Annotated in this window: 70 protein-coding genes (2 of these 70 only partly in view); 65 read left to right on the top strand and 5 right to left on the bottom strand. The window is 54.2% G+C overall.

What is annotated here, in order from left to right:
* Window positions 1-814, top strand: the 3' portion of a protein-coding gene (locus R2K26_RS10565; RefSeq protein ID WP_176819652.1) for an ABC transporter ATP-binding protein. It extends 200 nt beyond the left edge of the window; only the last 814 of its 1014 coding nucleotides appear in the window; its start codon lies beyond the left edge, outside the window; its stop codon occupies window positions 812-814.
* Entirely contained in the window at window positions 804-1772 is a 969-nt protein-coding gene (locus R2K26_RS10560; protein WP_176819651.1) for an ABC transporter ATP-binding protein, read from the top strand. Before R2K26_RS10565 ends, R2K26_RS10560 begins: the two co-directional genes overlap by 11 nt.
* A gap of 148 nt (window positions 1773-1920) precedes the next feature.
* On the opposite strand, the gene R2K26_RS10555 is transcribed toward R2K26_RS10560, so the two are convergent.
* Window positions 1921-2718: a zinc dependent phospholipase C family protein gene (locus R2K26_RS10555; protein WP_176819650.1), complete on the bottom strand. Its 798-nt coding sequence runs from the start codon at window positions 2716-2718 to the stop codon at window positions 1921-1923.
* Between the two features lie 202 nt (window positions 2719-2920).
* Here R2K26_RS10555 and R2K26_RS10550 point away from each other — a divergent pair, with 202 nt between their 5' ends.
* From R2K26_RS10550 to R2K26_RS10275, 56 genes are all read left to right on the top strand, one after another.
* Entirely contained in the window at window positions 2921-5683 is a 2763-nt protein-coding gene (locus R2K26_RS10550) for a glycoside hydrolase family 3 C-terminal domain-containing protein (RefSeq protein ID WP_316520668.1), read from the top strand.
* Window positions 5684-5918: 235 nt separating this feature from the next.
* Entirely contained in the window at window positions 5919-7133 is a 1215-nt protein-coding gene (locus R2K26_RS10545) for a M28 family peptidase (protein WP_316520665.1), read from the top strand.
* Window positions 7130-8239 (top strand): SGNH/GDSL hydrolase family protein, encoded by a 1110-nt coding sequence (locus R2K26_RS10540; protein WP_316520663.1) that lies wholly within the window; start codon window positions 7130-7132, stop codon window positions 8237-8239. The genes R2K26_RS10545 and R2K26_RS10540 overlap by 4 nt, the downstream gene beginning before the upstream one ends.
* 820 nt (window positions 8240-9059) lie before the next feature.
* Window positions 9060-10460, top strand: coding sequence for a ubiquitin-like domain-containing protein (locus R2K26_RS10535; protein WP_316520660.1), 1401 nt, complete (start codon window positions 9060-9062; stop codon window positions 10458-10460).
* Between the two features lie 169 nt (window positions 10461-10629).
* Window positions 10630-11637, top strand: a complete 1008-nt coding sequence (locus R2K26_RS10530) for a hypothetical protein (protein WP_316520655.1) — start codon at window positions 10630-10632, stop codon at window positions 11635-11637.
* A 23-nt stretch (window positions 11638-11660) separates the two neighbouring features.
* The gene (locus R2K26_RS10525; RefSeq protein ID WP_316520652.1) at window positions 11661-12155 is read left to right on the top strand and encodes a hypothetical protein; all 495 of its coding nucleotides are present in this window, start codon (window positions 11661-11663) and stop codon (window positions 12153-12155) included.
* 538 nt (window positions 12156-12693) lie between these two features.
* Window positions 12694-13005 carry a 30S ribosomal protein S10 gene (gene rpsJ / locus R2K26_RS10520; protein ID WP_176819645.1) on the top strand — a complete coding sequence of 104 codons (312 nt, stop codon included), beginning with the start codon at window positions 12694-12696 and terminating at the stop codon, window positions 13003-13005.
* A gap of 85 nt (window positions 13006-13090) precedes the next feature.
* Complete coding sequence (rplC, locus tag R2K26_RS10515) at window positions 13091-13723, top strand: 50S ribosomal protein L3 (RefSeq protein WP_176819644.1); 633 nt, start codon at window positions 13091-13093, stop codon at window positions 13721-13723.
* A gap of 18 nt (window positions 13724-13741) precedes the next feature.
* Window positions 13742-14365, top strand: coding sequence for a 50S ribosomal protein L4 (gene rplD, locus R2K26_RS10510; protein WP_176819643.1), 624 nt, complete (start codon window positions 13742-13744; stop codon window positions 14363-14365).
* Window positions 14365-14655 carry a 50S ribosomal protein L23 gene (rplW, locus tag R2K26_RS10505; RefSeq protein ID WP_176819642.1) on the top strand — a complete coding sequence of 97 codons (291 nt, stop codon included), beginning with the start codon at window positions 14365-14367 and terminating at the stop codon, window positions 14653-14655. Before rplD ends, rplW begins: the two co-directional genes overlap by 1 nt.
* Window positions 14656-14736: 81 nt before the next feature.
* Entirely contained in the window at window positions 14737-15570 is an 834-nt protein-coding gene (gene rplB / locus R2K26_RS10500; RefSeq protein WP_176819641.1) for a 50S ribosomal protein L2, read from the top strand.
* Window positions 15571-15595: 25 nt separating this feature from the next.
* A complete protein-coding gene (rpsS, locus tag R2K26_RS10495; protein ID WP_176819640.1) occupies window positions 15596-15868 on the top strand; it encodes a 30S ribosomal protein S19 in 273 nt (90 codons plus the stop codon).
* A gap of 18 nt (window positions 15869-15886) precedes the next feature.
* Entirely contained in the window at window positions 15887-16222 is a 336-nt protein-coding gene (gene rplV / locus R2K26_RS10490; RefSeq protein ID WP_176819639.1) for a 50S ribosomal protein L22, read from the top strand.
* A 17-nt stretch (window positions 16223-16239) separates the two neighbouring features.
* The gene (gene rpsC / locus R2K26_RS10485) at window positions 16240-16917 is read left to right on the top strand and encodes a 30S ribosomal protein S3 (RefSeq protein ID WP_176819638.1); all 678 of its coding nucleotides are present in this window, start codon (window positions 16240-16242) and stop codon (window positions 16915-16917) included.
* Window positions 16917-17330, top strand: a complete 414-nt coding sequence (rplP, locus tag R2K26_RS10480) for a 50S ribosomal protein L16 (protein ID WP_176819637.1) — start codon at window positions 16917-16919, stop codon at window positions 17328-17330. The genes rpsC and rplP overlap by 1 nt, the downstream gene beginning before the upstream one ends.
* Before the next feature lie 5 nt (window positions 17331-17335).
* Window positions 17336-17539: a 50S ribosomal protein L29 gene (gene rpmC, locus R2K26_RS10475; RefSeq protein WP_176819636.1), complete on the top strand. Its 204-nt coding sequence runs from the start codon at window positions 17336-17338 to the stop codon at window positions 17537-17539.
* Between the two features lie 18 nt (window positions 17540-17557).
* Window positions 17558-17815, top strand: coding sequence for a 30S ribosomal protein S17 (gene rpsQ / locus R2K26_RS10470; RefSeq protein ID WP_176819635.1), 258 nt, complete (start codon window positions 17558-17560; stop codon window positions 17813-17815).
* A gap of 28 nt (window positions 17816-17843) precedes the next feature.
* On the top strand, window positions 17844-18212 hold the full coding sequence (gene rplN, locus R2K26_RS10465) for a 50S ribosomal protein L14 (RefSeq protein WP_176819634.1): 369 nt from the start codon (window positions 17844-17846) through the stop codon (window positions 18210-18212).
* A gap of 16 nt (window positions 18213-18228) precedes the next feature.
* Entirely contained in the window at window positions 18229-18546 is a 318-nt protein-coding gene (gene rplX, locus R2K26_RS10460) for a 50S ribosomal protein L24 (RefSeq protein WP_176819633.1), read from the top strand.
* A gap of 15 nt (window positions 18547-18561) precedes the next feature.
* Window positions 18562-19101, top strand: coding sequence for a 50S ribosomal protein L5 (gene rplE, locus R2K26_RS10455; RefSeq protein ID WP_316520631.1), 540 nt, complete (start codon window positions 18562-18564; stop codon window positions 19099-19101).
* Between the two features lie 12 nt (window positions 19102-19113).
* Window positions 19114-19299: a type Z 30S ribosomal protein S14 gene (locus R2K26_RS10450; RefSeq protein ID WP_176819631.1), complete on the top strand. Its 186-nt coding sequence runs from the start codon at window positions 19114-19116 to the stop codon at window positions 19297-19299.
* A 25-nt stretch (window positions 19300-19324) separates the two neighbouring features.
* Window positions 19325-19723, top strand: coding sequence for a 30S ribosomal protein S8 (rpsH, locus tag R2K26_RS10445; RefSeq protein ID WP_176819630.1), 399 nt, complete (start codon window positions 19325-19327; stop codon window positions 19721-19723).
* Between the two features lie 18 nt (window positions 19724-19741).
* Window positions 19742-20284 carry a 50S ribosomal protein L6 gene (gene rplF, locus R2K26_RS10440; protein ID WP_316520625.1) on the top strand — a complete coding sequence of 181 codons (543 nt, stop codon included), beginning with the start codon at window positions 19742-19744 and terminating at the stop codon, window positions 20282-20284.
* A gap of 21 nt (window positions 20285-20305) precedes the next feature.
* Window positions 20306-20665 (top strand): 50S ribosomal protein L18, encoded by a 360-nt coding sequence (rplR, locus tag R2K26_RS10435; protein WP_176819628.1) that lies wholly within the window; start codon window positions 20306-20308, stop codon window positions 20663-20665.
* 23 nt (window positions 20666-20688) lie between these two features.
* A complete protein-coding gene (rpsE, locus tag R2K26_RS10430) occupies window positions 20689-21183 on the top strand; it encodes a 30S ribosomal protein S5 (protein ID WP_308449515.1) in 495 nt (164 codons plus the stop codon).
* Between the two features lie 13 nt (window positions 21184-21196).
* Window positions 21197-21376, top strand: coding sequence for a 50S ribosomal protein L30 (rpmD, locus tag R2K26_RS10425; RefSeq protein ID WP_176819626.1), 180 nt, complete (start codon window positions 21197-21199; stop codon window positions 21374-21376).
* Between the two features lie 14 nt (window positions 21377-21390).
* Window positions 21391-21831 carry a 50S ribosomal protein L15 gene (gene rplO, locus R2K26_RS10420; RefSeq protein WP_176819625.1) on the top strand — a complete coding sequence of 147 codons (441 nt, stop codon included), beginning with the start codon at window positions 21391-21393 and terminating at the stop codon, window positions 21829-21831.
* Complete coding sequence (gene secY, locus R2K26_RS10415; RefSeq protein ID WP_176819624.1) at window positions 21832-23139, top strand: preprotein translocase subunit SecY; 1308 nt, start codon at window positions 21832-21834, stop codon at window positions 23137-23139.
* A 38-nt stretch (window positions 23140-23177) separates the two neighbouring features.
* On the top strand, window positions 23178-23810 hold the full coding sequence (locus R2K26_RS10410) for an adenylate kinase (RefSeq protein ID WP_176819623.1): 633 nt from the start codon (window positions 23178-23180) through the stop codon (window positions 23808-23810).
* Between the two features lie 2 nt (window positions 23811-23812).
* Entirely contained in the window at window positions 23813-24565 is a 753-nt protein-coding gene (gene map / locus R2K26_RS10405) for a type I methionyl aminopeptidase (protein WP_176819622.1), read from the top strand.
* Between the two features lie 8 nt (window positions 24566-24573).
* Window positions 24574-24822, top strand: a complete 249-nt coding sequence (locus tag R2K26_RS10400) for a KOW domain-containing RNA-binding protein (protein WP_176819621.1) — start codon at window positions 24574-24576, stop codon at window positions 24820-24822.
* A 30-nt stretch (window positions 24823-24852) separates the two neighbouring features.
* Window positions 24853-25071: a translation initiation factor IF-1 gene (gene infA, locus R2K26_RS10395; protein WP_176819620.1), complete on the top strand. Its 219-nt coding sequence runs from the start codon at window positions 24853-24855 to the stop codon at window positions 25069-25071.
* A gap of 47 nt (window positions 25072-25118) precedes the next feature.
* The gene (gene rpmJ / locus R2K26_RS10390) at window positions 25119-25232 is read left to right on the top strand and encodes a 50S ribosomal protein L36 (RefSeq protein WP_004824776.1); all 114 of its coding nucleotides are present in this window, start codon (window positions 25119-25121) and stop codon (window positions 25230-25232) included.
* A gap of 32 nt (window positions 25233-25264) precedes the next feature.
* The gene (gene rpsM / locus R2K26_RS10385) at window positions 25265-25633 is read left to right on the top strand and encodes a 30S ribosomal protein S13 (protein ID WP_176819619.1); all 369 of its coding nucleotides are present in this window, start codon (window positions 25265-25267) and stop codon (window positions 25631-25633) included.
* A 16-nt stretch (window positions 25634-25649) separates the two neighbouring features.
* A complete protein-coding gene (gene rpsK / locus R2K26_RS10380) occupies window positions 25650-26060 on the top strand; it encodes a 30S ribosomal protein S11 (RefSeq protein WP_176819618.1) in 411 nt (136 codons plus the stop codon).
* Between the two features lie 21 nt (window positions 26061-26081).
* Complete coding sequence (gene rpsD, locus R2K26_RS10375; RefSeq protein ID WP_308449467.1) at window positions 26082-26684, top strand: 30S ribosomal protein S4; 603 nt, start codon at window positions 26082-26084, stop codon at window positions 26682-26684.
* A 68-nt stretch (window positions 26685-26752) separates the two neighbouring features.
* Window positions 26753-27709, top strand: a complete 957-nt coding sequence (locus R2K26_RS10370) for a DNA-directed RNA polymerase subunit alpha (protein WP_176819616.1) — start codon at window positions 26753-26755, stop codon at window positions 27707-27709.
* A 36-nt stretch (window positions 27710-27745) separates the two neighbouring features.
* A complete protein-coding gene (rplQ, locus tag R2K26_RS10365; protein WP_176819615.1) occupies window positions 27746-28087 on the top strand; it encodes a 50S ribosomal protein L17 in 342 nt (113 codons plus the stop codon).
* A 249-nt stretch (window positions 28088-28336) separates the two neighbouring features.
* On the top strand, window positions 28337-28648 hold the full coding sequence (locus R2K26_RS10360) for a hypothetical protein (protein ID WP_176819614.1): 312 nt from the start codon (window positions 28337-28339) through the stop codon (window positions 28646-28648).
* A 44-nt stretch (window positions 28649-28692) separates the two neighbouring features.
* A complete protein-coding gene (gene rpe / locus R2K26_RS10355; RefSeq protein WP_176819613.1) occupies window positions 28693-29319 on the top strand; it encodes a ribulose-phosphate 3-epimerase in 627 nt (208 codons plus the stop codon).
* A gap of 464 nt (window positions 29320-29783) precedes the next feature.
* On the top strand, window positions 29784-30824 hold the full coding sequence (locus R2K26_RS10350; protein ID WP_176819611.1) for an ATP-binding cassette domain-containing protein: 1041 nt from the start codon (window positions 29784-29786) through the stop codon (window positions 30822-30824).
* Window positions 30821-31528, top strand: coding sequence for an ABC transporter permease (locus tag R2K26_RS10345; protein WP_316520592.1), 708 nt, complete (start codon window positions 30821-30823; stop codon window positions 31526-31528). The genes R2K26_RS10350 and R2K26_RS10345 overlap by 4 nt, the downstream gene beginning before the upstream one ends.
* Window positions 31529-31543: 15 nt before the next feature.
* Window positions 31544-33061 carry a GldG family protein gene (locus R2K26_RS10340; protein WP_316520589.1) on the top strand — a complete coding sequence of 506 codons (1518 nt, stop codon included), beginning with the start codon at window positions 31544-31546 and terminating at the stop codon, window positions 33059-33061.
* Window positions 33062-33085: 24 nt separating this feature from the next.
* Window positions 33086-34612: a DUF4340 domain-containing protein gene (locus tag R2K26_RS10335; RefSeq protein ID WP_316520587.1), complete on the top strand. Its 1527-nt coding sequence runs from the start codon at window positions 33086-33088 to the stop codon at window positions 34610-34612.
* Between the two features lie 325 nt (window positions 34613-34937).
* The gene (rimP, locus tag R2K26_RS10330; protein WP_308449461.1) at window positions 34938-35420 is read left to right on the top strand and encodes a ribosome maturation factor RimP; all 483 of its coding nucleotides are present in this window, start codon (window positions 34938-34940) and stop codon (window positions 35418-35420) included.
* A gap of 69 nt (window positions 35421-35489) precedes the next feature.
* Window positions 35490-36587, top strand: coding sequence for a transcription termination factor NusA (gene nusA, locus R2K26_RS10325; protein ID WP_176819606.1), 1098 nt, complete (start codon window positions 35490-35492; stop codon window positions 36585-36587).
* Window positions 36588-36631: 44 nt separating this feature from the next.
* Window positions 36632-36958: an RNase P modulator RnpM gene (gene rnpM, locus R2K26_RS10320; protein ID WP_308449459.1), complete on the top strand. Its 327-nt coding sequence runs from the start codon at window positions 36632-36634 to the stop codon at window positions 36956-36958.
* Window positions 36955-37278, top strand: coding sequence for a ribosomal L7Ae/L30e/S12e/Gadd45 family protein (locus tag R2K26_RS10315; protein WP_316520581.1), 324 nt, complete (start codon window positions 36955-36957; stop codon window positions 37276-37278). Before rnpM ends, R2K26_RS10315 begins: the two co-directional genes overlap by 4 nt.
* A complete protein-coding gene (gene infB / locus R2K26_RS10310; protein ID WP_316520579.1) occupies window positions 37275-39695 on the top strand; it encodes a translation initiation factor IF-2 in 2421 nt (806 codons plus the stop codon). The genes R2K26_RS10315 and infB overlap by 4 nt, the downstream gene beginning before the upstream one ends.
* 60 nt (window positions 39696-39755) lie before the next feature.
* Window positions 39756-40901 carry a M20/M25/M40 family metallo-hydrolase gene (locus R2K26_RS10305; protein WP_316520575.1) on the top strand — a complete coding sequence of 382 codons (1146 nt, stop codon included), beginning with the start codon at window positions 39756-39758 and terminating at the stop codon, window positions 40899-40901.
* Between the two features lie 3 nt (window positions 40902-40904).
* Window positions 40905-41258: a 30S ribosome-binding factor RbfA gene (rbfA, locus tag R2K26_RS10300; RefSeq protein ID WP_176819602.1), complete on the top strand. Its 354-nt coding sequence runs from the start codon at window positions 40905-40907 to the stop codon at window positions 41256-41258.
* 70 nt (window positions 41259-41328) lie between these two features.
* The gene (locus tag R2K26_RS10295) at window positions 41329-42285 is read left to right on the top strand and encodes a DHH family phosphoesterase (RefSeq protein ID WP_316520572.1); all 957 of its coding nucleotides are present in this window, start codon (window positions 41329-41331) and stop codon (window positions 42283-42285) included.
* 46 nt (window positions 42286-42331) lie between these two features.
* Window positions 42332-43165 carry a SagB/ThcOx family dehydrogenase gene (locus tag R2K26_RS10290; protein WP_176819600.1) on the top strand — a complete coding sequence of 278 codons (834 nt, stop codon included), beginning with the start codon at window positions 42332-42334 and terminating at the stop codon, window positions 43163-43165.
* A 12-nt stretch (window positions 43166-43177) separates the two neighbouring features.
* Window positions 43178-44083 carry a tRNA pseudouridine(55) synthase TruB gene (gene truB, locus R2K26_RS10285; RefSeq protein WP_316520570.1) on the top strand — a complete coding sequence of 302 codons (906 nt, stop codon included), beginning with the start codon at window positions 43178-43180 and terminating at the stop codon, window positions 44081-44083.
* A gap of 14 nt (window positions 44084-44097) precedes the next feature.
* Complete coding sequence (ribF, locus tag R2K26_RS10280) at window positions 44098-45096, top strand: riboflavin biosynthesis protein RibF (protein ID WP_316520568.1); 999 nt, start codon at window positions 44098-44100, stop codon at window positions 45094-45096.
* Window positions 45029-45463, top strand: a complete 435-nt coding sequence (locus R2K26_RS10275) for a hypothetical protein (protein ID WP_316520565.1) — start codon at window positions 45029-45031, stop codon at window positions 45461-45463. Before ribF ends, R2K26_RS10275 begins: the two co-directional genes overlap by 68 nt.
* A gap of 59 nt (window positions 45464-45522) precedes the next feature.
* Here the strand turns inward: R2K26_RS10275 and R2K26_RS10270 are convergent, their stop codons facing one another.
* The gene (locus R2K26_RS10270; protein ID WP_316520563.1) at window positions 45523-46377 is read right to left on the bottom strand and encodes a DegV family protein; all 855 of its coding nucleotides are present in this window, start codon (window positions 46375-46377) and stop codon (window positions 45523-45525) included.
* A 426-nt stretch (window positions 46378-46803) separates the two neighbouring features.
* On the opposite strand from R2K26_RS10270, the gene rpsO reads away from it, so the two are divergent.
* The 5 genes from rpsO to R2K26_RS10245 all read left to right on the top strand — a co-directional run bounded on the left by rpsO (window position 46804) and on the right by R2K26_RS10245 (window position 52574).
* On the top strand, window positions 46804-47067 hold the full coding sequence (gene rpsO / locus R2K26_RS10265; protein ID WP_176819595.1) for a 30S ribosomal protein S15: 264 nt from the start codon (window positions 46804-46806) through the stop codon (window positions 47065-47067).
* 189 nt (window positions 47068-47256) lie between these two features.
* Window positions 47257-49455 (top strand): polyribonucleotide nucleotidyltransferase, encoded by a 2199-nt coding sequence (locus R2K26_RS10260; protein WP_316520554.1) that lies wholly within the window; start codon window positions 47257-47259, stop codon window positions 49453-49455.
* Between the two features lie 59 nt (window positions 49456-49514).
* On the top strand, window positions 49515-50408 hold the full coding sequence (locus R2K26_RS10255) for an MBL fold metallo-hydrolase (RefSeq protein WP_316520551.1): 894 nt from the start codon (window positions 49515-49517) through the stop codon (window positions 50406-50408).
* Window positions 50409-50519: 111 nt separating this feature from the next.
* Window positions 50520-51308 carry a glutamate 5-kinase gene (gene proB, locus R2K26_RS10250; protein ID WP_316520548.1) on the top strand — a complete coding sequence of 263 codons (789 nt, stop codon included), beginning with the start codon at window positions 50520-50522 and terminating at the stop codon, window positions 51306-51308.
* 24 nt (window positions 51309-51332) lie between these two features.
* Window positions 51333-52574, top strand: a complete 1242-nt coding sequence (locus tag R2K26_RS10245) for a glutamate-5-semialdehyde dehydrogenase (protein ID WP_316520545.1) — start codon at window positions 51333-51335, stop codon at window positions 52572-52574.
* On the opposite strand, the gene R2K26_RS10240 is transcribed toward R2K26_RS10245, so the two are convergent.
* Genes R2K26_RS10240 through R2K26_RS10230 form a run of 3 tightly spaced genes read right to left on the bottom strand, consistent with a single transcriptional unit; the run spans window position 52567 to window position 53540 of the window.
* Window positions 52567-52878, bottom strand: a complete 312-nt coding sequence (locus R2K26_RS10240; RefSeq protein ID WP_316520542.1) for a hypothetical protein — start codon at window positions 52876-52878, stop codon at window positions 52567-52569. The two genes, R2K26_RS10245 and R2K26_RS10240, sit on opposite strands and share 8 nt — an antisense overlap.
* A 15-nt stretch (window positions 52879-52893) precedes the next feature.
* Entirely contained in the window at window positions 52894-53286 is a 393-nt protein-coding gene (locus tag R2K26_RS10235) for a hypothetical protein (RefSeq protein ID WP_316520540.1), read from the bottom strand.
* Between the two features lie 17 nt (window positions 53287-53303).
* On the bottom strand, window positions 53304-53540 hold the full coding sequence (locus tag R2K26_RS10230; protein WP_316520538.1) for a hypothetical protein: 237 nt from the start codon (window positions 53538-53540) through the stop codon (window positions 53304-53306).
* Between the two features lie 99 nt (window positions 53541-53639).
* Here R2K26_RS10230 and R2K26_RS10225 point away from each other — a divergent pair, with 99 nt between their 5' ends.
* On the top strand, window positions 53640-54110 hold the full coding sequence (locus R2K26_RS10225) for a metallophosphoesterase (RefSeq protein ID WP_316520535.1): 471 nt from the start codon (window positions 53640-53642) through the stop codon (window positions 54108-54110).
* 149 nt (window positions 54111-54259) lie between these two features.
* Window positions 54260-54625, top strand: the beginning of a protein-coding gene (locus R2K26_RS10220) for a phospho-sugar mutase (RefSeq protein ID WP_316520533.1). It continues 1338 nt past the right edge of the window; only the first 366 of its 1704 coding nucleotides appear in the window; the start codon lies at window positions 54260-54262; the stop codon falls past the right edge of the window.

Genomic DNA, 54625 nt, shown 5'->3' with positions numbered 1-54625 from the left:
GGGCAGCGTGCAGCTCGGCGAGCACGACATCGTAGCCGCGAACGAAAAAGAAATGCAGAAGATTCGCGGCAAGGAAGTTTCCATGATCTTCCAGGACCCGATGACCTGCCTGAACCCGACAAAGCCTGTCGGCAAGCAGATTGTCGAGGCCATTCAGCACCACCGTCATCTTTCCAAGGCAGAGGCGAAGGCGGAAGCCATTAAATACCTCTCCCTTGTTAACATTCCGAACCCGGAAGAGCGTGCAAAGCAGTATCCGCACGAATTCTCCGGCGGCATGCGTCAGCGTGCCATGATTGCAATGGCACTTTCCTGCAACCCGAAGCTCCTCATTGCCGATGAGCCGACCACCGCACTGGACGTGACCATTCAGGCGCAGATTATGGATCTGCTCGCCGAGATCAAAGAGAAGACCAGCACCGCGATTATCCTCATCACGCACGACCTCGGCGTCGTGGCGTCCATGGCAGACCGCGTGGCGGTCATGTATGCAGGTAAGGTTGTAGAGACCGGCACCTGCGAGGATATTTTCTACCGCAATGCGCACCCGTACACGCAGGCATTGTTAAAGAGCCTGCCGTCCGTGGATATGAACAAGACCCAGCGCCTTGTTTCCATCCCCGGCACACCGCCGGATTTGCTGAACCCGCCGAAGGGCTGCGGTTTCGGTGCCCGCTGCACACACTGCATGAAGATTTGTCATGAGGAGCAGCCGCCGGTATTCAAGGTGGGCGAGGGTCATGAGGCAGCATGCTGGCTGCTCCATCCCGATTGCCCGAGCGCAGCAGAAAGGGGTGAGCCGGATGAGCAGTAATGAAAAACTGATCGTTCTGGACGACGTATGCAAGCACTTTAAGGTTTCCGGCGGTATGCTGAAGGCCGTCGACCACATTTCTCTCGATATTTATAAGGGCGAAACGCTCGGCCTTGTCGGCGAGTCCGGCTGCGGCAAGTCCACGCTCGGCCGCGTGGCCATGGGCATTTATCCCGCAACGTCCGGCAAGCTCTACTATGCCGGCGAAGAGCTGAATCTGAAAAACGCCGCAACGCGTTTCAAGTATGCGAAAAAAGCGCAGATCATTTTCCAGGATCCGTACGCTTCTCTGGATCCGCGTATGACCGTTTCCTCCATCATTGAAGAGGGTATGGTCATCCACGGCATGTACGACGCAAAGCGCCGTCAGGAGCGCGTATACGAGCTCCTCGAACTGGTCGGTCTGAACAAAGAGCACGCCAACCGCTTCCCGCATGAGTTCTCCGGCGGTCAGCGCCAGCGTATCGGCATTGCCCGTGCGCTTGCTATCGAGCCGGAATTCATCGTGTGTGATGAGCCGATCTCAGCACTGGACGTTTCCATCCAGTCCCAGATCATCAATCTGCTGCACGACCTGCAGCAGCAGCTCGGACTGACGTTCCTCTTCATTGCGCATGACCTTAACATCGTCAAGTACATCAGCGACCGTATTGCCGTTATGTACCTCGGCAATGTCGTTGAGCTCGCTTCTTCCGACGATCTGTATGCGCACACGCTGCATCCGTACTCCAAGGCTCTGCTTTCCGCAGTGCCGATTCCGGACCCGAGTGCAGAAGCGCAGAAGCACCGCCAGATTCTTTCCGGCGACGTGCCGAGCCCGATCAACACGCCGAAGGGCTGCAACTTTGCCGGCCGTTGCCCGGTCGCCTGCGACAAGTGCAGAGAGTCGAAGCCGCAGCTGCGTGAAATTCGTCCGGGTCATTTCTGCGCCTGCCATCTGGTAGAGCCGGAAATCTGATTGGATCTGTAAGTGAAAATCAAAGCTCCCGTTCACAGGCTTTCGTGAACGGGAGCTTTTGCTATAGGGTAAAACCCGGGAAATAAAATGCCCGCTGTGCAGAACGTTTTGGTTTCTGCATGGCGGGCATTTTGGTAAAAATTTGAAATCAGCCGTCAAATGTGCGGTCAAGCTCCGGGCAGGAGACTTTTTCGTTTTGGAGCAGCTTTTGCGCAGCCGGGAAAAGTGTTTTCGCAAGCTCCAGTGCTTTGCCGTACAGTTCGATAAGGTGCTCCGTGCACAGCTTGCAGCTCGGCACGTCCTGCGTGGTCATCATCATATCGGCAATGGCGTCGTGGTGGAACGTGATGTAAAGCCCGGTGTCAATGGCGCGGCGCAGCGCCTTGTTCGGCGTGAACAGCACACGGCCGTAGAATACCATGGAGGAGATGCTCTTTTCGGTCAGCGCCACAGTAGCTTCCGGCGTGTAGAAGGGCGTGATCACGGCGGCGTTGCGCGTGTTCACTTCAAAATGACCGCACGGGTCAAAGTGCTGTGGGTCTTTACCGTCTTTGAGTAACAAAGCGCGGTCGAAAGCGGTCTCCGTCGCCGCGTGCGTGACGTTGAATTCTTTCATCGCCGTGTGGATGTACGGGTGGCAGATAGAATCCAGCGTAAAGTGGCACAAAAGCCCGTAGAAATACGCGCGGGCAGCATCTTTGTCATGCGCAGACGCAATGACCTTCTGTGCGCGCTGTAAAAAGTAGCGCCCGGAGCGCTTGTGTGCCGCATAGCCGATGCGGTTCACCTTGTTCGGCAGAACGGGTCGATAGAAAAAGTAGATGTCCGGTCCGTGTAAGCCAATGTCAAAAAGCCCGCGGTGCGCGGTGCAAATGCTGCGGATGTCCTCCGGCAGCTGTTTTAAAACATCGCAGCCAAAGCGATAATGGGTATAAAAAGCAGGCATAACGGTAACTCCTTCCGTAAAGGGTTTCTATTTATATGTATCATAACCGTTTTTAAAGCGTTTTACAACGAAAATTTTCGTTCACGTGATTTTTTTGCAGAAACTTAACTGCGCGGCTTGATAAAATCCACAAAATCGTTTATCATTATAACAAAGAGAATACACCGTAAACGACATAGATCATGCAGAAAGGAAAAATAAAATGAGCAATCCGTATAAGATCGATTGGAACGAGTATGCCGCGCTGGCGCGTCAGGCTGTGGCGGAAGGCTGCGTGCTGCTGAAAAATGACGACAAGGCGCTGCCAATCCGAAAGGGTGAGCGCGTTTCCGTGTTCGGCAGAATTCAGTTCGACTATTATAAGAGCGGCACAGGCTCCGGCGGCGCAGTCAATACCCGCTACGTCACGAACATTCTGGACGCTTTAAAAGAAAACAAAGACATTTCCGTCAACGAGGAGCTGGAGCAGACCTACCGTGACTGGCTGAAGGACCATCCGTTTGAAAAGGGTATGGGCTGGGCACAGGAGCCGTGGTGCCAGGAGGAAATGCCCGTCACGAAAGAGCTCGCCGAGCAGGCTGCTGCAAAGTCCGATATCGCCGTTGTCATCATCGGCCGCACCGCAGGTGAAGATAAGGACAACAGTGCCGCAGAGGGCAGCTATCTCTTGACGGCCGCCGAGCATCAGATGTTAAAAGAGGTTTGCGGCGCGTTCAAGCGTGTTGCGGTTCTGCTGAACGTCGGCAATATCATCGATATGAAGTGGGTGAAAGAATACGATCCCGCCGCTGTGCTGTACGTCTGGCAGGGCGGCCAGGAGGGCGGCGCAGGCGCTGCAGATGTTCTCACAGGCACTGTCACGCCGTGCGGCAAGCTGAGCGACACCATCGCGCTTGACATCAGCGATTATCCGTCTACAGAGGGCTTCGGTGATCCCACACGGGTTATTTATAAAGAAGACATCTACGTCGGCTACCGCTACTTTGAGACGTTCGCAAAAGACTGTGTGCTGTATCCGTTCGGCTACGGTCTCAGCTACACGACCTTCACCCGCACGGTTGAAAGCTTCAATTTCGACGGCGAGACCGTTACAGAGAAAGTCACTGTGAAAAACACCGGCGACGTGCAGGGCAAAGAGGTCGTCACCGTCTTCGTTGAAGCACCGCAGGGCAAGCTCGGCAAGGCCGCAAGAAGCCTCGCCGCATTCGCAAAGACCGAAACCCTGCAGCCGGGCGAAAGCGAAACGCTTACGCTCACGTTCCCAATCGCAAATCTTGCGTCCTACGACGACAGCGGCGTTACGGGACACAGATTCTGCTATGTGCTTGAAAGCGGCGCGTATAACGTCTACACGGGCGGCTGCGTGCGCTGCGCAAAGCTCTCCGGCAGCTTTGAAGTGAAAGAAGATACCGTCACTCGCACATGCGTGCAGGCGTGCGCGCCGGTCACGAAGTTTGACCGCATGGTGAATCACAATAACACGATCGCATTCGAGCCCGCACCGCAGCGCGAATACGATATGGCGGCCCGCAGCGCGGCGGCATTAAAGCCTGCAAAGTCGTATACGGGCGACAAGGGCATCAAGCTCGGCGATGTATTCGACGGCAAAGCGGAGCTGGAAGACTTTGTAGCGCAGCTTTCCGACGAAGACCTCATCTGCCTTATGCGCGGCGAGGGCATGAACTCTCCGAAGGTCACGGCGGGCACCGCAGGCGCGTTCGGCGGCGTCACGGAAAACCTCGTCAACTTCGGCATTCCCACAGCCTGCTGTGCAGACGGCCCCTCCGGCATTCGTATGGACTGCGGCACCGTCGCGTTCAGCCTGCCGAACGGCACCTTGCTTGCCTGCACCTTTAACGAAAAGCTGAATGAAGAACTTTTCGCCATGCAAGGCAAGGAGCAGCGCAAAAACCACGTCGACACACTTCTCGGCCCGGGTCTCAATATCCACCGCAGCCCCTTAAACGGCAGAAACTTTGAGTATTTCTCGGAGGACCCGCTGCTCACCGGCAAGCTCGCCGCCGCACAGCTGCGCGGTATGCGCCGCTTCGGCGTCACCGGCACCATCAAGCACTTTGCCTGCAACAACCAGGAGTTTAAGAGAACCGAGATCGATTCCGCCCTTTCCGAGCGCGCACTGCGTGAAATTTACCTGCGCGCGTTTGAAACGGCCGTAAAAGAGGGCGGCGCATACTCTGTCATGTCCACCTACGGTGGTCTGAACGGCATTTGGACGGCCAGCAACTTCGACCTGCTCACGACCATCTTGCGCGACGAGTGGGGCTTCACAGGTACCGTTATGACCGACTGGTGGGCAAAGGGCAACGATCGCGAGGGCGAAGAAGCCACCCGCGAGAACGTCGCCGCACAGGTGCGCGCGCAGAATGACCTCAACATGGTTAACGCGGACGCCGCCTCGAACAGCCAACACGATAATTTGGACGACGCCCTTGCAGACGGCAGACTGACGCGTGACGCGCTCGTGCGCTCTGCGATGAATATCTGCCGCACCGTGATGAACTCGCCTGTGATGGAGCGCAGCCTCGGCCGCATGAGCGATGAGGAGCGCGAAGCCGCAGAAGCGGAGAAGACGAGCGAAGATTACGTCGATTTCAACGGCGAGTATCAGTTCATCGATGACGAAGCCCCGCTCGACATTTCCGCAGTCAATACGGAAAAAGGCGCTTCCACCGTTCTCGGCATCCGCTATAAGAAAAACGGCCTCTATAAGTTCGTTATGCGCGTAAAAGCAAACGCCAATGAAGTGGCGCAGATTCCGATGTCTATCTTCATCGACGGTAACCTGCGCGGCATGGTCATGATCAACGGCACGAACGGCGAGGTCGTTACCGCAGAGCAGGACATCGGCGTGCTGTTCGGCGGCACGAATTATCTCAAGCTCTACTTCGGCCAGACCGGTATGGAGATCGAAGAGATTAAATTCGTCTGCACACAAGCATTTTAAGTGAATTCATATGCAAAATTGCAGGATTATTCTCTAAAAGCGGGGAATGACCCTATTTTTTGCATTTTTAAAGCCGTACACTTTCATTTTAGCGCAAAATTGCTTGCAATTTATTTTGTATACTATATAATAGGAATAAATACCGTATAAAATCAAAGAGAAAGGCAGTTGTTTACATTGAAAATATGATGAAAACCGTGCGTTCGCACTGCTCGATAAAATCGGCTTTACGCGCGTGGCCGGTTCCTCGGAAGAATTAAAAGCCGCGAAGCTTCTGAAAGCGGAGTGTGAAAGCTTCGGTCTGTCCGCTGTGATTGAGCCGTTTGAGATCGAATCCGCCGAGGTGGAAGCGACATTCGAGATTCTGGAGCCGTACCGCAAGAGCTATACCGTGCGCGGCTACCAGTGTGCGGAAAGCACCGCCGCAGACGGTTTTACGGCAGATTTTGTCTACGTGGAAAATGCGCTCCCGGTTGACCTGTTGAACGTCAAGGGCAAGATTGTGCTCGTCAACGGCTTCCTGCGCGTGCCGCTGTACCGCAGCCTGATGGAAGCGGGCGCCGCAGCTGTCGTCACCATGGACGGCGATATCCACGATGATCTTGAGAATACCGACCTTCATCAACGCAAGCTGCGCAGTGCGCTGCGTGCGTTCGGCAATGCACCGGCGGTACAGCTGCGCACTGTGGACGCTATGGAGATCGTCAACAAGGGTGCATCCCGCGCAAAGGTTACTGTACAGAACAAGAACATTACACTCACGTCGCACAATGTGATTGCGGAGATCAAAGGCACCGAGCACCCGGAACAGATTATCTCCTTCGGCGCACATTATGACTCCGTTGAATTTTCCAAAGGCGTATACGATAACGGCGCAGGCTCCGTCATCAACATGGAAGCGGCGCGTTGGTTCGCGCAGCACCCGCCGAAGCGTACCGTAAAGTTCTGCTGGTACGGCAGCGAGGAGATTGGACTCGAGGGCAGTAAGGCATTCGTGCGCGACCACAAGGATGAGCTGAAAGATCACGTCTTCATGATTAACGTTGACGTCGGTGCGCCGATCCTCGGTTATAACACGGCGGCTGTCACAGGCGAGGAATCCCTCGTACACTACACCGATTACATGCTCAAAATCAACGGCCTCTCCGCTGTGACGCGCCAGAGCATCTATTCTTCCGATTCCATCCCGTTTGCGGATAACGGCATCCCGGCAATCAACTTCTCCCGTGACGGTGCAAAAGGTGCGGCGTATATCCACAACCGTTTTGATACCATGGAGTTCCTTTCCGCAGAGGCACTCGGCAAAACGCTGGAGATTGTGCTCACGTATGCCGATACGCTGATCAATGCGGCGGTGTTCCCGGTGGAAAAGAAGATTCCGGACAACATCAAGGAAGACATTGACAAGTATCTTTATAAGAAGGAGCTTGCCGAGGCGGAGGCAAAATGAGCGAAGTCAAGCGATATACCTTACCCGAAGTTCCGCACCTTGTGCACGGGCGCACAAACGGCTCGTTAACGCCGCTCACGCTGTTCTGGACGGCGGCGGGCTTAGAGCTTAATGTGCGCGGCAGCGAGCTGTGGGTGGAATTTACGGCGGATTGGGACATCCACGAGCCGTGGTACAGCTTTATGGTGAATGGCGAGTTCTTCTCCCGCCGCATGGCGCAAAAGGGCACGGAGCGCGTGTGCGTGTTCCGCGGCATGGACCCCGAAAAGGTCAAGAACGTGCGCATCTTTAAAGATACGCAGGCCATGAACGCCGACCCGGAGAGTGTTTTGCAGATTAACGCCGTCGAAACAGACGGCAAATTCCTGCCCGTGCCGGAGCGCAATTTAAAGATCGAATTCATCGGCGACAGTATCACGAGCGGCGAGGGCGACATCGGCGCGAAAGCGGAAACAGACTGGATTTCCATGTTCTTCAGCGCGGAGAATAACTACGCTGTCATGGTGTCCCGTGCTTTAAACGCCGATATCCGTGTTTCGTCGCAGAGTGGCTGGGGCGTGTGCTGCGGCTGGAACAACGACCCAAACAGCGCTATTCCGCCCATCTACGGGCAGCTTTGCGGCCTTTTGAGCGGCGAAAAAAACATTGCCCTCGGCGCGAAAGAGCCGTATGATTTCACAAAATGGCAGCCGAATTACGTCTTCATCAACCTCGGTACAAACGACTGCGGCGCGTTTTCACAGCCTGCCTGGACAGATGAAACAACCGGCGAGACGTTTCAGAACCGCCGCACGGAAGACGGTAAGCTGAACCCCGAAGACGAAGCGCGTTTTGCGCACGGCGCGACCGCGTTTTTAAAGCAATTGCGTGGGTATTACCCCAACGCCCGTCTTGTGTGGATCTACGGTATGCTCGGCTTGGAGCTTGTCCCGGCGCTGCAAAAGGCCATAGACGATTACAAAGCGGAAACGGGCGACGCGAACGCGGAATTTCTGTCGCTGACGGATGACCTCAAAAATCGCGGCTGCCGTGACCACCCCGGTGTGGGCGCACACCGCACCGGGGCAAACGAGCTTATCGCTTATATAAAGAAACAGAACGCATGAGATAAAGCATCACGGTCGGCCCCAAAAAGCTGCCCGTGATGTTCTATTATATATAAGAAGCAAATCAAAAAACGTTCGCGGCACGGAAACAAAACTCTATGTAAAACACGGGTTATGTAAACTTAACGTGCGTATTCTATACATCGGTTGACGATAATTTTTTCTGCGGACACGGTGAGACGCATTTCGACACAAAATCGGCCCGATTGAAACGGACATCCCGCTTCCAAAAGCCGCAAATGCGATTTTTTCGGAGAGCTGCCCAAAATACAGCACGCTTTTTATGAAATATACCTGCCTTTTGACCGCGGTTTTTTGAAAATTTCTGCTGTAAAGGAAAAGTGCCGCACAGCACATGAAATGTATCAAATTCGGAACAATATACGATATAAAACGGGAAAATGCAGAAAGTTCGCGAAATTCATCGAAATGAATATGCAAGAATATACAATATTAAAGTATAAGAAAATTTGTTCGATACTTTCATCTTTGCAAAATTTTTGCAAATTGCACAGAGCGCCGCAAAAAAGTTCCGTAAAAAAGGCAAATAGTCGCTTTCAAAAATATCAAATGAGTTGTTATGTAAATTAAAACACCATGCGTAACTCAGCATATTGCACAAAAATAACCTTTTGAAAAACTTGACAGACCATCATTTTCACATTATACTCTCAAATGACTTTTGGAAAGGGCATTTTGTACCCGTATTTCAAAGGTCAGAAAAGGTAGTGGACGCAAAGCAAGAGGGCGGGGTGGCCGCCGAAGCTTTGCCAAATCGAAGCGCAAAACGCTTCACAGTTTTTTGAAAGGAGCAAGAGCTATGCGGCATGTTAGAAAACAGCAAAAGAGCCTGATGCCGAAGATCCTTCTGATCGTCGTTTTGGTTGCAGCGCTCAGCATCTCTTCCGTTGTTACGGTTATGGCAAATACCGCCGATATCACCGTATATGACGGCTCCGAAACATACAGATTCAGTATGATCGGTCAGAACCCGCAGGATATTCTTTCCCGCGCACAGACCGAGGGCATGGCGCCCGTTTCGGACATCGATACCTACGACTTCTCCCCGGAGAACGGTACGCTCACCGTGCAGCGCTTTGTGCGCGTTTCCGTCAAGGAGGATAACGCCTCCCAGATGATTTTAGCCCCGAAAGGCAAAACGCTTTCCGACGTGTTTGCGGAAAACGAGATTACGCTCGGCGCAAGAGATACGGCAGATGCCGATCTCACCGCCGCGCTTACGGCAGACATCGCCGTGCAGATCACCCGTGCAAAGCGTGTGTTTGTTTCGGCAGACGGCAAGCGCCGCATGGAAGACCTCAACGAGGGTACCGTAGAAGACGCGCTGAAAGCCGCCGGCATCACGCTCGGCGAAAATGACACCGTCACACCGGCCATGGATACCGCACTTACAAATGGTATGCGCATCCGCGTGCAGCGTTACCTTGACCTCACCGTTACGGCAGACGGCAAAACGACCGAGAAGAGCGTTGCCGCCGAGAATTACAGTGATGCCGTAGAAGCCATGGGCATTACGCTCGGCGAGAACGACCGCATTCTGGTCGCGACCGCAGAGGGTGAAAAGCAGGTGAAGGCAGAGGATAACGTATCGAGCGGCGATGTAATCCGCGTTGTGCGCATCCGCACCGAAGAGGTTACCGAGAACGAAGCTGTCGCGTACAGCACGGTATACGAAGACACCGAAGAGCTCTATGAGGGCGAAACGGAGACAAAGACCGAGGGTGTGGAAGGCGAAGCTAAAGTTACCTATACGGTCACGTATGCGGACGGCAAGGAAGAAAACCGCGTCGTCAAGACGAAAGAAGTTTTAAAGGAAGCGAAGAGCGCGGTCGTGCTGCGCGGTACAAAAGAGAAGCAGAACGTTTTCACGGATGCTTCCGGCGCACCGTCCTCCTTTGAGTATAGCCTTACGGGCTCCTGCACTGCATACTATGCACCGGCAGGCGCCGTCACATCCATCGGCGCTACACCGCAGGTCGGTTATGTCGCCGTAGACCCAAACCGCATCCCGTACGGTTCGCTGCTGTACATCACCGCGGTGGACGGCTCGTGGACATACGGCTACTGCTACGCCATGGACACCGGCGGAGCGGCTATGTGCGGCGACATCGTGGCAGATCTCTACTATGATACACTGGAAGACTGCACCGCATTCGGCAGACGCGATATGATCGTCTACGTTGTGCGCGCAGGCTGGTAAATAAAGTTAACCCCCCTTGATAACAAGAGACATGTTATCAAGGGGGTTTTAGATAATATTTCAAAAATATTAATAAACTGTTGACAATAATAGAATGGTATGATAATGTGGAATAAACAGAGAGCAGAATAATCTGGATTTCTGAATTTATTATCAAGGAGATGTTGTTATGTTCAAGAAGACCGTTAGCGCGTTATTGGCATTTGTGATGTTTACAGTAGCAAATGTCAGTACTGTACAGGGTGCCGAGGTATCTCGAGAGAGTGCAGAAGAAATTCTTTCAAGATACCATCAGGAAATTGCTGAAGTGGAACAAGGACAAATTAGTGTGGTTGCCGCTCACGGTTCAAACAATCTTGAATCTAACGGCAATCGAATTAGAGAAATCCAAGAAAATACAGTCGCAGAGCTAAAAGCGTCAGGGTATGATGCGTATAATGTGAATCCAGAAACATTTGAAGCGATGCAGGAGGTACTGCAAACAAACTTTGAGGACATAGGGTTGGATGCGTCTTGTTCCTATATTGTTATTGTAGATGGAAACGATGCAAATAATGCTAATGGTGAAGTTACGCCGTACGGTGCAGGATCATCTTTCAACTATACCTCGGGTGGTACGACGTACAAGATGCGATACTTTACTATTACAGCTGCCGATGATTCTGGATATGGAAAGGCATCTACGGTGAATTTATTACGCTCAGCATCTAAAGAGCTTATTCAACGTTGTCTGGATATGGCGATCATTGCCTATATTTCTGCTTTTTCAAAAACGCTTGGGACAGTTGCTTCGCTTTCTGGTCTAAGTGTCTCAAATTTCGGCACATCGCAGTCGTCTACGATGGATTTATATGGTGGTACAAACTGGACAAGAGTATATACACAAGTGTGGAGCGATTATGACGAAGCGTGGGAATCGTGCTCGAGTGTGGAATATGCAAAAGCAACCTCACACATTTCGGGGCAGTATTATTCTGCGAGTGCAAATAGTTATGTAGGAATACCGTATAAGCCTGTAAGTACTACTTTATACTCTAGCAAATATTCTGATTATGAATGGAGAAAAAGCCAAGCGGTAAATGGATATATGCACTCGGTCATTAATTATGATACAACAGGTCCGGTGCGGTATAGATATGGATCGGAAGTGAAGATTACCCATACATTAAACCGATAGTTTCTTATGATAGGGGTATTACTGTGAAGAAACTAAACCGGAAAATTATCGGGCGGGTCTGCGTGGGCATCGTGCTGCTCGCGCTTGTACTCTGGCTTGTGCCGCTGCCCCTGCTGTTCCATATTTCCCTCTCCGGCGTGCGGGTGGAGGGCAGTACGGCGGCGGAGCCCGCCGCGCTGGAGGCCAAGGGCTGGCGGCTGTGCCGGTTCCTGCGTAGGACGGAGCTGCGGGCGTCGTTTACGGTGGAGACGGCGCAGGGAACGAAAATCTACGAGCCGGTGGATTGCCTGTGGGAGCTGACGTTTCCGGATGGGCCGATCCGCCATGCGGACGGCGGCTGGTATGATCCCGCGTCAAACGCAATTGAGACGCTGCGCTTTGTGTACGGCGCCGACGGCACGACCGCCTTTTTCGAGGTCATGGACGATGGGCAGGATAAGCGGTTCGTGTTCTCTGCAGACGGGCGTGAGCCGACGGAAACGATGGATTTCCTGCGCGTAGAGCCTGTAGACGCATAGAAAGTGTGCGAGAAAAAGAAAGACGGGGCGGCCGGGCCGTCCCGTTTTTTGCTTCGTCGGTTGTATGCCGCGCGGGTGAAAGCACAAGATACGGCGCAAATTGAAAAAACGGAAAAACCCGCAGAAAATCTGAAAAATTTTTCGAAAAAGGGGTTGCAATTTCATACTTTGCCTGTTATAATAATACTTGCGTGACTGCGACAGATATGCGATGAAGCGGGAGGTTGCGGCTGAGACATGCCGGTTTTTCCGTGGAGTATGTCCGATTTCAAACCGGGCGACACAATTTGATACGCTGAGCGGCTCCTACGGGAGTGGCGCGCGGAACCATGCGTTGATTTCTAAGGCGCACAGGCCGGACAAAAAAGGCAGATCAATGGTTTTTTATGAGGGTTTTGTGATTTTACACCGACCCAAAAGCATCCCGGATTTCACAAAAGTGAATATCCGGTTTTTATATGGCTTCTTGGTGAAACACCCGGGCCAGTGTTCATAAAAACCCCGCCCGCCAACTAAAATTTAACAGGAGGCGATTTAAGTGGCAGTCAAAGAAAAGATCAGGATTAGAATTAAGGGTTACGATCATCAGGTTGTCGATCAGGCAGCTGAAAAGATCGTGCAGACCGCAAAGCGCACGGGCGCAAGAGTTTCCGGCCCGGTACCGCTGCCGACAGAGAAGCAGATCGTCACGATTCTGCGCGCTGTTCATAAGTACAAGGACAGCCGTGAGCAGTTCGAGATGAGAACCCATAAGAGACTTATCGACATCCTGAGACCCAGCAACAAAACCGTTGAGGCGTTGATGGGCTTAGAGCTCCCCGCCGGTGTTGAGATCGAAATCAAGCTCTGATTTCGTTCGGAAGATAACCGCTCAACCTACAGGCAGGAGGGTCATGTCGGAGAGATCCGACCAATAACCTAAAGGAGGATACAAAATGCAGAAAGCAATCATCGGCAAGAAGATCGGCATGACGCAGATCTTCGACGAAAAGGGCAGAGTCGTGCCCGTAACAGTTGTTGAAGCCGGTCCGTGTGTTGTCACACAGAAGAAGACTGTTGAAAACGACGGCTACGATGCAGTTCAGGTTGGCTTCGGCGATCAGAAGCCGCAGCGCGTGAGCAAGCCGCTCACCGGCCACTTCAAGAAGGGCGATGTTGCCCCGAAGAAGACCCTGAAGGAATTCAGATTCAGCGATTGCGGCGCTTACAACGTAGGCGACCTCATCAAGGCTGACGTGTTCGCAAACGGCGACAAGGTCGACGTAACGGGCACCAGCAAAGGTAAGGGTTACGCCGGCGTCATCAAGCGCTGGAACTTCCAGAGACTTAAAGAGACCCACGGTTCCGGCCCGGTTGCACGCCACGGCGGTTCCAACGGTGCTTGCTCCAGCCCGTCCAGAGTTTGGAAGGGCCTGAAGATGGCTGGTCACCTCGGCGCAGAGAAGGTCACAGTCCAGAACCTCGCTGTTGTCAAGGTAGACGCAGAAAACAATCTCATCGCAGTTAAGGGCGCTATTCCGGGCCCGAACGGCGGCACCGTTGTTCTGCGCGACAGCGTGAAAGCGTAAGGGAAGGAGGAATAAAGAATGCCTACAGTAGCAGTTTTGAACATGGCAGGCAAAGAGGTCGAAAAGATCGAGCTTGCAGAAGGCGTTTTCGGTATTGAGCCGAACGTTTCCGTCATGAATGATATGGTCAAGGCGTATCTCGCAAACCAGAGACAGGGCACACAGTCCGCCCTCACCCGTTCCGAAGTTTCCGGCGGCGGCAGAAAGCCGTGGAGACAGAAGGGCACAGGCCGTGCAAGACAGGGCTCCACCAGAGCTCCGCAGTGGACACACGGCGGCATCGTGTTCGCACCGAAGCCGAGAGATTACACCGTCACCCTCAACAAGAAGGTGAAGCGTCTCGCTATGAAGTCCGCACTCTCCAGCAAGGTTCAGGATAACGAAATGATCGTTGTCGATTCCATCGCAACCGAGGGTTACAAGACGAAGAAGATTGCTGAGATGCTCAAGGCGCTCGGCAGCGAGAAGAAGGCGCTCATCGTTCTCTCCGAGGTCGATGCACAGGTCATCGCTTCCGCAGCGAACATCCCGGGCGTTAAGACCGCACAGGTCAACACGCTGAACGTATATGACATCCTCAACGCGGACAAGTTCATCGTTGTAAAGGATGCCGTCTCCAAAATTGAGGAGGTGTACGCATAATGAAAGCGCAGGACATCGTCATTCGCCCCATCATCACGGAGAAATCCATGACCGGCGTTGCGAATAAGAAGTACACATTTGAAGTCTGCCAGGATGCAAACAAGATTGAAATCGCTAAGGCGGTTGAAGAGCTGTTCGGCGTCAAGGTTCAGAAGGTCAACACCCTGAACGTTCGCGGCAAGTTCCGCCGCCAGGGCAGATATGAAGGCTACACCAGAGCTTGGAAAAAGGCTGTTGTAACCCTTACCGAGGGCAGCAAGTCCATCGAGTTCTTCGAGTCCATGGTTTAATTCGGCTCGAGTAATTCGAACCCCAAGGGCATGAATGGGAATTTGCCCGATCCCGCAAAGCCAAACAAGGAGTGAAACACAATGGCAATCATTAACTATAAGCCGACTACGAATGCTCGCCGCAACATGTCCACCACGGACTTCAGCGCATTGAGCAAGACGGGTCCGGAGAAGAGCCTGCTGGCTCCGAAGAATAAAGCTGCCGGCCGCAACAGCTACGGCAGAATCACCGTTCGCCACAGAGGCGGCGGCAACCGCAAGAAGTACCGTGTGATCGACTTCAAGCGCCAGAAGAACGACATGGCTGCTACGGTCCTCACCCTCGAGTACGACCCGAACCGTTCCGCTTTCATCGCACTCGTGCAGTACGAAGACGGCGAGAAGAGATACATCATCGCACCGAACGGCCTGAAGGTCGGCGATCAGGTGTTCTCCGGTAAGGATGCAGATATTAAGCCCGGCAACGCACTGCCGCTCGCAAATATCCCCACCGGTACCTTTGTCCACAACGTTGAGCTTTATCCCGGCAAGGGCGCACAGCTTGCCCGTGCAGCCGGCATAATGGCTCAGCTGATGGCTAAGGAAAACGGCATGGCTCTGCTGAGACTCCCGTCCGGCGAGCTGAGAAATGTTCCGGATGCCTGCATGGCAACCGTCGGCCAGGTTTCCAATATCGACCACGAGAACGTGAAGATCGGTAAGGCCGGCCGTAAGAGAAACATGGGTTGGAGACCGACCGTCAGAGGTTCCGTCATGAACCCGAATGACCACCCGCACGGCGGCGGTGAGGGCAAGAGCCCTGTTGGTCGCCCGGGCCCGGTTACACCGTGGGGCAAGCCGGCTCTTGGTTATAAGACTCGTTCCAAGAAGAAGGCAAGCAACAAGTTCATCGTTAAGCGCAGAAACGGTAAGTAAGGCACGGAAAGGAGCTTAAAAGAACATGAGCAGAAGCTTAAAAAAGGGTCCTTTTTGTCAGCCCGCACTGCTTAAAAGGATTCAGGCAATGAATGAGAACGGCGAAAAGAAGATCGTCAAGACATGGAGCCGCGCTTCCATGATCTTCCCGGATTTCGTCGGTCACACAATCGCCGTCCATGACGGCCGCAAGCACGTTCCGGTTTACGTGACAGAAGATATGGTCGGTCACAAGCTCGGCGAGTTCGCCCCGACCCGCACCTTCAAGGGTCACGCCGGTTCCAAGACCAGCCGCTAAGAGAAAGGAGAGTATAAGATGGAAGCAAAAGCAGTTCTGAAGTATACCCGAATTTCTCCCCGCAAGGTTGAGATCGTTCTGGACCTCATCAGAAACAAGCCCGTTGACCTCGCAATGGCAATCCTGAAGCACACCCCGAAGGCGGCGTGCGAAGATCTCGAGAAGCTCCTCAAGAGCGCGATCGCAAACGCAGAGAACAACTTCAACATGGACAGAAATAACCTCTATGTTTCCGAGTGCTACGTTTGCCCGGGTCCGATGCTCAAGAGAATCCGCCCGAGAGCTCAGGGAAGAGCTTACAGAATTTTGAAGAGAACCTCTCATGTCACACTCGTTGTGAAAGAGAAGGAATAAGCGAGGAGGTCACATAAATGGGTCAGAAAGTTAATCCCCACGGCTTACGCGTGGGCGTCATCAAAGACTGGGATTCCCGCTGGTTCGCAAAGAAAGCTGATTTCGGCGATACGCTCGTTGAGGACTACAACCTCCGCAAAACGCTGAAGAAGCAGCTCTACCTCGCAGGTGTTCCGAAGATTGAAATTGAGCGCGATGCCTCCAAGGTTCGCATTCACATTCACTGCGCAAAGCCCGGCATGGTCATCGGTAAGGGCGGCGCAGAAATCGAGAAGCTCCGCGCACAGTGCGAGAAGCAGCTCGGCAAGCCGGTCGTTATCAACATTGTTGAAGTTAAGCGCCCGGACCTCGACGCACAGCTCGTAGCAGAGAACGTTGCGCAGCAGCTCGAAAAGAGAATCGCGTTCAGACGTGCGATGAAGCAGTGCATCGGCCGCTCCATGAAGCTCGGCGCAAAGGGTATCAAGATCATGTGCTCCGGCCGTTTGAACGGTGCGGAAATCGCAAGAAGCGAGCAGTATCATGACGGTACCATTCCGCTGCAGACCATCCGTGCGGACATCGATTACGGCTTTGCAGAAGCAGCTACCACCTACGGCCGCATCGGCGTTAAGGTTTGGCTGTACAAGGGCGAAGTGCTCAACGAGAGCAACAACACCCGCAGAAACAATAAGAGAGAAGGAGGACGTGCGTAATGTTACTGCCTAAGAGAGTTAAATACCGCAGAGTGCACAGAGGTCGCCTGACCGGTAAGGCATATCGCGGCAATAAGGTGACATACGGCGACTTCGGCCTTCAGGCTCTTGAGCCCGCATGGATCACCTCCAACCAGATCGAAGCAGCCCGTGTTGCTATGACGCGTTACTGCAAGCGTTTCGGTAAAGTTTGGATCAAAATTTTCCCGGACAAGCCGATCACACAGAAGCCGGCTGAAACCCGAATGGGTTCCGGTAAAGGTTCCCCGGAGTACTGGGTAGCCGTCGTTAAGCCCGGCAGAGTTATGTTCGAGCTCGGCGGTGTTTCGGAAGAGACTGCACGTGAGGCACTTCGCCTTGCAAGCAACAAGCTTCCGATTAAGTGCAAGTTTGTAGCAAAAGAGGAGGGCTAAGAGTAATGAAAGCTTCTGAAATCAGACAGCTCACAGCAGAAGAGCTGAACACAAAACTGAATGACCTCAAGGCTGAGCTCTTTAACCTCAGATTCCAGCTCGCTATTAACCAGCTCGAAAACCCGATGCGCATCTCGGCGGTTAAGAAGGACATCGCTCGTGTTAAGACAGTTATCCGTGCGAATGAGCTTAGCAAAGAGAACGCATAAGGGAAGGGAGGATTAGACGTGAGCGAAAGAAACATGAGAAAGACAACTGTCGGCAAGGTCGTCAGCAATAAGATGGATAAGACAATCGTTGTTGCTGTTGAGGACAGTTACAGACATCCGCTTTACAACAAGATCATCAAGCGTACCGTTAAGAGAAAAGCCCATGACGAAGAGAACGTCTGCGGCATCGGCGACAGAGTGCGTATTATGGAAACTCGTCCCCTCTCTAAGGATAAGAGATGGCGCCTGGTTGAGATTATCGAGAAAGCCAAATAATCGGCTTTAGCAGAAGGAGGAATTTACTGTGATTCAGCAGCAGACTTACCTCAAGGTGGCCGACAACACAGGAGCGAAGGAGCTTATGTGCATCCGCGTTCTCGGTGGTACAGGCCGGAGGTATGCAAATATCGGCGACGTCGTGGTAGCATCTGTTAAAAAAGCAGCACCCGGCGGAGTTGTTAAGAAGGGCGACGTAGTTAAGGCGGTTATCGTAAGATCCGCATCCGGCGTTCGCCGCGAAGACGGCACCTACATTCGTTTCGACGAAAACGCAGCCGTCATCATCCGTGATGATAAAAACCCCAGAGGCACACGTATCTTCGGGCCGGTCGCTCGCGAACTGCGCGACAAGGAATACATGAAGATTCTGTCCCTCGCCCCGGAAGTTCTTTAATTGGAGGTGTCCTGAAATGAGTAAAGTTCATGTTAAAACCGGTGACACCGTCGTTATCCTCAGCGGTAAAGACCGCGGCAAGAAGGGCAAGATCATGGCTGTTTCCCCGAAAGAGGGCAAGGTCATCGTAGAGAATGCCAACATTGTCTCTAAGCACGTAAAGCCCCGCAAGATGGGCGAGGCCGGCGGCATCATCAAGGCAGAGTCCGCGATCTACGCCTGCAAGGTCCAGGTTGTTTGCCCCCGCTGCGGCAAGCCGACCCGTGTCACCCACAAAGTGCTTGAGGATGGCACAAAAGAGCGCATTTGCAAAAAATGCGGCGAGTCGCTTTAATCTGGAGGGAATAAAATGGCAAGACTGAATGATTTTTACAAAGCAGAGGTCGCACCCGCTCTCATGACGAAGTTCGGCTACAAGAGCGTTATGCAGATCCCGAAGCTCGATAAAATTGTGATCAATGTCGGCGCCGGCGAGGCAAAAGACAACGCGAAGGTCATCGATTCCATTTCCGGCGACCTCGCGAAGATCACCGGCCAGAAGCCCATCGTTTGCAGAGCTAAGAAGTCCGTTGCAAACTTCAAGCTCCGTGAAGGCATGCCGATCGGCGTTAAGGTAACGCTGCGCGGCGAGAAGATGTGGGAGTTCATGGACCGCCTGTTCAACGTAGCGCTTCCGCGCGTGCGTGACTTCCGCGGCATCAACCCCAACTCCTTCGACGGCAGAGGCAATTACAGCATGGGTATCAAAGAGCAGCTCATCTTCCCTGAGATCGAGTACGATAAGATCGACAAGGTCCGCGGCATGGATGTGTGCTTCGTTACGACGGCAAATACCGATGAAGAGGGCCGCGAGCTCCTGAAGCTCATGGGCGCTCCGTTTGAAAAGTAAGGAGGGAATACTGTGGCCAAGACTTCAATGAAACTCAAGCAGCAGAGAGAGCAGAAGTTCTCTACGCGCGAATATAACAGATGCAAGATCTGTGGCAGGCCGCATGCCTACCTTCGCAAGTTCGGCATCTGCCGTATCTGCTTCCGTGAGCTGGCTTATAAGGGCCAGATCCCGGGTGTTAAGAAAGCAAGCTGGTAAAAGCTTTATAGGAGGTTAATAAATCATGCAGATTACAGATACAATCGCTGACCTGCTTACCCGTATCCGCAACGCTCAGTCTGCGAAGCATGACACTGTTGACATCCCTGCTTCTAACATGAAGAAGGCTATTTGCCAGATTCTTGTTGACGAAGGTTATGTCAAGAGCTTTACGGTTACCGAGGACGGCAAACAGGGCGTCATCACCGTAACACTGAAGTATGTTGAAGGCGGCGTGCCGGCAATCAAGGGCCTCAAGAGAGTCTCCAAGCCGGGTCTCCGCATCTATTCCAACGCAGCAGAGCTGCCGAAGGTCATGAAGGGCCTCGGCACCGCCGTCATCTCCACCTCTAAGGGCGTTATGACCGACCGCGAGGCAAGAAAGATGAACATCGGCGGCGAAGTTCTCGCGTTCATTTGGTAATCAGGGAGGTGCAATAACATGTCCAGAATTGGAAGAAAACCGATAAATATTCCCGCAGGCGTCGAGGTTAAGGTAGACGGTAGCTGCGTAACGGTCAAGGGCCCGAAGGGCACGCTGACTCAGAAGTTCCAGCCGAGCATGAACATCGCTGTGGAGGGCGCTGAGATTGTTGTTACACGTCCGAACGACGACAAAGAGAACCGTTCTCTGCACGGCCTCACCCGTACCCTTATCCACAACATGATCGTGGGTGTAACGGAAGGCTTTAAGAAAGAGCTCGAAGTCAACGGTGTTGGCTACCGTGTTCAGAAGCAGGGCACAAACCTGGTTATGAACCTCGGTTTCTCGCATCAGGTCATCGTTCCGGAAACGAACGAGATCAAGATCGACGTTCCGGCTCCGAACAAGATCATCATCAATGGTATCGACAAGCAGAAGGTCGGCCAGTTCGCAGCGGAAGTCCGCGAGAAGAGACCGCCGGAGCCGTACAAGGGCAAGGGCATCAAGTACATTGATGAGGTTGTTCGCCGCAAGGAAGGCAAGACCGGTAAGGGTAAATAATAGGTTAGGAGTGAGATAAAAATGGTTAGTAAGGCAGATAAGAACGTAGCCAGACTGCGCCGCCACAAGAGAGTTCGCGGCAAGATCAGCGGCACACCGGAAAGACCGCGCCTCGATGTTTTCCGCTCCAATATGCATATTTACGCTCAGATCATCGATGATGTGAACGGTGTTACACTGTGCGCAGCATCCTCGGTTGAGAAGGCGTTTACCGGCAACGGCGGAAACAAAGAAGCAGCACACGCAGTAGGCAAGCTGATCGCAGAAAGAGCAGCAGAAAAGGGTATCACCGATGTGGTCTTCGACCGCGGCGGCTATATCTTCCACGGCCGCGTCAAAGAGCTGGCCGACGGCGCCCGCGAGGGCGGCCTCAACTTCTAAGAAGGAGGAATATTGTTTTGGCTATGAAAATTGACGCATCCACACTCGATCTGAAGGAGCGCGTAGTTGCTATCAACCGCGTTTCCAAGACCGTTAAAGGCGGCCGTATCTTTAAGTTTGCCGCTCTTGTTGTTGTCGGTGACGGCAACGGCATCGTAGGCTTTGGCATCGGCAAGTCCGGCGAAGTTCCGGACGCGATCCGCAAGGGCATTGAAGACGCTAAGAAGAACCTGCAGAAGGTTGCTCTGCGCGGCTCCACCATCCCGCACGAGATCGTCGGCGAATTCGGCGCAGGCCGTGTTCTCTTAAAGCCGGCAGCACCCGGTACCGGCGTTATCGCGGGCGGCCCGGTTCGTGCCGTTGTTGAAAGCGTTGGCATCAAGGACATCCGTACAAAGGCACTGCGTTCCAACAACCCGTGCAACGTTGTACGCGCAACCCTCGCCGGTCTCTCCGAGCTGAGAACCGCAGAAGAGGTTGCAGCTGTTCGCGGCAAGTCCGTAAGTGAAATTCTGTAAGGAGGTTTGCAATATGGCAGACGTAAAGATTACGTTGAAAAAGAGCCTCATCGGCTGCAAAAAGCCCCAGATTGCAACCGCCGAGGCGCTCGGCCTGCATAAGGTCGGCGATACAACCACTCAGCCCGATAATGCACAAACAGAGGGCAAAATCAAGAAGATCATTCATTTGGTCGAGGTTATCAAAGGCTAAGGAGGTGTGTTTGAATGAAGCTCAATGAACTCAGAGCTACCCCGGGCGCAATGCAGGACGCAAAGCGCATCGGCAGAGGTCATGGCTCCGGCAACGGTAAAACAGCCGGTAAGGGCCACAAAGGTCAGAAGGCAAGAGCGGGCCACGGTTTCCGCCCCGGTTTTGAAGGCGGTCAGATGCCGCTGCAGAGAAGAATCCCGAAGAGAGGTTTCAACAATATCTTCGCTAAGGAGATCGTTGCGATCAACCTGAACGCCCTCAACGCCTTTGAAGACGGCGCAGTCGTCGATCAGGCAGCACTCGTTGAAGCAGGTATCATCAAGTCTGCATGCGACGGTGTTAAGGTTCTTTCCAATGGCGCGCTGACCAAAAAGGTTACCGTTAAGGCTAACGCTTTCTCCGAAGCAGCCAAGGCGAAAATTGAGGCTGCAGGTGGGAAGGCCGAGGTGATCTAAGTGTTTAATACACTCAAAAACGCTTGGAGGATCCCGGATCTCCGTAAGAAACTCCTGTATACGCTTTTGATCATCATTGCTTTCCGTTTCGGCTCTGTTGTGCCGGTACCGTTCCTGAACGTTTCCGCGCTCAACACGCTGATGGCAAGCGCCAATGAAACTGCACTGGGTTATATCAATATGTTAACGGGCGGCGCGTTCGCAAATGCAACGCTGTTTGCAATGGGTATCACCCCGTACATCAACTCTTCCATCATCATTCAGCTCCTCACGGTGGCAATTCCCGCCTTGGAGCGCATGGCGAAGGAAGGCGAAGAAGGCAGAAAGAAAATTGCTGCCATTACGAGATACACCACGGTGGGTCTCGGCCTCATTCAGGGTACCGCTTATTATTTCTACCTGAGAAACAATAAAATTACCCTGTACAATGAAGGTTTCTCCGCAGTATTTACTGCGATCATTATTGTTCTCACGTTCACCGCCGGCACGGCGCTGATCATGTGGATGGGTGAGCAGATCAACCAGAAGGGCGTAGGCAACGGCATCTCCATCATCTTGTTTGCCGGTATCGTCGCACGTCTTCCGGTTACGATGGGTCAGATCTGGAGCTACTTCTCGGCTGCAATGCAGTCTCCGGAGAGCTACGGCAAGTACTTTGTCTTTGCACCGCTGTTCATCATCCTTTTCCTCGCGGTTATTTGGGTCATCGTTTTCATGAACGATTCCGAGCGCCGCATTCCGGTGCAGTATGCTAAGAAGGTCGTTGGCAGAAAGGTTTACGGCGGTCAGAGCACGTTCCTGCCGATCAAAGTGACCATGAGCGGCGTTATGCCGGTCATCTTCGCGTCTGCGATCCTCTCCATTCCGAGCACCATTCGCCTCTTTGTCGGCGAACCGACCGGCTTCTGGAAGGGCTTCTTCAATGCCTTCTCCTCCACCGGTTGGCTGTACAGTGTTCTGTACCTGCTGCTCATCGTTGTGTTTGCTTACTTCTACATGACGATCCAGTACAACCCGATTGAAATGGCGAACAACCTCCGCACCAATAACGGTACGATCCCCGGCATCCGTCCGGGCCGTCCGACGGCGGAGTTCATCAGCAAGATCCTTTCCAAGATAACGCTCATCGGCGCGATCTTCCTCGCGTTCGTTGCGATCCTGCCGATCCTTTACAGCAACCTCACCGGCATGTATGGCCTTTCCATGGGCGGCACGTCCGTCATCATCATGGTCGGCGTTGCGCTGGAGACTGTAAAGCAGATCGAATCTCAGATGATGATGCGCCACTACAAGGGCTTCCTTGATTAAGCCCCCGGGCGCATAAGATACGAAAGGAGTCATGAACAATGAAGCTGATCCTTTTAGGTGCACCGGGTGCCGGTAAAGGCACCCAGGCAGAAGTTATCTGCAAACATCTCGGAATACCCGCTATTTCTACGGGCAATATTCTGAGAGAGGCGCTGAAAAGCGGCACGGAAATGGGCCTCAAGGCGAAAGCCTTTATGGACGCCGGCCAGCTTGTCCCGGATGAGATCGTCATCGGTATCATCAAGGATCGTCTGGCAGAGGAAGACTGCAAAAACGGTTTTATCCTCGACGGTTTCCCGAGAACCATTCCGCAGGCCGAGGCTCTGGACGCTTCCGGCGTTGTGATCGATCGGGTCATCGATATCGAAGTGCCCGACGAGAAGATCGTCACGAGAATGTCCGGACGCCGTGTCTGCGAAAAGTGCGGCTCTTCCTACCACCTGCTTTACAAGAAGCCGGCAGTGGAAGGCGTCTGCACGAACTGCGGCGGCACCCTTGTTCAGCGCAAGGATGACCACCCGGATACCGTTAAGGACCGTCTGCGCGTCTATCACGAGCAAACCGAGCCCTTAAAGGAATACTACGAGAAGCAGGGCAAGCTGCACATCGTAGAAGGTCAGGAGGAGGTCGCCGATACGACCGCCCTCACACTCAAAGCATTAGAGGCGTAAGCATGATTAACCTGAAAACGACCCGTGAACTGCGTTATATGCGTGACGCGGGAAAGATTTCGCAGGAAGCATTGCTGAAGGCCGGTGAAGCGGTCCGTCCGGGTGTTTCTACACTCGAACTGGACAAGATCGTCAGAAGAACAATCGAGAAGGCGGGCGCCGTGCCCAGCTTTCTCGGTTATGGCGGTTTTCCGGCGAGCGCCTGCATTTCGGTAAATAATGTGGTTATCCACGGCATACCTTCAGCACACGAAATTCTCAAAGAGGGCGACATCGTCTCCATTGACGTTGGCGCAATCTATGAGGGATTCAACGGAGACAACGCATGGACCTTCCCGTGCGGCAAGGTTTCCGAAGAAGCACAGAAGCTGATGGATGCGACCCGAGAGAGCCTGTTCCTTGCGATTGAAAAGGCTGTGCCGGGCAACCGCATCGGCGATATCGGCTCCGCAGTGCAGCAGTATGTCGAAGCTCGCAATTACTCGGTGGTACGGGAATTTGTCGGCCACGGCGTAGGTGCGAAGCTGCATGAAGACCCCAGTGTTCCAAATTACGGCACCCCCGGCAGGGGTGTACGCCTGTTACCGGGCATGACGATCGCGATCGAGCCCATGGTCACGCAGGGCAGCTGCGAGGTTAAAATTCTCAAAGACGGCTGGACCACCGTGACGAAGGACGGCAAGCTTGCCGCCCACTTTGAACACAGTATAGCCATTACACCCGACGGCCCTGTGATTCTCACATCGTTGGATTGAGGTGTCAGATGGACTGTGTACGCGGACAGATTATGCGGTCGCTTAAAGGTCATGATAAAGGCGATTTTCAGGTGGTGCTGAAAACGGACGGCGCGTATGCCTACATGGCAGACGGCAAACGCCGCAGGATGGAAGCACCGAAAAAGAAAAAGCTGATGCATTTAGCCCCGACGGCGACGGTGCTCAGCGAGGAGAGCCTTTCGACCAATCGACAAATACGCACGGCGCTCACAGCATACAGAGCGCACACAACGTAACATTTAAATGTAAGGATTGGTGAGACAAGAATGTCAAAGCAGGACGTAATTGAAGTAGAAGGAATCGTAAAGGAAGCTCTGCCGAACGCGACGTTCCAGGTAGAGATCCCGGGCGGGCATATGATCCTGGCTCACATCTCCGGCAAGCTGCGCATGAATTTCATCCGCATCCTTCCGGGCGATAAGGTCACACTGGAAATGAGCCCGTACGATCTGACAAAGGGACGCATTACGTGGCGTTCCAAGTAAGATAAAATAGATTTGAAGACCCCACAACGCATAAGGAGGGCACACAAATGAAAGTCAGACCTTCTGTTAAGAAGATGTGTGAAAAATGCAAGATCATCAAGCGCAAGGGTAAAGTCATGGTCATCTGTGAAAACCCGAAGCACAAGCAGCGCCAGGGCTGAGGCTCTGAAATATTTATGGAGGTGCAATAAGCATGGCTCGTATTGCTGGTATTGATTTACCCAGAGACAAAAGAATCGAGATTGCTCTTACCTACATCTTCGGCATCGGCCGCAAGACAGCGTCGGACATCTGCGCTGCTACGGGCGTTGATCCGGACATCCGCGTAAGAGATCTTTCTGAAGATGACGCTACAAAGTTGAGAGAATATATCGACCACCACTACACCGTTGAGGGCGACCTCCGCCGTAATGTTGCGTTCGATATCAAGAGACTCGTTGAAATCGGCTGCTACCGCGGTGTCCGTCACCGCAAGGGCCTGCCGGTAAGAGGCCAGCGCTCTAAGACCAACGCAAGAACGCGCAAGGGTCCGAGAAAGACCATGGCCAACAAGAAGAAGTAATCGGGAGGGATTTTAAATGGCAGCTACAAAAGGCGGAAAGAAAGCAGTAACCGCAGTCCGCAGACGCCGTGAGCGCAAGAATATTGAGCGTGGCGCTGCACATATCCAGTCCACCTTCAACAACACGATCGTAACCATCACTGATACGCAGGGCAATGCGGTATCCTGGGCAAGCGCCGGCGAGCTCGGTTTCCGTGGTTCCAGAAAGTCCACGCCGTTCGCAGCACAGACCGCTGCGGAGACCGCGGCTAAGATTGCTATGGAGCATGGCATGAAGAGCGTAGAAGTCTATGTTAAGGGCCCGGGCGCAGGCCGTGAAGCCGCTATCCGTGCACTGCAGTCGGCAGGTCTTGAGGTCAGCATGATCAAAGACGTAACGCCGATCCCGCACAACGGATGCCGCCCGCCGAAGAGAAGACGCGTATAACAGATTAGGAGGTTACAGAATATGGCTAAGAACAGACAGCCCATTGCAAAGCGCTGCAAAGCGCTGGGCATTTCTCCGGCCGTTATGGGTTACAGCAAGAAGACCACCATCCGCAATCCGGGCAACGGTATGCGCAGAAAGCAGTCTGAATATGCAACTCAGCTCAAGGAGAAGCAGAAACTGAAGTTTATTTACGGCGTTCTGGAGCACCAGTTTGCAAGCTATTTTGATATGGCTGAGCGTCAGACCGGCATGACGGGCGAAAACCTGCTTCGTCTGCTGGAGCGTCGTCTCGATAACGTTGTGTTCCGTCTCGGCTTTGCTTCCACCCGCCGCGACGCACGCCAGCTTGTCAACCACGGTCACTTCACCGTGAACGGCAAGAAGGTCAACATTCCGTCTTACCTTGTGAAGCCGGGCGACGTCATTGCTGTGCGTGAAGCTAGCCGCAGCAGCGTGAAGTTCTCCAAGCTCACCGGCGCAGACGCACCGCTCGTCACCACTCCCGAGTGGATGGAGCGCAACAAGGAAGCCCTTGAGGGCAAGATCCTTCGCATGCCGGAGCGCAGCGACATTGAATTTGAGGTAGAAGAGCATCTCATCGTTGAGTTGTACTCCAAGTAATCCTGTAAAACTTAACATTATTTTATGGGTTTTACGAATTACGTCAAATGTGTAAAGGAGGATCGCAAATGATTGAGATGATACAAAGACCGAGAATAGAGACCGAGGAATTATCCAACGATAACACTTACGGCCGGTTTATGGTAGAGCCGCTGGAGCGCGGCTTCGGCACTACGCTGGGCAACAGCCTGCGCCGTGTGCTTCTTTCCAGCCTGCCGGGTGTAGCCCCGAAGTCGATCAAGATCGACGGCGTCGTACACGAGTTCTCCACCATTCCGGGTGTTAAGGAAGATGTCACCGAAATCGTTCTGAACATCAAGGGTCTCATTGCCAAGTTGCACTGCGAAGGCCCGAAAACCGTGGAGATTTCTGCTGAAGGCCCCTGCATCGTAACGGCAGATTCCATCAAGTGCGACAGCGAAGTAGAGATCCTGAACCCGGACCTGCACATTGCAACGCTTGGTGAAGGCGCAAAGCTGTACATGGAGATCGTGCTCGATGAGGGCCGCGGCTATGTTTCCGGTGAACGCAACAAGCAGAATATGCCGCAGGGCGTGATCGGTGAATTGGCAGTTGATTCTATTTACACACCGGTGTTAAAGGTTAACTTTAACGTAGAGCCTGCCCGTGTAGGCCAGCGCATCGATTTCGACAAGCTGACCCTTGAGGTATGGACAAACGGAGTTATTACCGCACAAGAGGCGGTGTCGCTCGCTGCCAAGATCCTTACAGACCAGCTGAACCTCTTCGTTGACCTTTCCGAAAAGGGTAAGGCGATGGATACCATCGTAGAGAAGAGCGGCAGCGATGATGCACAGGTGCTCAAGATGACGATTGAAGAGCTGGACCTTTCCGTCCGTTCCTTCAACTGCTTAAAGCGCGCCGGCATCAACACGGTGGAAGACCTTGTTTCAAAGTCCGAAGAAGACATGATGAAGGTCAGAAACCTGGGCCGCAAGTCGCTTGAAGAAGTCATCTGGAAGCTTGCGCAGCTCGGCTACAGCCTCCGCAAGGACGATGAATAATTTAATTACCATTACCAAACGATAGGAGTGACAATCATGCCGGGAACAAGAAAACTCGGAAGAGACACTGCACATAGACTGGCTATGCTGCGCGGCCTCGTTACGTTCTTCTTCGAGAACGGAAAGATCGAGACAACTGCAACAAGAGCACAGGAAGTCCGCGCTCTTGCTGAAAAGATGATCACAATCGCGAAGGAAGATACCCTTGCAAACAGAAGAAACGTCATGGCTTTCATCACCAAGGAAAGCGTCACGAACAAGCTGTTCAAGGAAATCGCTCCGAAGTATGCTGACCGTAACGGCGGCTACACCCGCATCACGAAGCTCGGGCCGCGCCGCGGCGACGCAGCTGAGATGGCGATCATTGAGCTGATCTGATCTCAATATAATCAGTGAAATTGGCTGTCGGCTTTTGCCGGCAGCCTTTTTGCGTTTTGCGGGGAGCGTGAATTCTTCATTACTCCGCAAAAGGAGAAGAAGGAAAAATTTTCGGTTATAAAATGTGAGAATTCCGATATTTTGTGTATTTTCTGCGGATTTCCTTGTATTTCGGGGCACTATCCGTTATAATAAAGCAGGTCAACAAAGAGAAGATAAGGCGTATGTCTTTAGAAAGGATAGGATACCATGGGTTATGTATATGCAGCCATGTGGCTTATTGCAGGACTGATCTTGATTTTCCGTCTGTCGAAAGAGAATAAGATATTCTACGTTGCAGGCGGATTTTTCCTTGTGCTTGGCGTGTGGTGGCTTTTGGATTCGCTTTTCCCGGATTGGAAAGTGTTTCAGGGCACACCGGGCGCCGTATTAAAAGTGCTCACGTTCATCGTTCTCGTTGTGCTGGCAATCGTGTTCTTTATTCTGAACCGCAGAGGCTGGAAAGCGGAAGCCGCCATGAATAAAATGCAGGAAAAGGACGACGAAAAAGATAACTTTTAACCGAAAAATCCGTAAATTTCTTCTCATAGAAAGAAGTGGTAAAAATGAAAATTGCACCTTCTATGCTCGCAAGCGACTTTACCCGCATGGGCGAGTGCGCAAAGTCCGTCAGCGCGGCCGATTGGCTGCACCTCGATATTATGGACGGTCATTTCGTGCCGAACATCAGCTTTGGCCCGGATGTCGTCAAGGCACTGCGTCCGTTAAGCGACCTTACGTTTGACGTGCACCTCATGATCTCGCACCCGAAGCAGTATATCCGCCAGTTTGCGGAGGCCGGCGCGGAGATCATCACGTTCCATGTGGAGTGCGACGACGACATTGATGAAACCATCACCGAAATTGAAAAGTACGGCGTAAAGCCGGCGTTGTCTTTAAAACCGGGCACGCCCGTTGAGTGCCTGTACCCGTACCTCGACCGCCTTTATATGGTGCTCGTCATGACGGTGGAGCCGGGCTTCGGCGGCCAGAAGTTCATGGCAGACCAAATGGAAAAGCTGCGCGCGCTGCGTGCAAAGCGCCCGGAGCTCATCTTAGAGGTGGACGGCGGCGTGAACCGTGAAACCGCGCCCATCTGCCGCGAAAACGGTGCAGACGTTGCCGTGGCAGGCACAGCCGTGTTCCGCGCGGAGAACATCCCCGCCGAGATTGCACTGCTGCGCGGCGAATGATTTTTTAAAATACCGCGTGTGTACAGGCGGTGTACGGTTTGTGAAGAGTTCACATTTTGTTCATACTTGCGAATTGTTTTTTCACATAGCCGTCACAGAAAGCCGCTATAATGCGGATAACTAAAGTTATCGTTTGTTTTGTTAAGTCAACACTGCGCAAAGCACGTTCTTTATGCAGTGTTGACTTAATTTTTTGCCCGAAATACGGCATGGCTATTGCAAAACGGCGAAAACTGCGGTATGATAATTTGTGCGCTTCCGCTGCCCTGTATAGGGGCACGGAAACCAAAACAGAGGATCTAAACGGTTCCGGAAGCGGTCTCCCTTTTTCCACAAAAGGTTCACCGCATGTTCAAAACCGTTTCGAGCGACGCGCAGCTGCGCGGGCGCCATTGGGGAGGACTTTGCACGGGAATTTCCCGGGTACATATTTCCGTCCCGCAGAGAAAGGATGGTCATCAAACATGATCGAGGTCAAAAACCTCACGAAGCGCTACGGTACAAATACCGCGCTGAACAATGTCAGCTTCACGGTTGAAGAGGGCACCATCGTCGGCTTCCTCGGGCCGAACGGTGCAGGTAAATCCACAACCATGAATATCATCACCGGGTACCTTTCCGCCACGAGCGGTTCGGTTACGGTGCAGGGCAAAAATACCCTGGAAAACCCGAACGAAGTGAAAAAGCTCATCGGCTACCTGCCGGAGCTTCCGCCGCTTTACATGGATATGACGGTCAAAGAGTACCTCAACTTCATGTATGAGCTGAAGGGCGTCAAGCTCGACCGCAAGCAGCACATCGGCGAGATCTGCCGCCTGACGAAGATCGACAACGTCTACACCCGTCTCATCGGCAACCTGTCCAAAGGCTACAAGCAGCGTGTCGGCATTGCGCAGGCTCTGCTCGGCAACCCGCCTGTCCTCATTCTGGACGAGCCCACCGTTGGCCTCGACCCGAAGCAGATCATCGAGATCCGCAACCTCATCAAGAGCCTCGGCAGAAACCACACGATCATTCTGTCCTCCCACATCCTGCCCGAAGTGCAGGCCGTGTGCGAGCGCGTGATCGTCATGAACAACGGCTGTCTTGTGGCGGACGGCGCAACGGATACGTTGGCGCACGACCTTTCCGCAGAGCACCGCATAATTGCGCGCATTGACGGCCCGGAAAGCGAAATTCTGCAGGCTATCCGCGGCATGGAGCACATTGTGGAGGTCTATTCCCTCGGCGAGAAGGAAAAGGGCGTCTTCGAGATTTCCATCGAGGGCGAGCCGAACTACGACCTGCGCCGCAACCTGTTTGCGCTGCTCACCCGCAAGGGTTGGCCGCTGCTGGCTTTGAGAAACACAGACCTCACGCTGGAGGAAGTCTTCCTGCAGCTTACAAGCGGCGATGCTTCCCACGCTGCTCCGGCAGAGCCTGAGGTTGAAGTGGAAACAGAACCCGAAAATACCGAAGCATCTGAGCCCGAAGAGGCTGAAACGAAGGAGGATGCAGAGAAATGAGAGCAATATTCAAAAGAGAGATGAGAGCGTACTTCGCTTCCCCGGTCGGCTATGTCGTTGTGGCGGCGCTGCTTGCGCTTTACGGCTTCTTCTATTATCAGGTTATGGCCATCGGCTCCAGCTCGTACATCACGCAGGTGTTCAGCACCATGTTTATGTTCAGCATGATGATCATGCCGATTATCACGATGCGCAGCATGAGCGATGACCGCAAGAATAAGACCGACCAGGCGCTCATCACGGCGCCGGTCAGCGTGACGGGCATCGTTATGGGCAAGTTCCTCGCGGCGTTTGGCGTGTATTTCATCGCGAACACCCTGGCACTGCTGCCGGCTATCACGATGGGCTTTTTTTCCTCCGCGTTCCCGTGGGGCATTCTCTTTGGCAACTACATCGGCACGCTGCTGTACGGCGCGGCTATGATCTCCATCGGTGTGTTCATTTCCGGCCTCACCATCAGCCAGGTTATCGCGGCTATCGGCACGTTCGTCATTGCCATTTTCCTGATGTTTGTCGACCAGATTGCGTCTGCGCTCTCCGGCAACTTCATCGGCACCATCCTCACATGGATCTCGTTCACCTCGCGATATGATACCTTCACGCAGGGCATATTCAGCGTTTCAAGCTGCGTGTACTTCATCAGCGTGGCGGCTGTGTTTGTGTTCCTGACCGCCCGCAGGGTGGAAAGCCGCCGCTGGAACTAAGGGAGGAGCATAGAGATGAGTAAGAAACCGAACCTTTCCGCAGTAAAGACCGCGGTGCATAAAGAAAAATTCAAGCACGGCTCTTTGGCCGTTGTGTTCACGGTTGTGTTTATCGCCGTGATTATCGTCATCAACGTTCTGGTCTCTGCGCTGACCACGCGTTTTCCGTCCATGAACTTCGACCTCACGAAAGAGGGCCTCAATACCCTGAGCGATGAAGCAACGGACGTGGCAAAGGAGATCGTCAACGAAACGACCATTTACATCATCGGCTCCGAGGACGCGATCCGCGGCGATGAGGTCTATTCCAATTACAGCTTAAAGTACAGCCAGGTCGCGAACCTCGCAGACCGCCTGCACGAGCTGAACGATAAGATTAAAGTCGAGTACATCGACCCGGATATGAACCCGCAGTTCATCAGCCAGTATGCGGAAGATTCCCTGACGACCGGCAAGGTTATAGTCAAGACGGATAAGCGCCACAAGACGCTCGCCGTTACCGACCTGTTCAGCATCCAGCAGGATTCTTCCACCCAGCAGTATAACTATTATTCCAAGGTCGACGGCGCACTTGCAAACGCCTTATACCTCGTCAATCTCGATACCGTTCCGGTCGTCGCATTCGCAACGGGCCACAACGAAATGCTCACCGTTTCCGATAACCTTTCCACGTTCACCGGCATGCTCAACGACAACAACTTTGAAGTCAAAGAGTTCAACATGCTGACGGACGACATCCCGGAAGACGCTTCCGTCGTTGTGCTCGGCACGCCGACCACGGACTATACGTCCGAAGAACTTTCTAAGCTTGAAGCGTATCTCGATGATGAGAAAATGGCTTCCTCCAGAACGCTGTATGTCACGGCATACCCGACCCAGAGCTGGGCAGACATGCCGAACCTCAAGTCCTTCCTTGCAGAGTGGGGTCTTGAGCCGCAGACCGGTGTGCTGTTCGAGAGCGACATGAACAACGTGCTCACCACGCAGAACGCTTCCCCGGCTTATCTTTTTGCAAATGTCACCGATAAAGTGCTCAGCGGTACGTATGATAACGTTATCGCCGCCGCAGCAGCACCGGTAAAGCGCCTGTTTACCTCCAACAACGATATCGCTACGTATTCCATTTTGGAGACGAGTGACACCGCTTACCTCACGACCACACAGGAGGTTGAGGAAAACCCGAACACCGATACCTACACCATCACCAGTCTTGCACAGCGCTACATGGATAATCAAGGCAAGATTTGCGCGAATGTTGTGGTAGACGGCAACTCCATGGGCTACCTCAGCACCTTCCTCGGCAACTCCACCTTCGGCAATAAGGACTATACGCTGGACTTCATTAAGAACCTCACCGGCACGACCGATACCCGCGTGGGCCTCGTTGTCAACCAGACCCAGACGAACACACTTGATATCAGTGCTTCCTCCGCGGTCATCCAGACCATCGGTCTTGGCCTGTTCACCATTGTGGTGCCGGTTGCCGTCCTTGTCATCGGCCTTGTCATCTTCCTCAGAAGAAGACATCTGTAAGTCGAAGAAAGGAACCTGCTTTCCATGAAGAAAACCACAAAATACATTATCATCACGCTCGTTGTGCTCATCGTGCTGGGCGCGGCTGCCGCAGCGCTGATCCTCACGTCTCCGAAGGACAGTGAAGACGACGCAAGCAGTTCCGGCACCGTTTCCGAGAGCACGGAGCCCGCACTGATTGATAAGACCGCCGAAGACGTGAAGAACATCGGCATTGAAGACCTCGCCGCGGACGACAGCTATACGATCATCCCGACGGAAACGACCACCTCGAGCGGCGACACCGAGCAGACCTTCACCATTGAAGGCTGGGACGACCTTGACGTGCTCTACTCGAACGTAAAGAGCCTTGCGGACCGGCTATACTCCATCACGCCGACGAAGAAGATTGGTAAGGTGGAGGACCTCTCCGAGTACGGACTCGGCAGCGGCGAAGGCTATAAGATCACCATGAACTACACGGACGGCACGTCCCAGACGTTCACCGTCGGCAATAAGGCCGGTGAATCCTCCGGCTCTTACATGCTGTATGAGGGCGAAGTGTACATCGTGCCTGTTTCCACGTATTTGAAGCAGTCTAAGTACGACTTCCTCAATAAGTCTCTCATCGCAATTCCGACGCCGACCATCACCGCGACGGACGGCACCGAGACGGACAGCACAAGCGAAATCAACAGCCTGCACCTTTCCGGCCGGAATTATCCGGAAGAAATTCAGTTCGGCCTTTCCGATGACGAAGTGCTCGCGTACGACATCACAGAGCCGATTTACGCCGGCATGAACTCCGGCAAGATCGACGACTTTGTGAAGCAACTGCAAAACGTGACGGCTGCCGGTGTCCTCACCGTACATGCTACGGAAGAAGACGTCGCAAAGTACGGTCTGGATAACCCGGTCGCAGTGTGCGATTACACGATGAACGATGAGCACCATGTCATTAAGCTTGGCGATAAGACCGGCGACCTGTACAGCATGATGGTGGACGACGACACAACGATTTACACCATCACAGACAGCGCCGTGACCTCTTGGGTGAATATTGAAGTGTATTCCCTGCGCGACGGCTTTGTGCGCCTGCCGTACATCAAGAGCGTTTCCCGCGTGACCCTCACTTCGTCCACCGGTACGGATGTCTACGACGTGACCCGCATTGAGAACGAGGAGAAATCCACCGAGACGAACACATTCTACGATTTGGAAGTCTCGAAGGACGGCAAGGAAATCAACTACGATTACTACCAGCCGTTCTACCAGATGCTGCTTGCCGTTTCCGTTTTGAACGAGGACATTCAGGAGCCGCAGGGCGACCCGATTCTTACGATCAAGTACGATTTCTTCGACGGCAGAAAGAGCGAGGAGATTAAGTTCTATGCAGACCCGGCATCCGAACGCCGCGCCGTTGCCACGCTGAACGATCAGCCGACCGGCTCCGTGCGCATGAGCGATATCCAGAAGGTTCTGGAAGCAAAGGAAGTCATCGCGCAGAATAAGCCCGTAAAGGGTGATGAGGAAGAGAGCACGACCTCCGAACTTGAATCCGCAGCGGAATAAAACAACACAAACGACGGGCGTGACCGCATAAAAGCGGCGCGTCCGTTTTTTGTGTTTTTCGGGAAATAAAGCGCACGGACGTTGTTTTGCGCGGCAGGGGCAAACAGCCTGTGAAAAATGCCGTGCCAAAACGTAAAAACACACCCGTATTTGTGCGGAAAACTTTGTTTTTCTCCTTGCAAAAAAAGCGGCGCTGTGGTATAATCTTTACGGTAAGATAGTAGGATGATGAAAGAGTGGGGCGACCCGCTCTTTTGTTTGTATTAGGGTGTATATCCAAAACAGACACAGCCGCCGAAAAGCGGGCGGAGAAAGGAAGCTGCGTATGGCAGAGAAAAAGAAAGGCAGCACCACGGAGATCGTGCGCGCGCTGGCAGAGCCGCTCGCAAAGGAGCTTGGGCTCATAATCTGGGACGTTACGTTCACGAAAGAGGGCGCGGATTGGTATCTGCGCATTTTTATTGACAAGGAAGGCGGCGTAGGCATCGACGACTGTGTAGATCTCACCCACGCCATCAACCCCGTGCTGGACAGCGAAGACCCCATTCCGCAGGAATATACCTTGGAGGTCTCCTCGCCCGGCATCAACCGCAAGCTCACCCGCCCGGAGCACTTTGAGGCTTTCCTTGAAGCGCCGGTGCGCGTAAAGCTCATTCGCCCGCTTGAAAACGGCGTGCGCGAGCTCGAGGGCATCCTCATCGACGTTGCCGAAAACGGCGACTTTGAGGTCATCACCGAGGAGGACACCACGGTCACGTTCACCAGAAAAGAATGTGCCAGCGTCAACCTCATCGAAGATTATGACTGACCCGGGAAGGCTCCCGTTTATAATACAAAAATTTGAAAGAATAATACCGGAAGGCAGGTAATTTGAAAAATGGCAAGAAAAGCAGCGCAGAAAAAAGAAGTGAACAATGACGGCAAGGAGCTGTTTGAGGCTCTGAAGCTCCTCGAAGCGGAAAAAGGCATCCCGGTCGATTTCATGATTGATAAGATCAAGAAGGCCATTGCCACCGCCTGCAAGAACAGCTACGGCAACGAAGACGTTGTCATCGACATGGATCCGGAAAGCGGCAAGTTTGACGTGTTCCTGCGCAAGGAGATTGTGGAAGAAGTGGAAAACCCGAACCGCGAGATTGCACTTGAGATCGTCAAGCAGTACGACCCGCGCGCAGAGATCGGCGGCTTTGTGCGCCACCGTCTCGATACAAAACAGTTTGGCCGTGTGGCAGCGCAGACCGCAAGAAACATCATCCGTCAGGGCATCCGCGACAGCGAGCGCGACCAGATGATGCAGGAATTCAAGGGCCGCCATCAGGAACTCGTCAGCGCCCTTGTAGAGCGCGTAGACCCGAAGACCGGCGCGCTGTCCCTGAAAATCGGCAAGGCAGAAGCCATTTTGCCGAAGGGAGAGCAGGTCGGTACCGAAAACGTCAAGGAAGGCGACCACGTACAGGTCTACGTTGTAGACGTTAAGGAGACCGAGAAGGGCCCGAAGGCCATCATCTCCCGCACGCACCCGGATCTTATCCGCCGCCTGTTTGAAAAGGAAGTGCCGGAAATTTTCGACGGCACCGTAGAAATCAAAGCCGTTGCCCGCGAGGCCGGCTCCAGAACGAAGATTGCCGTTATGTCCCATAACCCGGACGTAGACGCTGTGGGTGCCTGCATCGGTACGCGCGGCACGCGTGTTTCCGACATCGTCAACGAGCTTGGCGGCGAGAAAATGGACATTGTCGACTACAGTGAAGACCCGGCAAAGTTCATTGCAGCGGCGCTTGCACCGGCGACCGTGCTTTCCGTTGAAACGGCAGAGGACGGTTCCCACGTTTGCAAGGTTACCGTGCCGGACAGCCAGCTTTCCCTCGCCATCGGCAACAAGGGCCAGAACGCCCGCCTTGCGGCTAAGCTGACCGGCTGGAAGATCGACATTAAGCCGGAAAGCGGCTTCTTCGGCGAAGAAGAGGAAGCGTAAGCTCTTTTGAAACTTGCATCTCGCAGAAAGGAACGTGATACAGCGTGAAACAAAAGAAAATACCGCTCCGTATGTGTGCGGGATGCGGTGAAATGAAGCCGAAAAAGGAACTGGTGCGCGTGGTGCGCGCCCCCGTTAAGGAAGATGAGAACGGCGTGCAGACAGGCGGCGAGGTCTCTTTGGACCTTACAGGCCGCAAGCCCGGCCGCGGCGCGTACGTTTGCAGGGACCCCGAGTGTCTGAAAAAGGCACAGAAGGCGCGGCGCTTTGAACGCGCGTTTTCCTGCAAAATTGAAGACGCCGTGTACGACGCCATGTATCAGGAGCTGTGTACAGATGTGAAAGGAAAGGCGGGCGAGGCGCAAAAATGAACAGAGCACTGTCCGTTTTGGGCCTTGCAAGACGTGCGGGAAAGCTCAACTGGGGCTTTGATACCGCCGTGGAAGCCATGCGCAGCGGCGCGTGCGGCGTTGTGATTCTTGCCGCAGACCTTTCGGACAAAACGAAGAAGAACGTGCGCTTTGAAGCGGAAAAGTATCATGTATCCGTTTTGGAGCCTGCGTTTACCATGGAAGAAATTTCCGCAGCCATCGGCAAAAAGGCCGGTGTGCTTGCCGTGTGTGACCGCGGATTTGCGGAAAAACTGAAGCAGCTCATCGCAGACGGAGAAAGAGAGGAAATGCGTATATGATGATTAAATACAGAGTGCATGATGTGGCAAAGGATCTGGATGTGCCGAACAAAGAAGTGCTGGATATCCTCGGCAAGTACGTAAAAGAGCCGAAAAAGCACATGACGGCGTTAGAAGAAAACGAGCTCGATATCGTTTTTGACCGCTTCACGCAGGATCATGCCGCACAGAACTTTGACGCGTACTTTGCAACGCGCAATGCGGCAAAGACCGAAGAGAAGCCGGCTGAGAAAACAGCGGAAAAGCCGAGCGAAAAAACCGCTAAGAACACGCAGGAGCCGAAGAAGCAGAACGTGAATAACAATAATAATCGCAACAAAAATAACGACCGCCGCAACAATAACGGCAACAACAGAAACCAGAACGCGCAGCAGAATAAGCCGCAGCGTCCTGCGCAGAACAACCAGCCGAGCAACAACACTCCGGCACAGGAGGCCACAAGCGAAGCTCCGCGCCGCCGCGTGGTCGATACCAGAACGGTCAACGTCAACATCGACAAGTACAACGAAAAGTACGACCGTCTGGCGTACGACAAGGTGAAGAACGACACCGTTGCCGCAAAACAGAAGATCAACCAGAAGAGCCAGCGCCGCGGCAAGCCGCGCAGCGCAAAGCGCGAGACGGAAGCAGAAAGACTCAACCGTATCGCGGCGGAACGCAAGGCGAAGGCCATCACCATCACCGTGCCGGATGAGATTACCGTCGGCGAGTTTGCCCTCCGCCTGAAGGCAACGAGCGCCGAAGTCATCAAGAAGCTCATGGCAAACGGCGTTTTCGCTACCATCAACGACACCATCGATTTTGATACCGCCGTACTCATTGCCGATGAGTTCCACGCAAAGGTTGAAAAAGAGGTCGTCGTCACCATCGAAGACCGCATCATCGACGACAGCGAAGACGACGATGCAAACCTTGTGCCGCGCGCACCGGTCGTCGTTGTCATGGGCCACGTTGACCACGGCAAGACCTCCATTCTGGACGCCATCCGCCACGCAAACGTTACCGCGGGCGAAGCCGGCGGCATCACGCAGCACATCGGCGCATACCGCGTCAATATCGACGGCAAGGACATTACGTTCCTTGATACGCCGGGTCACGCCGCCTTCACCACCATGCGTGCAAGAGGCGCCATGGTTACGGATATCGCCGTGCTGGTCGTCGCAGCCGATGACGGCATCATGCCGCAGACGGTAGAAGCCATCAACCACGCTAAGGCAGCGGGCGTTTCCATCATCGTTGCCATCAACAAAATGGATAAACCGGCCGCAAACCCGGATCTCGTCAAGCAGCAGCTCACCGAATACGAGCTCGTGCCGGAAGAGTGGGGCGGCGACGTGCCGTGCATCCCGGTTTCCGCACACACCAAAATGGGTATCGATGATCTCCTTGAAATGATTCTGCTCGTTGCGGAAATGAAGGAGCTCAAGGCGAACCCGGACCGTGCCGCAAAGGGCACCGTCATTGAGGCGCGCCTCGATAAGGGCCGCGGCCCGGTTGCGACCGTCCTCGTGCAGAACGGTACGCTGCATACCGGCGACATCGTGGTCGCAGGTACCACGGTCGGCCGTATTCGCGCCATGATGAACGAGCGCGGCGAGCGCGTAAAGAGCGCAGGTCCGTCCGTGCCGGTTGAGGTCACGGGCCTCAACGAAGTGCCGGTCGGCGGCGATACGTTCAACGCCGTTTCCGACGAGCGTCTGGCACGTGAGCTCGTTGAGCAGCGTCTTACCGAGCAGAAGGAAGAGATGTTCAACTCCCAGACAAAGGTTACGCTGGATAACCTCTTCGAGCAGATGAAGGAAGGCGAGATGAAGGAGCTCAAGGTCATCGTCAAGGCCGACGTGCAGGGCTCTGTTGAAGCTGTCCGTCAATCCCTCGAGAAGCTCTCCAACGACGAAGTGCGCGTGCATGTCATCCACGGCGCGGTTGGTGCAATCAGCGAAAGCGACGTCATGCTGGCAAACGCCTCAAACGCCATCATCGTCGGCTTCAACGTCCGTCCGGATCCGGTCGCGGAAGAAAACGCAAAGCGCGACGGTGTCGATATGCGCCTCTACCGTATCATCTATGACTGCATCGAAGAGATCGAATCCGCTATGAAGGGCATGCTCGCACCGAAGTACCGCGAAGTGTTCCTCGGCAAGGCAGAGTGCCGCGAGGTCTACAAGATCACGAACGTCGGCATGGTCATCGGCGGTCACGTCACCTCCGGTAAGATCGTGCGCGGCGCGCAGGTGCGCCTTGTGCGTGACGGCATCATCGTTGCCGATGATAAGATTGCTTCCCTGCGCCGCTTCAAGGACGACGTGAAGGAAGTGCAGGACGGCTACGACTGCGGCATCACGCTGGAGCGCTTCAGCGACATCAAGCTGGGCGACATCCTCGAAGCCTACGAAATGGAAGAGTACAGAGACTAAAAGTCGGTTCAGCCGCGTCCCCATCGCGGGACGCGGCTTTGCTTTAGAAAGGCATTTCCTATGAATTTGAACGAATACGTTCTCGCGAATCACCAAACGGCGCTGGAGCTGCTGCGCACGCTGTGCTTGATCCCGTCGCCGAGCCACCACGAAGAAAAGCGTGCCGCATTCTGCAAAGCGTGGCTTATGGACCATGGCGCGGAAAACGCTTTTATCGATGAAGCGAAAAACGTCATTTACGAATATAACGCCGAAAACGATGTGCCCGTCGCAATTTTCATGGCGCATATCGACACGGTTTTCCCGGAGTCTGTGCCCCTTGAACTGACCGAAAAGGACGGCAAGTGGTTCTGCCCCGCTGTGGGTGACGACACCGCGAATGTCGCTTTGCTTATGCTTATGGCGGCTTATGTCGCAAACGAAAAGCCGAAAACGAACGGCGGCATTGTATTTGTCATGAACTCGTGCGAGGAGGGTCTCGGTAACTTAAAAGGCAGCCGCGCTTTAAACGTACGGTACGGCAAGCGCATAGAGCAGGTCATTTCATTTGACGGCTACCTTGACGGCATCGTCGGCATGGCGGTCGGCTCTCTGCGCTACAAGGTCACAGTGAAGACCACGGGCGGTCACTCGTTTGCCGATTTCGGAAACGTAAACGCCATTGAGCGCCTTTCTGCCATCATCACGGAGCTCTATCAATACAAAGTTCCCGCAGGCAGCGCGAAAACGACATTCAACGTTGGTACAATCTCGGGCGGCACGACCGTCAACAGCATCGCGGCACAGGCGGAAATGCTGTACGAAATGCGCTCGGACGATTACGCGTGCCTTATGGATGCCAAGGCATATTTTGAGAAAATACTGGAAGAATTTAAAGCAGAGGGCGTAGACGTCACGGCAGAGCTGCTCGGCGAGCGCCCTTGCGGCAACAAAGAAAATCACGACCCGCGTCAGACCGCACTTTTAACACAGTGCGCGGACGCGGTGGAAAACCATTTCGGCACGCGCCCGGGCGTGTATGCCGGCTCCACAGACTGCAACATCCCGCTTGCAAACGGCATTCCTGCCGCGGCAATCGGTCTTTGCATCGGCGCCGGTGAGCACACACGCGGCGAGTGGATCGAAACAGAAAGTCTGAAGGCGGGCTTTAAAGTTGCAGCGGAGCTCATTTCCGCGCGCTTCCTGCCGGAAGAGAAAGGAGAATAAACGATGCCGAGTTATAAATTGGGCAGAACCACGGAGGATATCCGCCGTGAGGTTTCCGCTATTTTAAGAGAACTCAAGGATCCGCGCGTCAGCGGCTGCATGCTGAGTGTGGTGCGTGTGGAGGTCACAAACGACCTTTCCTACTGCACAGTGTATGTCAGCGCCATGGAGGGCATGGAGACGGCGGAAAATGCCGTTAAGGGTCTTAAAAGCGCCGCGGGCTATGTACGCCGCGAGCTCGGAAACCGCTTAAAGCTGCGCCATGTGCCGGAAATGATCTTTAAGGCGACGGATTCCATTGAGTACAGCGCCAACATTTCGCGCATTCTGCACGACCTTGAAAACGAGAAAAAATAAGCTTCCCGTAAAGATTCAAAGAAAGGAGTGCTTTTGGGCGTAATTTTCGCCCGAAAGCTTGGTCACGCTTATGGCAAATCTGGAGGATGCCGCACATTTCCTGCGCGGCGCAGACAAAATTTTGATCCTCAGCCACCGCTCGCCGGACGGCGATACGCTCGGCTGCGCTTCGGCGCTCAGCCGCGCACTCATCGCGCTCGGCAAATCGGTCATGTTCCGCTGTGCAGACCCCGTGCCGCCGAAATTCACATACCTTTTTGAGGGCATCGAATACGGCGAGTTCGAGCCGGAGCATATCGTGACGGTTGATGTGGCCGATAAAACGCTGCTCGGCTCTTTGGAGCCCTACGGCGACAAAACGGATTTTGCCATCGACCACCACGCGTCCTGCCGTCCGTTTGCCAAAGAAACGTGGGTAGAAGGCACCGCAGGCGCGGCGTGCGAGCTCATCGCGCGTTTGATTCCGGCGCTCGGCGCGGAGGTCACGCCGAAGATCGCGGACTGCCTTTATACGGGCATTTCCACCGATACGGGCTGCTTCCGCTACCCGAACGCTTCCGCAAACACGTACCGCATCGCGGCAGATCTTTTGGAGCACGGTGCGAACGCCGCGGAGATCAACCGCCTGATGTTTGATACCAAAAGCCGCGCTGCCGTAGCGCTGCTGAAACGCCTGTACGGCGACATGGAGTTCCACTGTGACGGTAAGTGCGCGGTGTTTAGCCTGACGAATGACGTCATCGCAGAGACCGGCGCTTCCGAAGACGATCTCGACGGCGTTTCCGCCATAGTGCGCCAGGTGGAGGGAGTTCTGCTGGGCTTTACGCTGCGCGAGCGCGAAGGGGGCGTTTGGAAGGTCTCCATGCGTGCCACGACCCCCGCGGACGCGTCCGTCGTCTGCACCAAATTCGGCGGCGGCGGGCACAAGGGTGCGGCAGGCTGCTCCCTTACGGGCGAGCTTGAAGACGTAAAAGCGCGCGTGGTAGCCGCCTGCGGCGAAGCCATCAAAGCGCTCGAAAATAAGTGAAAATCGGCAATTTAATTCAGCTGTAAATCAGCTGGGAGGAGTTCACATGAAAGAATTGACACCCGAAGAAATTCGCGCCATCACAGAAAGCCGACGTGGCTTTTTAAAGCAAGATGCAAGCGATGAGCCGGAGGGCTACAAGACCGACCAGCAGAAAATGCTGCCGCAGCCGCCGCTGACGAAAGCGCCGGTGAGCGATGCACGTATCGACCTGCCGCGCGATTTTAAGCCGCTCGGCCTTGAAAAAGACCTCTTAAACGTCATTTTCAACCGCTGCTCTTCCCGCGTTTATACGGAAGAGAACCTGTCCCTTTTGGAGCTTTCGTTTTTACTTTGGGCAACGCAGGGCGTAAAGGGTATCCGCGGCAAAAAGTATGCAACGCTGCGTACCGTGCCGTGCGGCGGCGCAAGACATCCGTTTGAAACATACCTGCTCGTGCGCCGTGTAGAGGGCTTAAAGCCCGGCAAATACCACTATCTGCCGCTCGAAAATCAGCTCGAGTATCTCGGTGAGGTGGAAAACATCGAAGACGTCATCGACAAGTCCCTGTGCGATCAGCACTGGGTGAAAAAGTCGAGCGTTGTGTTCTATTGGTCGTTCGTTCCGTACCGCACAGAGTGGCGCTACGGCATTTTCAGCCACAGAGGTTCCCTTGTTGATATGGGCCACGTGGGCGAAAACCTGTATCTTGCGTGCAGTGCTTTAAATCTCGGTACCTGCGGCATCGGTGCATACGACCAGAATTTGTGCGATACGCTGTTTGATTTGGACGGCGAAGAGGAATACATCATTTATACCGAGACCGTCGGCACCATCCGCGCAGAAGACAAAGACGCGGAAAAGGACTTCTACAAATTCGTGGAAGAGGCGGGCTGGTAATACGGAGGCAGCATGGAAGGCATCATCGTTTTGGATAAACCGCAGGACTTCACGTCGTTTGACGCCGTGGCGGTCGTGCGCGGGTTGACGCGCGAAAGGCGCATCGGCCACACGGGCACATTAGACCCCATGGCAACAGGCGTTCTGCCGCTTTTGCTCGGCCGCGCTACAAAAGCCGTGTCGCTTCTGCCGGAAACCGCAAAGACCTACGAAGCGTCTTTTCGGTTTGGCGAAGCGTATACCACCGGCGACGTGACCGGCGAAGTTATCAAAACGGATGAAACCCCCGTTTTAAGAGCTGCGCTCGAAACTGCACTGGAGTCTTTTCGCGGCGATATTTTACAGGTGCCGCCTATGTATTCCGCTGTCTCCGTCAACGGACAGAGATTATATAAGCTCGCGCGGCAGGGCATCGAAATAGAGCGCGAAGCGCGGCCCGTACATATTGCGGAGCTCACGCTGCTCGAATATAACGAGAATGAAAAAACCGGCAAGCTGCACGTCACGTGCTCGAAAGGCACGTATATCCGCACGCTGATCGAAGACATTGCCCAAAAATGCGGAACGGTCGGTGCCATGACGGCGCTCAGAAGAACAGCAGCGTGCGGCTTTACGCTCGCAGACGCCGTTTCGCTTGATACATTAAAGGCGATGAAAGAAAACGGGGAAAGCTTTGATGAAATTCTTCGCCCCGCGGAAAAGCTCTTTTCGATGCTCACTGCCGTGTCTGTCACACCGGCGCAGGCACAAAGATATTTAAACGGCGGTGCACTCACAATTTCGCGCTGCCGTGCACCGAAGATCGCCATGCCGGAGGGTACGCAGGTCGCGCTGTACGAAGACGGCGAGAAGTTCTTGGGACTCGCCCGCGCGGAAAACGGGGAATTCAAATACGTTAAGTCATTTTCAGAAAAATGAGAGGGAATCGGCACATGCACGTCATTCGCAATACGGAAGAAATACGAAAGTTCATCGGCGAGAAAAAAACGGCGGTCGCGCTCGGCGCGTTTGACGGCCTGCATATCGGGCATTATAAGGTCATTCGCACGGCGGTGGAAAGCGGGCTCACACCCGTTGTTTTCACGTTTCGGGATAACCCTGCGGAGTACCTTACAGGCACCTGCTGCTATCTCACCACCGTTGAGGAGCGCATGCGCATTTTGGAAAGCTGGGGCGTGGAGTATGTCATCATGCCGGATTTTGCGCAGGTCGCAGAGTGGCCCGCGGAGCGCTTTGCAAACCTTCTGCGCTTCGGTTTGAACGCGAAGCGCATCGCCTGCGGCGCGGATTTCCGCTTCGGTAAGTTCGCGGCGGGCGACACGGAGTGGCTGAAAAAGCTCTGCGAAGCCCACGGCGGCGAAATGCACGTCGTGCCCACAGTGGAATATAAAGGCGAGCGGGTCAGCGCTACGCGCATCCGTAAAGCGATTGAAAACGGCGAGATGGAAGACGTCACCGCCATGCTGGGCAGACCGTTCGGCTTCTGCTTTGAGGTCGTGCACGGCAACCACATCGGTCATACCATCGGCACGCCGACCATCAACCAGAATTTCCCGCCGCGCTTCGTGCTGCCGCGCTTCGGCGTGTACGCCTCCGCCGTGTATGTGGACGGCAAAACCTACTGCGGCGTGACGAATGTCGGCGTAAAGCCCACCGTCGGCTCCGACCACGCGCTTTCCGAAACCTGGATGCCCGATTTCACAGGCGGCGACCTGTACGGCAGAACACTGCGTCTGGAGCTTTTGAGCTTTGTCAGGGACGAAAAAAAGTTTCCCGATTTAGACGCGCTGAAAGCGGAGATCAGCCTGAACGAAAAAACCGCAAGAACGTTGTTTGAAGTGTTTGAAAAGGAGGTCCCCGCACATGCTCACCCAAATCGACATGAAAGAATGGGAAAAAACCTGCCGCGAAAAAACGGGACTCGGGTTTGAAACATTCAAAACCATCGCGCATTGCGATGCCGAAACGCTCGATGCGCTTTTGGAAGCCGCGTCGGGCAGCATAAAGGGAACCATGTATTTCGATTGGCTCATGGAGTACCTCTCTTTGGCGCAGAGCGGCAAAAATGCCGATGTAAAAACCGTCGTTGACGACATCGACGCCCTCGTCGAAATGCTGGGTATCACGCCGGAAGCGTTCGAGCGGTACTGCGATAAAACGACCGAAGACGTCAAAGCCGCGTTTCAAACGCCGCTCACCGAGCGCGAACAGCTGCTTTTCCGCTTTTTAAGCCTCAAAGGCCTGCTTGGCAGCCTCCATAACCGTGCCGCAAGCATTAAAATGCTTGAACATAAATAAGAAACCCCTCGCTGTGCTTCAAACGAACACAGCGAGGGGTTTGTATGTAAACGCAAAAATCACTCAAAATATTCAAAGCAGCCGAGCGCTTTTACGCCGGAGCTGACGTGGCAGCAAATGCTGATGGGGAGCTTGTAAAGCTCAATGCTGTTGTCATCAAAATACTTGCGTATTGTCTTGCGCCACTCGAGCGCGGGCTTGATGTCGCCGGAGTACGCCGCCGCAATGTGCACCTTTTTGCCCGCAAAACGCGTTTGCAGGTCTTTTTCGAGCGCCTTCAGCATCGTTTTTTCGGCGTTTGCCATGCCGCGCACCTTCGCGTAAGCGTCCAGCTTGCCGCCCTGAATCTGCAAAACGGGCTTGAGGCCCAGCAGCGTCGCGAGCGCCGCACCGGCCGGCGTCACACGGCCGCTCTTTTTTAAGAGCTCCAGTGTATTTACAGCAAGGTAAATGCTCGCGTTATATGCGGTGTTTTCAAGCTGCACGCAGATTTCGGCAGCGGTCAGACCCTTTTCGGCCAGCGTCAGCGCGTCCAGAACGGATTCGCGCTGCGTGATGGAAATGCGCTTGTTGTCCACAACGCATACGCGGCCGTTGTATTCCGCGGCGAGTGCCTTTGCAGTGTCGCAAGAGCCGCTCAGCGCCGAAGACATCGGAATGTGCACAACGGAATCGTGCGTCGCGAGCGCCTCCTCCCACATCGCCGTGAGGGATTCCGGCGAGGGCTGAGAGGTGGAGACCTCTGCACCGGCTTCCAGCATCTCAAAGAAGTGCTCATACGTGCAGGTGACGCCCTCAAAATACTCCGTGCCGTCTACGATGATCGGCATGGGCAGAAGATAAACGCCCAGCTTTTTCGCTTCCTCGCGGGTGATGCCGCTGTTTGTATCGGTAACAACTGCAATTTTGCTCATTAAAAATATCCTTTCTCCGGCGGAAAAACCTCCGCGCCCATAACGCCTTTTCGTGTCGTTTGTGTTCAGTCTTTCACGGGTAAACTTGCTTTTGCACGGTCGTTTCGATAATTAACTGTTTAATAGTATACGGATTTCAAAAGCTTGTCAAGATGCACAATGTCGAAAATGTCCGAGTTTCGCAAAAAAGGCAGGAAGAGCCGTGAAAAAGTCGGTTTTGGGCCGGACGTTTTCGTCATTTTGTACGGAACGAAAAATCTGCGCCGCAGAGGAAAAACCGCTTGCAAACTTTGAAGAATTATGCTATACTTTCAAAGTGCCCGTCCTCGGATCAGGGACTAACCCTTTTGGGAGACATCTCCGCAGGGATAACACCGACCCAGACCTGTGAGCGCGGCAAATATTTTAGAAAAGGTGGAAAACACAATGCTGAAGAGCGAAAAGACAGAGATCATCAAGAAGTATGCACGCCATGAGGGCGACACGGGTTCCCCGGAAGTTCAGATCGCCGTTCTCACCAAGAGAATCAACGACCTCACCGAGCACCTCCGTACCAACCAGAAGGATCATCACTCCCGCCGCGGCCTGCTGAAGATGGTCGGCCAGAGAAGAAGCCTTCTCAACTACCTCATTAAGGTTGACATCGAGCGTTACAGAGCAATCATTGCAGAACTCGGTATCCGTAAGTAATTTTTTGTCTTTTTTCAGCTGCGCGCGACCCGCGCAGCTGATTTAATATCTGCACAAAAGGATTCCAAGGGCTGTTTAGCAGTGAAACGGGCGCATACAGGTCGTAAAACACGTGTGCGTCGGTTTAATTGTTAAACGGTCTGCGGAGTCGGAAAATCCCGGCTTTCGGGGGGAAGGAAAATAACCTTTATGTTTGAAAATTTCAGAGTATTTGAAACGGAATTTGCCGGACGCCCGCTGAAGATCGAAACCGGTAAAATGGCACAGCTTGCAAACGGCGAGTGCCTTGTCCGTTACGGTGAGACCACCATCCACGTGGCAGCCACCGCTGCCGCAAAGCCGCGTGACGGCATCGACTTTTTCCCGCTTTCCGTTGACTTCGAGGAAAAGCTCTACTCCGTCGGCAAGATCCCGGGCTCTTTCTTAAAGCGTGAGGGTCGCCCGACCGATAAGGCGATTCTTGTCTGCCGTATGATCGACCGCCCCATCCGCCCGCTGTTCCCGAAGGACATGCGCAACGATGTTTCCATCGTCTGCACCGTCATGTCCGTTGACCCGGATTGCTCCCCGGAGATTGCCGCACTCGTCGGCACCAGCGTCGCGCTGTCCATCTCCGACATTCCGTGGGACGGCCCCATCAGCGGCGTTTCCGTCGGCCTCATCGACGGCGAGTTTATCATCAACCCGACGGCAGAGCAGAGAAAGCTCTCCCAGATGGCTGTTACCGTCGCTTCCACCGATGAGCGTATCGCAATGATCGAAGCCGGTGCAAACGAAGTGTCCGACGAGGATATGTTCAACGGCATTATGGCAGGCCATGCGGAAAACCAGAAAATCATTGAGTTCATCAAGGGTATCCAGAGGGAGATCGGCAAAGAGAAGTTCTCTTACCCGTCCAATAAGCCGGATCCGGAGATGTTTGAAGAAATCCGCGATTTCGCCATTGATGACGTGAAGGCCGCACTCGATACGGACGACAAGACCGTTCGCGACGAGGGACTCAAGCCTGTTTACGAAAAAGTGCACGAGCACTTCGACGAAATTTACCCCGATCAGGCGGCAAAGATCGACGAGTGCATGTATTTGACGCAGAAGTTCGTCGTGCGCCGCTGGCTGCTCGACGAGCAGAAGCGTGTTGACGGCAGAGGTATGGATGAGATCCGTCCGCTTGCCGCAGAAGTCGGTCTGCTGCCGCGCGTACACGGCTCCGGCATGTTCACCCGCGGCCAGACGCAGGTGCTTACCGTTGCAACGCTCGGCTCCACGCGTGACAACCAGCTCCTCGACGGCATCGACGACGAAGAGTCCAAGCGCTACATCCACCACTACAACTTCCCGTCCTATTCCGTAGGCGAGACGAAGCCCTCCAGAGGCCCGGGCAGACGTGAGGTCGGTCACGGCGCTCTGGCAGAGCGTGCACTTGTGCCGGTTATCCCGCCGGTTGAGGAGTTCCCGTACACCATCCGTCTGGTTTCCGAGGTGCTTTCCTCTAACGGTTCCACGTCTCAGGGCTCCATCTGCGGCTCTACGCTGGCGTTGATGGACGCAGGCGTGCCGATTAAAGCGCCGGTCGCCGGTATTTCCTGCGGCCTCATCACCGAGGGCAGCCGCTGGATGACCATGGTCGATATCCAGGGCCTTGAGGATTTCTTCGGCGATATGGACTTTAAGGTTGCCGGTACAAAGAAGGGCATCACCGCCATTCAGATGGACCTGAAGATTCACGGCCTCACGCCGGAAATCATCAAGGAAGCGTTTGCAAAGACGCACAAAGCAAGAAATTACATTCTGGACGAAGTTATGCTGCCGGTTATCGCAGAGCCGCGTCCCGAGCTTTCCAAATATGCACCGAAGATGCTGTCCACCATTGTGCCGGTCGATAAGATTCGCGAGGTCATCGGCTCCGGCGGTAAGGTCATTCAGAAGATTTGCGCCGAGTGCGACGTTACCATCGATATCGAGGATGACGGCCACTGCTATGTTGCGGGCATCGACATTGAGAAGTGCCGCCGCGCTATGGACATCATTGATACCATCGTCAACGACCCGGAGCCGGGCTCCTATTACAGCGGCCGCGTGACGAGAATCATGGACTTCGGCGCGTTTGTGGAGATTGCCCCGGGCAAGGAAGGCCTTGTGCATATCTCTCAGCTCGACATCAAGCGTACGGAGAACGTCACGGATGTCGTCAATGTCGGCGATATCGTGAAGGTCAAGGTGCTTGAAATCGACGATAAGGGCAGACTGAACCTCTCTCGCCGCGAAGCGCTGATCGACCTTGACGGTGCCGTGCCGGAGAACGTCCTGCCGGAGAAGCAGCCGCGCCGTGAGCGCAGCGACCGCCCGCGTGGAGATCGTCCGCGCCGCGACAGAAACGACAGACACTAAGTTCGATAACGGGGGACAAGCCGAGGCTTGTCCCTTTTTGTTTTCTAAACCAGAAAGGCATGATAAACGTGGAAACGAAACTTGTTTTACTCGGTACGGGAACACCAAACGCCTGCCCGTGGGCGAGTGGCCCGGCTTCCGCCGTCGTTGTCGACGGCCATGCGTACCTCGTCGATTTTGGCCCCGGCGTCGTAAGACGCGCAGCGGAAGCGTACCGCCGCGGCGAAGATGCCCTTAGACCCGATCTGCTCGATACCGCGTTCTGTACGCATTTGCATACCGACCATACCGCCGGGTTTGCAGACCTCATTTTCACCCCGTGGGTGCTGGAACGGGAAAAACCGCTGGGGGTCTTTGGCCCGAAAGGAATTCGAAATATGGCGCAGCATCTGCTCTCTGCCTATGCGGTCGATATCGATTTTCGCCTGCACGGCTTTGAGCGCGCGAACGAAAACGGCTATAAGGTGGAAGCGACAGAGATTGAACCGGGCGTCATTTACGAAGACGAACGTGTTACCGTGGAGGCGTTCACCGTCAGCCACGGCACACTCGAAAGCTACGGCTATAAGTTCACAACAAAAGACGGGAAGACCGTTGTCATCAGCGGCGATACTGCCCCGCTTGACATCGTCGCGGAAAAGGCCAAAAACTGCGATATTCTGCTGCACGAGGTCGAGTATGCCGCCGGCATTGCCGCGCGCGAACCGAAGTGGCAGAAATATCACCGCGAGGTGCATACGCTCAGCACGGACTTAGCTGAGGTTGCGAAAAAAGCGCAGCCAAAGCTGCTCGTCACCTACCACCGCATTTACCACATGAATATTCAGGATAACACCATTGATGTCGAAGCCGAAGCGCGCCGCCGCAGCGACCTCATTTTGCAGGAGATCCGCGATGCGGGCTACACGGGCAAGGTCGTAAACGGCGAAGACTTAGACGTTTTTAATGCCTGAGTTTTTGCAAAAAGGCTTTCTTTTTACGTTGTTTCCATGTATAATGGAGCAGAAAAGAGAATGGGGAAAGGACGTTTTTGCTGCGAATTTGCGGTGAAAACAAATAAAATCATGGATTTAAATACAGTAAAAACCGTTGTGGTGAAAATCGGCACCTCAACCTTGACATACGAAAACGGCAAAATGAACCTGCGCCGCATCGATAAGCTCTGCCGCACGCTGTGCGACCTGCAAAACGGCGGCCGTCGCATCGTGCTCGTTACGTCCGGCGCCATTGGCGTGGGTATGGGCAAGCTCGGATTGCCGGAGCGCCCGGACGACACCGCCAAAAAGCAGGCGCTTGCCGCCATCGGCCAGTGCGAGCTGATGTTTGCCTACGATAAATTCTTCGGCGAATATCATCAGAACGTCGCGCAGGTCTTGCTCACGGCAGATGTCACCTCGCAGCCCATCAGCCGCCGCAACGTGGAAAATACATTCCGTGAGCTGCTCGATATGAACGTCATTCCGATCGTCAACGAAAACGATACCGTTGCGGTCGATGAGCTCGAGGGCCGCAACTTCGGCGATAACGATACGCTTTCCGCCATCGTCGCAAGCATCATCAACGCAGACGTGCTGATGATCTTAACGGACATCGACGGCGTATACGACAAAAACCCGAAGGTCTACCCCGACGCAAAGCGTCTCAGCGTCATCGAGAAGATCGACGACGAGGTGCGTGCCATGGCGGGCGGGGCAGGCTCCGCACGCGGTACAGGCGGCATGGCGACGAAAATTCGCGCCGCAGAGATTGCAGGGCGTGCAAATATCCCGACATATATCCTCTCCGGCGAAGATCCGGAGAACCTCTACCGCATTTTCGACGGCGAGGACATCGGCACGGTGTTCATGCCGTAATTTACAGAAAGGGACACAACGCGTATGACAGAACTTCAAAAAATGGGTGCCGCAGCCCAAAAAGCCGCCGCCGTTCTGCGCACCGCGGGCGAAAAAAAGCGCACGGCATTAAACGCCGCCGCGGCTGCCCTGCGCGCGCGTCAGGCAGAAATTCTTGCCGCGAACGAAGAAGACCTTAAAGCCGCAAAAGAAAACGGCATGAGCGAAGCCATGCTCGACCGCTTGGCGCTCACGCCTGCCCGCATTGAGGGCATGGCAAAGGGCGTGGAAGACGTATCCGCCCAACGCGACCCCGTGGGCCGCATTTTAAGCGGCGAAACGAACCCCAAAGGGCTTAAAGTGGAAAAAATCACGGTGCCGATGGGTGTTATCGGCATCATTTACGAAGCGCGTCCGAACGTGACGAGCGACGCGGCTGCGCTGTGCCTTATGGCGGGCAGTGCCGTTATTCTGCGCGGCGGCAAGGAAGCGTTCCGCTCCAATAATGCCATCGCCGAGGTTCTGCGCGATGCGATAGAATCCGCCGGCCTCCCGCGCGACAGCGTTCAGCTTGTACAGGATACCTCCCGCGCGTCCAGCGTGGAGCTCATGGGCATGACGGAATACCTCGATTTGCTCATTCCGCGCGGCGGCGCAGGGCTTATCCGCGCCGTGGTGGAAAACGCCAAGGTACCGGTCATCGAGACCGGCGTCGGCAACTGCCACGTATATGTCGACAAAGACGCAGACATCGAAATGGCGGCGAATATCATTTTCAACGCGAAAACCTCCCGTCCGTCCGTCTGCAACGCCATCGAAACGATCTTGGTGCACAAGGACATTGCCGAAGCGGCGCTGCCCGTCATCTCAAATAAGCTCAAAGAGAAAAACGTAGAGCTGCGCGGCGATAAGCGCACATGCGAACTTCTGCCCGAAGCCAAACCCGCGACCGAAGCGGACTGGGCAACGGAATACCTCGATTATATCTTAGCCGTGCGCGTCGTAGACAGCCTTGACGCGGCTATCGCGCACATTGCGCAGTATTCTACCGGCCACAGCGAGTGCATCATCACCGAGAACCTCCGTGCGGCGGAGCGGTTCACGGCACAGGTCGATGCGGCGGCGGTCTATGTAAATGCGTCCACGCGCTTCACGGATGGCGGCGAACTTGGGCTCGGCGCGGAGATCGGCATCTCCACGCAGAAACTGCACGCCAGAGGCCCCATGGGCTTGAATGAGCTCGTTTCCTACAAATTCATCATCCGCGGCGACGGTCAGATCAGATAAGCAGATAAAAGAGCGCGAACAAAAGCTCCGCACTGCCGCCTTCGTTGTAAAGCAAAAGGAGGAGTGCAAGCAAAAGCGTGCGCTCCTTGTCTTTTAGCAGCGTATCGAGAGGAGAAAGAGGTCTATTCTGAGCAGCCTGAAATTCCTTCGGCATTTCAGTTGACGTTTCCGCATTTCCCTGCGGCGATTCCTCCGTTGGCTTTTCCGGCGGGGGCGGCGCGTTATGCGCCGAGCGCCCCTGCATTTCCCGCGCGCGGCGCAAGGCTTCTTCCACGGCGCGTGCGTCCGGCATGTTACTCGGCATTTTACTCCGCCTTTCTCAAAGAATATTCTGTAAAACGCCGCTCTCTTTCAAAAGCGGCAAAAGGTGCAAGAGCTTCAAAATTTTCGAGGCTTCATCCAGCTTTTTCTGCCGTGCTTCGCCGAGCAAAGGGCGCAGCGCCGCAAGCAATCGCGTGGAGTCATCCTCGCGGTTCGCGCTTGCCAAAAGCGGCGCGGCGCGCAAAAGCATCGCTGTCATCGGATCGCTGCTGTTTAGAGTGTTCAGCAAATTGAGCGGTGCGGCGGCCGCCGGTTTTTGCTGCACCGGCGGCGTAGCCGGGGCAGGGGCTTGCGGCGGATTCATGCCAAGCGAGTTCATCACGCCCTGCAGCTGCGCCATGCTTTGCGGGTCGTTTAAAATGGATTGTACGGCTGCGGCCAGGTCTTCCACCGCCGCTCACCTCCTTTCTATTTTTTGCCGCCGAGAGCCTCAAACAGTTTCTGCGCGGCGGGTGTGGAAAGCAGCTTTTTCGCGGCCTCCGGGTCGCTTAAAACGCGGTTTAGCTGCGAAGCCGCCGCGTTATTTTGACCGCCCGTAATGTTCTGCAGGTCGCCGTTTTCGGCGGCGGCGCGCAGCGCTTCCGGCGTGGTGTGCAGCCGTTTCGCCGCCAAAGTCAAAAGCGATTGCATTTCACGTTCGTTCATGGTAAACCCTCCCTTTAGGGAAACTTCCGTTTACAGTTTATGCGCGGCGCGAAAAAATGAGACCTCATCTGTGTTAAATTCAAAAGAAGGAGAATTTTCATGAAACTGCTGGTTTTTTCGGATTCCCACGGCATGCCGCTCTATATGCGTGAAACGCTCGAGAAGCACAGAGACGTGGATGCCGTCATTTTTCTCGGCGACGGGCAAAACGATTTTCAAATGATGCGCGCCCTGTTCCCGAATATCGCATTTTACTCCGTGCGCGGCAACTGTGACCTCGGCTGCGCAGACGTGCCGGTACGCGAAATTTTAGACCTTGACGGCGCTAAAATTTTCTGCACACACGGGCACCTTTACCATGTGAAATCAGGGCTCTATACCGTTGTGTGCGCCGCAAGGGAGGCGGGTGCGAATCTTTTGCTGTTCGGCCATACGCACGAGGCGCTCGAGACCTACGACGACGGACTGTATATCTTAAATCCCGGCTCCTGCTCGGGCTTTCGCGCGACCTGCGGACTGGTTGATATTTCGCCCGCCGGGATACTAACAAATATTTTACACATAAATTGACATGGAGAGACGCAATTTGTCATTGACATTGCACAGATAAAATGGTAATCTAATTATAGCGTGTAGGTGCGGGTCATCCGCATTTAACATAAGGCAGATACGTTTTTTCGCACTGCCGAAAATTTAAACCATGGAAGGAAGAATAGAGTATGACCGAGTATGAAAGATGGCTTAGCGTCGAACTGGACGATCCCGACTTGAAAGAAGAGCTGCTTTCCGTTAAGGATCAGCCCGAGGAGATAAACGACCGTTTTTACAGAGACCTTGCCTTCGGCACCGGCGGCCTTCGCGGTGTCATTGGCGCAGGCACGAATCGAATGAACGTCTACACGGTGCGCAAGGCGACACAGGGCCTTGCAAACTACCTGAATAAGCACAACACGGAGGGTAGGCCCCTTTCCGTTGCCATTGCACACGACAGCCGCAACAAGGGCGTGCTGTTCTCCAAAGAGTCCGCAGCGGTGCTCGCCGCAAACGGCATCAAGGCGTACCTCTACCCGCAACTCATGCCGACC

Source organism: Neglectibacter sp. CSJ-5, from assembly GCF_032490475.1.
GTDB lineage: Bacteria > Bacillota > Clostridia > Oscillospirales > Acutalibacteraceae > Hominenteromicrobium > Hominenteromicrobium mulieris.
This window is presented reverse-complemented; position numbering and strand designations above follow the sequence as displayed.

Excerpts from the sequence above, each read along its gene's own strand:
- rplF (WP_316520625.1), top strand. The coding sequence starts at position 19,742 with ATGTCCAGAATTGGAAGAAAACCGATAAATATTCCCGCAGGCGTCGAG.
- R2K26_RS10340 (WP_316520589.1), top strand. The coding sequence starts at position 31,544 with ATGAGTAAGAAACCGAACCTTTCCGCAGTAAAGACCGCGGTGCATAAA.
- rplO (WP_176819625.1), top strand. The coding sequence starts at position 21,391 with ATGAAGCTCAATGAACTCAGAGCTACCCCGGGCGCAATGCAGGACGCA.
- rbfA (WP_176819602.1), top strand. The coding sequence starts at position 40,905 with ATGCCGAGTTATAAATTGGGCAGAACCACGGAGGATATCCGCCGTGAG.
- map (WP_176819622.1), top strand. The coding sequence starts at position 23,813 with ATGATTAACCTGAAAACGACCCGTGAACTGCGTTATATGCGTGACGCG.
- R2K26_RS10335 (WP_316520587.1), top strand. The coding sequence starts at position 33,086 with ATGAAGAAAACCACAAAATACATTATCATCACGCTCGTTGTGCTCATC.
- R2K26_RS10240 (WP_316520542.1), bottom strand. The coding sequence starts at position 52,878 with ATGCCGAGTAACATGCCGGACGCACGCGCCGTGGAAGAAGCCTTGCGC.
- proB (WP_316520548.1), top strand. The coding sequence starts at position 50,520 with ATGGATTTAAATACAGTAAAAACCGTTGTGGTGAAAATCGGCACCTCA.
- infA (WP_176819620.1), top strand. The coding sequence starts at position 24,853 with ATGTCAAAGCAGGACGTAATTGAAGTAGAAGGAATCGTAAAGGAAGCT.
- rpsE (WP_308449515.1), top strand. The coding sequence starts at position 20,689 with ATGAAAATTGACGCATCCACACTCGATCTGAAGGAGCGCGTAGTTGCT.
- R2K26_RS10370 (WP_176819616.1), top strand. The coding sequence starts at position 26,753 with ATGATTGAGATGATACAAAGACCGAGAATAGAGACCGAGGAATTATCC.
- rpmD (WP_176819626.1), top strand. The coding sequence starts at position 21,197 with ATGGCAGACGTAAAGATTACGTTGAAAAAGAGCCTCATCGGCTGCAAA.
- rplB (WP_176819641.1), top strand. The coding sequence starts at position 14,737 with ATGGCAATCATTAACTATAAGCCGACTACGAATGCTCGCCGCAACATG.
- rpmJ (WP_004824776.1), top strand. The coding sequence starts at position 25,119 with ATGAAAGTCAGACCTTCTGTTAAGAAGATGTGTGAAAAATGCAAGATC.
- R2K26_RS10260 (WP_316520554.1), top strand. The coding sequence starts at position 47,257 with ATGTTTGAAAATTTCAGAGTATTTGAAACGGAATTTGCCGGACGCCCG.
- R2K26_RS10555 (WP_176819650.1), bottom strand. The coding sequence starts at position 2,718 with ATGCCTGCTTTTTATACCCATTATCGCTTTGGCTGCGATGTTTTAAAA.
- rplQ (WP_176819615.1), top strand. The coding sequence starts at position 27,746 with ATGCCGGGAACAAGAAAACTCGGAAGAGACACTGCACATAGACTGGCT.
- rpsS (WP_176819640.1), top strand. The coding sequence starts at position 15,596 with ATGAGCAGAAGCTTAAAAAAGGGTCCTTTTTGTCAGCCCGCACTGCTT.
- R2K26_RS10345 (WP_316520592.1), top strand. The coding sequence starts at position 30,821 with ATGAGAGCAATATTCAAAAGAGAGATGAGAGCGTACTTCGCTTCCCCG.
- rpsH (WP_176819630.1), top strand. The coding sequence starts at position 19,325 with ATGCAGATTACAGATACAATCGCTGACCTGCTTACCCGTATCCGCAAC.
- rplD (WP_176819643.1), top strand. The coding sequence starts at position 13,742 with ATGCCTACAGTAGCAGTTTTGAACATGGCAGGCAAAGAGGTCGAAAAG.
- R2K26_RS10315 (WP_316520581.1), top strand. The coding sequence starts at position 36,955 with ATGAACAGAGCACTGTCCGTTTTGGGCCTTGCAAGACGTGCGGGAAAG.
- R2K26_RS10350 (WP_176819611.1), top strand. The coding sequence starts at position 29,784 with ATGATCGAGGTCAAAAACCTCACGAAGCGCTACGGTACAAATACCGCG.
- rpsO (WP_176819595.1), top strand. The coding sequence starts at position 46,804 with ATGCTGAAGAGCGAAAAGACAGAGATCATCAAGAAGTATGCACGCCAT.
- R2K26_RS10255 (WP_316520551.1), top strand. The coding sequence starts at position 49,515 with ATGATAAACGTGGAAACGAAACTTGTTTTACTCGGTACGGGAACACCA.
- nusA (WP_176819606.1), top strand. The coding sequence starts at position 35,490 with ATGGCAAGAAAAGCAGCGCAGAAAAAAGAAGTGAACAATGACGGCAAG.
- R2K26_RS10295 (WP_316520572.1), top strand. The coding sequence starts at position 41,329 with ATGGCAAATCTGGAGGATGCCGCACATTTCCTGCGCGGCGCAGACAAA.
- rpsK (WP_176819618.1), top strand. The coding sequence starts at position 25,650 with ATGGCAGCTACAAAAGGCGGAAAGAAAGCAGTAACCGCAGTCCGCAGA.
- rpsM (WP_176819619.1), top strand. The coding sequence starts at position 25,265 with ATGGCTCGTATTGCTGGTATTGATTTACCCAGAGACAAAAGAATCGAG.
- rplE (WP_316520631.1), top strand. The coding sequence starts at position 18,562 with ATGGCAAGACTGAATGATTTTTACAAAGCAGAGGTCGCACCCGCTCTC.
- rplV (WP_176819639.1), top strand. The coding sequence starts at position 15,887 with ATGGAAGCAAAAGCAGTTCTGAAGTATACCCGAATTTCTCCCCGCAAG.
- R2K26_RS10290 (WP_176819600.1), top strand. The coding sequence starts at position 42,332 with ATGAAAGAATTGACACCCGAAGAAATTCGCGCCATCACAGAAAGCCGA.
- rplP (WP_176819637.1), top strand. The coding sequence starts at position 16,917 with ATGTTACTGCCTAAGAGAGTTAAATACCGCAGAGTGCACAGAGGTCGC.
- R2K26_RS10550 (WP_316520668.1), top strand. The coding sequence starts at position 2,921 with ATGAGCAATCCGTATAAGATCGATTGGAACGAGTATGCCGCGCTGGCG.
- R2K26_RS10225 (WP_316520535.1), top strand. The coding sequence starts at position 53,640 with ATGAAACTGCTGGTTTTTTCGGATTCCCACGGCATGCCGCTCTATATG.
- R2K26_RS10245 (WP_316520545.1), top strand. The coding sequence starts at position 51,333 with ATGACAGAACTTCAAAAAATGGGTGCCGCAGCCCAAAAAGCCGCCGCC.
- R2K26_RS10230 (WP_316520538.1), bottom strand. The coding sequence starts at position 53,540 with ATGAACGAACGTGAAATGCAATCGCTTTTGACTTTGGCGGCGAAACGG.
- R2K26_RS10305 (WP_316520575.1), top strand. The coding sequence starts at position 39,756 with ATGAATTTGAACGAATACGTTCTCGCGAATCACCAAACGGCGCTGGAG.
- R2K26_RS10560 (WP_176819651.1), top strand. The coding sequence starts at position 804 with ATGAGCAGTAATGAAAAACTGATCGTTCTGGACGACGTATGCAAGCAC.
- rplC (WP_176819644.1), top strand. The coding sequence starts at position 13,091 with ATGCAGAAAGCAATCATCGGCAAGAAGATCGGCATGACGCAGATCTTC.
- R2K26_RS10540 (WP_316520663.1), top strand. The coding sequence starts at position 7,130 with ATGAGCGAAGTCAAGCGATATACCTTACCCGAAGTTCCGCACCTTGTG.
- R2K26_RS10530 (WP_316520655.1), top strand. The coding sequence starts at position 10,630 with ATGTTCAAGAAGACCGTTAGCGCGTTATTGGCATTTGTGATGTTTACA.
- R2K26_RS10270 (WP_316520563.1), bottom strand. The coding sequence starts at position 46,377 with ATGAGCAAAATTGCAGTTGTTACCGATACAAACAGCGGCATCACCCGC.
- R2K26_RS10400 (WP_176819621.1), top strand. The coding sequence starts at position 24,574 with ATGGACTGTGTACGCGGACAGATTATGCGGTCGCTTAAAGGTCATGAT.
- R2K26_RS10275 (WP_316520565.1), top strand. The coding sequence starts at position 45,029 with ATGCTCACCCAAATCGACATGAAAGAATGGGAAAAAACCTGCCGCGAA.
- rimP (WP_308449461.1), top strand. The coding sequence starts at position 34,938 with ATGGCAGAGAAAAAGAAAGGCAGCACCACGGAGATCGTGCGCGCGCTG.
- R2K26_RS10360 (WP_176819614.1), top strand. The coding sequence starts at position 28,337 with ATGGGTTATGTATATGCAGCCATGTGGCTTATTGCAGGACTGATCTTG.
- rplW (WP_176819642.1), top strand. The coding sequence starts at position 14,365 with ATGAAAGCGCAGGACATCGTCATTCGCCCCATCATCACGGAGAAATCC.
- truB (WP_316520570.1), top strand. The coding sequence starts at position 43,178 with ATGGAAGGCATCATCGTTTTGGATAAACCGCAGGACTTCACGTCGTTT.
- rpmC (WP_176819636.1), top strand. The coding sequence starts at position 17,336 with ATGAAAGCTTCTGAAATCAGACAGCTCACAGCAGAAGAGCTGAACACA.
- rpsC (WP_176819638.1), top strand. The coding sequence starts at position 16,240 with ATGGGTCAGAAAGTTAATCCCCACGGCTTACGCGTGGGCGTCATCAAA.
- ribF (WP_316520568.1), top strand. The coding sequence starts at position 44,098 with ATGCACGTCATTCGCAATACGGAAGAAATACGAAAGTTCATCGGCGAG.
- rplR (WP_176819628.1), top strand. The coding sequence starts at position 20,306 with ATGGTTAGTAAGGCAGATAAGAACGTAGCCAGACTGCGCCGCCACAAG.
- R2K26_RS10410 (WP_176819623.1), top strand. The coding sequence starts at position 23,178 with ATGAAGCTGATCCTTTTAGGTGCACCGGGTGCCGGTAAAGGCACCCAG.
- R2K26_RS10535 (WP_316520660.1), top strand. The coding sequence starts at position 9,060 with ATGCGGCATGTTAGAAAACAGCAAAAGAGCCTGATGCCGAAGATCCTT.
- infB (WP_316520579.1), top strand. The coding sequence starts at position 37,275 with ATGATGATTAAATACAGAGTGCATGATGTGGCAAAGGATCTGGATGTG.
- rpe (WP_176819613.1), top strand. The coding sequence starts at position 28,693 with ATGAAAATTGCACCTTCTATGCTCGCAAGCGACTTTACCCGCATGGGC.
- rpsD (WP_308449467.1), top strand. The coding sequence starts at position 26,082 with ATGGCTAAGAACAGACAGCCCATTGCAAAGCGCTGCAAAGCGCTGGGC.
- rplX (WP_176819633.1), top strand. The coding sequence starts at position 18,229 with ATGAGTAAAGTTCATGTTAAAACCGGTGACACCGTCGTTATCCTCAGC.